The organism is Neoaquamicrobium sediminum (genome assembly GCF_040970315.1).
Taxonomy (GTDB): domain Bacteria; phylum Pseudomonadota; class Alphaproteobacteria; order Rhizobiales; family Rhizobiaceae; genus Aerobium; species Aerobium sediminum.
This window is the reverse complement of record NZ_JAZHFV010000003.1, coordinates 277,179-333,110: the sequence shown is the minus strand read 5'-3', so window position 1 is coordinate 333,110 and position 55,932 is coordinate 277,179. Positions and strand designations below refer to the sequence as shown.

At 63.1% G+C, this 55,932-nt stretch carries 55 protein-coding genes and 2 tRNA genes (2 of these 57 running past the window's edge); 22 read left to right on the top strand and 35 right to left on the bottom strand.

The window, feature by feature from the left end:
- Together cysE and V1479_RS12175 are read left to right on the top strand one after the other, a co-directional pair.
- A protein-coding gene (gene cysE, locus V1479_RS12180; RefSeq protein WP_173191590.1) for a serine O-acetyltransferase crosses the window boundary here: on the top strand, positions 1-524 show its 3' portion. The gene continues 298 nt to the left of window position 1, outside the view; 524 of the gene's 822 nt are visible here — the last part of the coding sequence; the start codon falls outside the window, past its left edge; the stop codon is at positions 522-524.
- A 112-nt stretch (positions 525-636) separates the two neighbouring features.
- Positions 637-846, top strand: coding sequence for a DUF3126 family protein (locus V1479_RS12175; protein ID WP_173191588.1), 210 nt, complete (start codon positions 637-639; stop codon positions 844-846).
- Between the two features lie 4 nt (positions 847-850).
- Here V1479_RS12175 and V1479_RS12170 read toward each other — a convergent pair whose 3' ends face one another.
- On the bottom strand, positions 851-1,525 hold the full coding sequence (locus V1479_RS12170; RefSeq protein WP_368803119.1) for a hypothetical protein: 675 nt from the start codon (positions 1,523-1,525) through the stop codon (positions 851-853).
- 183 nt (positions 1,526-1,708) lie between these two features.
- Here V1479_RS12170 and V1479_RS12165 point away from each other — a divergent pair, with 183 nt between their 5' ends.
- Both V1479_RS12165 and V1479_RS12160 read left to right on the top strand, forming a co-directional pair.
- Complete coding sequence (locus V1479_RS12165; RefSeq protein WP_173191586.1) at positions 1,709-2,035, top strand: DUF6949 family protein; 327 nt, start codon at positions 1,709-1,711, stop codon at positions 2,033-2,035.
- Positions 2,036-2,059: 24 nt separating this feature from the next.
- Positions 2,060-2,587: a gamma carbonic anhydrase family protein gene (locus V1479_RS12160; protein ID WP_173191584.1), complete on the top strand. Its 528-nt coding sequence runs from the start codon at positions 2,060-2,062 to the stop codon at positions 2,585-2,587.
- Positions 2,588-2,806: 219 nt separating this feature from the next.
- On the opposite strand, the gene lipB is transcribed toward V1479_RS12160, so the two are convergent.
- Entirely contained in the window at positions 2,807-3,601 is a 795-nt protein-coding gene (gene lipB / locus V1479_RS12155; protein ID WP_368803118.1) for a lipoyl(octanoyl) transferase LipB, read from the bottom strand.
- Positions 3,602-3,775: 174 nt separating this feature from the next.
- On the opposite strand from lipB, the gene V1479_RS12150 reads away from it, so the two are divergent.
- Positions 3,776-3,860 (top strand) — tRNA-Leu (locus tag V1479_RS12150).
- A 319-nt stretch (positions 3,861-4,179) separates the two neighbouring features.
- Here V1479_RS12150 and V1479_RS12145 read toward each other — a convergent pair.
- Together V1479_RS12145 and V1479_RS12140 are read right to left on the bottom strand one after the other, a co-directional pair.
- Complete coding sequence (locus tag V1479_RS12145; protein ID WP_368803117.1) at positions 4,180-5,151, bottom strand: alpha/beta hydrolase family protein; 972 nt, start codon at positions 5,149-5,151, stop codon at positions 4,180-4,182.
- 223 nt (positions 5,152-5,374) lie between these two features.
- Positions 5,375-5,464: transfer RNA gene (locus V1479_RS12140), tRNA-Ser, on the bottom strand.
- Positions 5,465-5,697: 233 nt separating this feature from the next.
- Between V1479_RS12140 and V1479_RS12135 the strand changes: the two genes are divergently transcribed.
- The 7 genes from V1479_RS12135 (at position 5,698) to V1479_RS12105 (ending at position 13,282) form a co-directional block, all read left to right on the top strand.
- A complete protein-coding gene (locus V1479_RS12135) occupies positions 5,698-6,912 on the top strand; it encodes a septal ring lytic transglycosylase RlpA family protein (protein WP_438620519.1) in 1,215 nt (404 codons plus the stop codon).
- 158 nt (positions 6,913-7,070) lie between these two features.
- The gene (locus V1479_RS12130) at positions 7,071-8,234 is read left to right on the top strand and encodes a D-alanyl-D-alanine carboxypeptidase family protein (RefSeq protein WP_368803116.1); all 1,164 of its coding nucleotides are present in this window, start codon (positions 7,071-7,073) and stop codon (positions 8,232-8,234) included.
- Between the two features lie 114 nt (positions 8,235-8,348).
- A complete protein-coding gene (gene tmk, locus V1479_RS12125) occupies positions 8,349-9,011 on the top strand; it encodes a dTMP kinase (protein ID WP_368803115.1) in 663 nt (220 codons plus the stop codon).
- The gene (locus V1479_RS12120) at positions 9,008-10,063 is read left to right on the top strand and encodes a DNA polymerase III subunit delta' (protein ID WP_368803114.1); all 1,056 of its coding nucleotides are present in this window, start codon (positions 9,008-9,010) and stop codon (positions 10,061-10,063) included. Before tmk ends, V1479_RS12120 begins: the two co-directional genes overlap by 4 nt.
- Positions 10,064-10,128: 65 nt before the next feature.
- The gene (metG, locus tag V1479_RS12115; RefSeq protein ID WP_368803113.1) at positions 10,129-11,679 is read left to right on the top strand and encodes a methionine--tRNA ligase; all 1,551 of its coding nucleotides are present in this window, start codon (positions 10,129-10,131) and stop codon (positions 11,677-11,679) included.
- 10 nt (positions 11,680-11,689) lie between these two features.
- Positions 11,690-12,469, top strand: coding sequence for a TatD family hydrolase (locus V1479_RS12110; protein ID WP_368803112.1), 780 nt, complete (start codon positions 11,690-11,692; stop codon positions 12,467-12,469).
- A gap of 3 nt (positions 12,470-12,472) precedes the next feature.
- Positions 12,473-13,282: an MBL fold metallo-hydrolase gene (locus tag V1479_RS12105; protein ID WP_368803111.1), complete on the top strand. Its 810-nt coding sequence runs from the start codon at positions 12,473-12,475 to the stop codon at positions 13,280-13,282.
- A gap of 149 nt (positions 13,283-13,431) precedes the next feature.
- Here V1479_RS12105 and V1479_RS12100 read toward each other — a convergent pair whose 3' ends face one another.
- From V1479_RS12100 to V1479_RS12075, 6 genes are all read right to left on the bottom strand, one after another.
- Positions 13,432-13,824: a GFA family protein gene (locus V1479_RS12100; RefSeq protein ID WP_368803110.1), complete on the bottom strand. Its 393-nt coding sequence runs from the start codon at positions 13,822-13,824 to the stop codon at positions 13,432-13,434.
- A gap of 136 nt (positions 13,825-13,960) precedes the next feature.
- Positions 13,961-15,427: a M81 family metallopeptidase gene (locus tag V1479_RS12095; protein WP_368803109.1), complete on the bottom strand. Its 1,467-nt coding sequence runs from the start codon at positions 15,425-15,427 to the stop codon at positions 13,961-13,963.
- A gap of 31 nt (positions 15,428-15,458) precedes the next feature.
- Positions 15,459-15,824: a RidA family protein gene (locus V1479_RS12090; protein ID WP_368803108.1), complete on the bottom strand. Its 366-nt coding sequence runs from the start codon at positions 15,822-15,824 to the stop codon at positions 15,459-15,461.
- A 30-nt stretch (positions 15,825-15,854) separates the two neighbouring features.
- Positions 15,855-16,679 (bottom strand): carbohydrate ABC transporter permease, encoded by an 825-nt coding sequence (locus V1479_RS12085; protein ID WP_368803107.1) that lies wholly within the window; start codon positions 16,677-16,679, stop codon positions 15,855-15,857.
- Complete coding sequence (locus V1479_RS12080; protein ID WP_368803106.1) at positions 16,676-17,548, bottom strand: carbohydrate ABC transporter permease; 873 nt, start codon at positions 17,546-17,548, stop codon at positions 16,676-16,678. Before V1479_RS12080 ends, V1479_RS12085 begins: the two co-directional genes overlap by 4 nt.
- Before the next feature lie 96 nt (positions 17,549-17,644).
- Entirely contained in the window at positions 17,645-18,877 is a 1,233-nt protein-coding gene (locus V1479_RS12075; protein WP_368803105.1) for an ABC transporter substrate-binding protein, read from the bottom strand.
- 252 nt (positions 18,878-19,129) lie between these two features.
- Between V1479_RS12075 and V1479_RS12070 the strand changes: the two genes are divergently transcribed.
- The 5 genes from V1479_RS12070 to V1479_RS12050 are packed head-to-tail and all read left to right on the top strand — an operon-like array spanning position 19,130 to position 23,458.
- Entirely contained in the window at positions 19,130-19,885 is a 756-nt protein-coding gene (locus V1479_RS12070; RefSeq protein WP_368803104.1) for an SDR family NAD(P)-dependent oxidoreductase, read from the top strand.
- Between the two features lie 12 nt (positions 19,886-19,897).
- Positions 19,898-20,971 (top strand): ABC transporter ATP-binding protein, encoded by a 1,074-nt coding sequence (locus V1479_RS12065; RefSeq protein ID WP_368803103.1) that lies wholly within the window; start codon positions 19,898-19,900, stop codon positions 20,969-20,971.
- The gene (locus V1479_RS12060) at positions 20,971-21,882 is read left to right on the top strand and encodes a MurR/RpiR family transcriptional regulator (RefSeq protein WP_368803102.1); all 912 of its coding nucleotides are present in this window, start codon (positions 20,971-20,973) and stop codon (positions 21,880-21,882) included. Before V1479_RS12065 ends, V1479_RS12060 begins: the two co-directional genes overlap by 1 nt.
- A 13-nt stretch (positions 21,883-21,895) precedes the next feature.
- Positions 21,896-22,945: a D-TA family PLP-dependent enzyme gene (locus V1479_RS12055; protein ID WP_368803286.1), complete on the top strand. Its 1,050-nt coding sequence runs from the start codon at positions 21,896-21,898 to the stop codon at positions 22,943-22,945.
- 27 nt (positions 22,946-22,972) lie between these two features.
- Positions 22,973-23,458 (top strand): hypothetical protein, encoded by a 486-nt coding sequence (locus V1479_RS12050; RefSeq protein WP_368803101.1) that lies wholly within the window; start codon positions 22,973-22,975, stop codon positions 23,456-23,458.
- 51 nt (positions 23,459-23,509) lie between these two features.
- Here V1479_RS12050 and metH read toward each other — a convergent pair whose 3' ends face one another.
- Complete coding sequence (gene metH, locus V1479_RS12045; RefSeq protein ID WP_368803100.1) at positions 23,510-27,295, bottom strand: methionine synthase; 3,786 nt, start codon at positions 27,293-27,295, stop codon at positions 23,510-23,512.
- A gap of 175 nt (positions 27,296-27,470) precedes the next feature.
- On the opposite strand from metH, the gene mazG reads away from it, so the two are divergent.
- The 3 genes from mazG to V1479_RS12030 all read left to right on the top strand — a co-directional run bounded on the left by mazG (position 27,471) and on the right by V1479_RS12030 (position 29,715).
- Positions 27,471-28,295 (top strand): nucleoside triphosphate pyrophosphohydrolase, encoded by an 825-nt coding sequence (gene mazG, locus V1479_RS12040; protein ID WP_368803099.1) that lies wholly within the window; start codon positions 27,471-27,473, stop codon positions 28,293-28,295.
- 89 nt (positions 28,296-28,384) lie between these two features.
- Positions 28,385-28,855 (top strand): carboxymuconolactone decarboxylase family protein, encoded by a 471-nt coding sequence (locus tag V1479_RS12035; RefSeq protein WP_368803098.1) that lies wholly within the window; start codon positions 28,385-28,387, stop codon positions 28,853-28,855.
- On the top strand, positions 28,855-29,715 hold the full coding sequence (locus V1479_RS12030; RefSeq protein ID WP_368803097.1) for a sigma-70 family RNA polymerase sigma factor: 861 nt from the start codon (positions 28,855-28,857) through the stop codon (positions 29,713-29,715). The genes V1479_RS12035 and V1479_RS12030 overlap by 1 nt, the downstream gene beginning before the upstream one ends.
- A 10-nt stretch (positions 29,716-29,725) precedes the next feature.
- Here V1479_RS12030 and hflX read toward each other — a convergent pair whose 3' ends face one another.
- The 9 genes from hflX to dusB form a co-directional block, all read right to left on the bottom strand.
- On the bottom strand, positions 29,726-31,057 hold the full coding sequence (hflX, locus tag V1479_RS12025) for a GTPase HflX (protein WP_368803285.1): 1,332 nt from the start codon (positions 31,055-31,057) through the stop codon (positions 29,726-29,728).
- Positions 31,058-31,120: 63 nt separating this feature from the next.
- Positions 31,121-31,369 (bottom strand): RNA chaperone Hfq, encoded by a 249-nt coding sequence (gene hfq, locus V1479_RS12020; RefSeq protein WP_173193545.1) that lies wholly within the window; start codon positions 31,367-31,369, stop codon positions 31,121-31,123.
- A 143-nt stretch (positions 31,370-31,512) separates the two neighbouring features.
- A complete protein-coding gene (locus V1479_RS12015) occupies positions 31,513-32,376 on the bottom strand; it encodes a D-amino-acid transaminase (protein ID WP_368803096.1) in 864 nt (287 codons plus the stop codon).
- 59 nt (positions 32,377-32,435) lie between these two features.
- Positions 32,436-33,812, bottom strand: coding sequence for a Trk system potassium transporter TrkA (trkA, locus tag V1479_RS12010; protein ID WP_173191505.1), 1,377 nt, complete (start codon positions 33,810-33,812; stop codon positions 32,436-32,438).
- 6 nt (positions 33,813-33,818) lie between these two features.
- On the bottom strand, positions 33,819-35,180 hold the full coding sequence (gene ntrX, locus V1479_RS12005; protein ID WP_173191503.1) for a nitrogen assimilation response regulator NtrX: 1,362 nt from the start codon (positions 35,178-35,180) through the stop codon (positions 33,819-33,821).
- On the bottom strand, positions 35,170-37,428 hold the full coding sequence (locus V1479_RS12000) for a sensor histidine kinase NtrY-like (RefSeq protein ID WP_438620518.1): 2,259 nt from the start codon (positions 37,426-37,428) through the stop codon (positions 35,170-35,172). The genes ntrX and V1479_RS12000 overlap by 11 nt, the downstream gene beginning before the upstream one ends.
- Before the next feature lie 102 nt (positions 37,429-37,530).
- Positions 37,531-38,985 (bottom strand): nitrogen regulation protein NR(I), encoded by a 1,455-nt coding sequence (ntrC, locus tag V1479_RS11995; RefSeq protein ID WP_368803094.1) that lies wholly within the window; start codon positions 38,983-38,985, stop codon positions 37,531-37,533.
- A complete protein-coding gene (locus tag V1479_RS11990) occupies positions 38,982-40,115 on the bottom strand; it encodes a two-component system sensor histidine kinase NtrB (RefSeq protein WP_368803093.1) in 1,134 nt (377 codons plus the stop codon). The genes ntrC and V1479_RS11990 overlap by 4 nt, the downstream gene beginning before the upstream one ends.
- Positions 40,112-41,137: a tRNA dihydrouridine synthase DusB gene (gene dusB / locus V1479_RS11985; protein WP_368803092.1), complete on the bottom strand. Its 1,026-nt coding sequence runs from the start codon at positions 41,135-41,137 to the stop codon at positions 40,112-40,114. The genes V1479_RS11990 and dusB overlap by 4 nt, the downstream gene beginning before the upstream one ends.
- A 166-nt stretch (positions 41,138-41,303) precedes the next feature.
- On the opposite strand from dusB, the gene V1479_RS11980 reads away from it, so the two are divergent.
- Entirely contained in the window at positions 41,304-42,503 is a 1,200-nt protein-coding gene (locus V1479_RS11980; protein ID WP_368803091.1) for a bifunctional 2-C-methyl-D-erythritol 4-phosphate cytidylyltransferase/2-C-methyl-D-erythritol 2,4-cyclodiphosphate synthase, read from the top strand.
- Positions 42,500-42,991 (top strand): CinA family protein, encoded by a 492-nt coding sequence (locus V1479_RS11975; protein ID WP_368803090.1) that lies wholly within the window; start codon positions 42,500-42,502, stop codon positions 42,989-42,991. The genes V1479_RS11980 and V1479_RS11975 overlap by 4 nt, the downstream gene beginning before the upstream one ends.
- Here the strand turns inward: V1479_RS11975 and V1479_RS11970 are convergent.
- The 15 genes from V1479_RS11970 to kdsA all read right to left on the bottom strand — a co-directional run.
- Positions 42,988-43,461 carry a type II toxin-antitoxin system RatA family toxin gene (locus V1479_RS11970; protein ID WP_368803089.1) on the bottom strand — a complete coding sequence of 158 codons (474 nt, stop codon included), beginning with the start codon at positions 43,459-43,461 and terminating at the stop codon, positions 42,988-42,990. The genes V1479_RS11975 and V1479_RS11970 overlap by 4 nt on opposite strands.
- A 9-nt stretch (positions 43,462-43,470) precedes the next feature.
- On the bottom strand, positions 43,471-44,028 hold the full coding sequence (locus tag V1479_RS11965) for a P-loop NTPase family protein (protein ID WP_368803088.1): 558 nt from the start codon (positions 44,026-44,028) through the stop codon (positions 43,471-43,473).
- Positions 44,025-44,996 (bottom strand): lipoyl synthase, encoded by a 972-nt coding sequence (lipA, locus tag V1479_RS11960; RefSeq protein ID WP_368803087.1) that lies wholly within the window; start codon positions 44,994-44,996, stop codon positions 44,025-44,027. Before lipA ends, V1479_RS11965 begins: the two co-directional genes overlap by 4 nt.
- A gap of 69 nt (positions 44,997-45,065) precedes the next feature.
- The gene (gene lpdA, locus V1479_RS11955; protein WP_368803086.1) at positions 45,066-46,505 is read right to left on the bottom strand and encodes a dihydrolipoyl dehydrogenase; all 1,440 of its coding nucleotides are present in this window, start codon (positions 46,503-46,505) and stop codon (positions 45,066-45,068) included.
- Positions 46,506-46,520: 15 nt separating this feature from the next.
- Positions 46,521-47,162: an SGNH/GDSL hydrolase family protein gene (locus tag V1479_RS11950; RefSeq protein WP_368803085.1), complete on the bottom strand. Its 642-nt coding sequence runs from the start codon at positions 47,160-47,162 to the stop codon at positions 46,521-46,523.
- Between the two features lie 26 nt (positions 47,163-47,188).
- Positions 47,189-47,737, bottom strand: a complete 549-nt coding sequence (locus V1479_RS11945) for an HdeD family acid-resistance protein (protein WP_368803083.1) — start codon at positions 47,735-47,737, stop codon at positions 47,189-47,191.
- A gap of 36 nt (positions 47,738-47,773) precedes the next feature.
- Positions 47,774-49,156, bottom strand: a complete 1,383-nt coding sequence (locus V1479_RS11940) for a pyruvate dehydrogenase complex dihydrolipoamide acetyltransferase (RefSeq protein WP_368803082.1) — start codon at positions 49,154-49,156, stop codon at positions 47,774-47,776.
- Positions 49,157-49,317: 161 nt separating this feature from the next.
- Positions 49,318-49,611: a DUF5076 domain-containing protein gene (locus V1479_RS11935; protein WP_368803081.1), complete on the bottom strand. Its 294-nt coding sequence runs from the start codon at positions 49,609-49,611 to the stop codon at positions 49,318-49,320.
- 2 nt (positions 49,612-49,613) lie between these two features.
- On the bottom strand, positions 49,614-51,032 hold the full coding sequence (locus V1479_RS11930; RefSeq protein WP_368803080.1) for a pyruvate dehydrogenase complex E1 component subunit beta: 1,419 nt from the start codon (positions 51,030-51,032) through the stop codon (positions 49,614-49,616).
- 13 nt (positions 51,033-51,045) lie between these two features.
- Complete coding sequence (gene pdhA, locus V1479_RS11925) at positions 51,046-52,089, bottom strand: pyruvate dehydrogenase (acetyl-transferring) E1 component subunit alpha (protein WP_368803079.1); 1,044 nt, start codon at positions 52,087-52,089, stop codon at positions 51,046-51,048.
- A 170-nt stretch (positions 52,090-52,259) separates the two neighbouring features.
- The gene (locus V1479_RS11920) at positions 52,260-52,583 is read right to left on the bottom strand and encodes an FtsB family cell division protein (RefSeq protein WP_368803078.1); all 324 of its coding nucleotides are present in this window, start codon (positions 52,581-52,583) and stop codon (positions 52,260-52,262) included.
- 88 nt (positions 52,584-52,671) lie between these two features.
- Entirely contained in the window at positions 52,672-53,946 is a 1,275-nt protein-coding gene (eno, locus tag V1479_RS11915) for a phosphopyruvate hydratase (RefSeq protein ID WP_368803077.1), read from the bottom strand.
- Positions 53,947-54,030: 84 nt separating this feature from the next.
- Positions 54,031-55,023: an isopenicillin N synthase family dioxygenase gene (locus V1479_RS11910; RefSeq protein WP_368803076.1), complete on the bottom strand. Its 993-nt coding sequence runs from the start codon at positions 55,021-55,023 to the stop codon at positions 54,031-54,033.
- 102 nt (positions 55,024-55,125) lie between these two features.
- Positions 55,126-55,491: a PRC-barrel domain-containing protein gene (locus V1479_RS11905; protein WP_368803075.1), complete on the bottom strand. Its 366-nt coding sequence runs from the start codon at positions 55,489-55,491 to the stop codon at positions 55,126-55,128.
- A 73-nt stretch (positions 55,492-55,564) separates the two neighbouring features.
- On the bottom strand, positions 55,565-55,932 hold the 3' end of the coding sequence (kdsA, locus tag V1479_RS11900) for a 3-deoxy-8-phosphooctulonate synthase (RefSeq protein ID WP_368803074.1). 469 nt of this gene lie beyond the right edge of the window; 368 of the gene's 837 nt are visible here — the last part of the coding sequence; the start codon falls outside the window, past its right edge; the stop codon is at positions 55,565-55,567.

The following is a 55,932-nucleotide window of genomic DNA, read 5'->3' as shown; positions in this document are numbered from 1 at the left end:
GCGACCCGGCCTGCGACAGGTTCCTGATGCCGGTGCTCTACTTCAAGGGTTTCCATGCGATCCAGACGCACCGTTTGGCGCACTGGCTTTGGCACAATGGCCGCAAGGACTTCGCGCTCTATCTACAGAGCCGGTCATCGGCGATTTTCCAGACCGATATTCATCCGGCTTCGCGGCTTGGCAAGGGCATCTTCATCGACCACGCCACCGGCCTTGTCGTGGGAGAGACGGCGCTTGTGGAGGACAACGTCTCCATGCTGCATGGCGTAACGCTTGGCGGTACCGGCAAGGCTGGCGGCGACCGCCATCCGAAGATTCGCCACGGCGTGCTGATCGGCGCAGGGGCCAAGATTCTCGGCAATATCGAGGTGGGCCATTGTTCCAAGGTGGCGGCGGGCTCTGTGCTGCTGACATCTATCCCCAACAACAAGACCGTGGCCGGCGTGCCGGCACGCATTGTCGGGGAAGCCGGCTGCGACGAGCCTTCGCGAGCGATGGACCAGCTGCTGGCCGCCGAAAGCTGACGGGAACGTTTCCCTTCAGGCATCTTGAAAGCTCCGGCGCGGGCTTTACATGGTCGTGTTCGGCGTGTCAGAAGCGCTGCAACGCAAGCAGAGAGCCCACTGGAGAGCAGGTTTGAAACCCGAAGAAATCAGGAAACTCGACGCCTATTTCAAGCGCACGTTCCAGAACCCGCAGCTTCAGGTGAAGGCGCGTCCGCGCAAGGACGATTCGTGCGAGCTGTACCTCGACGACGAGTTTCTCGGCATCATCTTCAGGGACGATGACGACGGCGATCTTTCCTACAATTTCTCGATGGCGATTCTCGACGTCGATCTGGCCTGAGCCACTATTGGCCGGTCTGCAGCAGGCCGGCCGCCATCTTCTTCACCGCAGCGTCCACCTCACGCCATGATCCGGCCAGTTCCCCCGGCATGCGGTATGTGAGGTTCAGGCCGTCGGCAATGTGGATGTCGCGCTCGCAAGGCGCGAGCGACTCGCGCGCAGCCGGGCCCGAAAGGCAGCGTGCGACGAAGGGGGCAGGGCCGTCCTCGTCGCCGACGACGAGCACTTCATCGACATAACCTGATTTCTCGCTGAACCGATAGACGGTGAGGCCGCCCGGTCCGGCGCGCCCTTCTCCTTCGATCAGCGCACGATAGATCGGCTCGAACCGACCGCTCATATCGCGCGACATGATGGGCTCGTCGAAGGACAGGAACAGAATATTGCGCGTGTTGCCTGCGTGGTTGAAATCGTCTCGCGCATCATTGCTGTAGCCATCCATCTGCGGCCAGCGCGCGTACAGGTCGAGGCGCGCGGTGACGCCGCTGCGGCGAGCCGTCTCGAAACGGATCATGTTGGCTGGCACGGCCAGGACATTGTTGCCGATCACAACCTCACGAATGGTGGTGTCGTCGCTGTGGCCGGCCAGGGCTATCGACCGACCCCACCATTTGCCAGCCACGCTGATGATGGCCGAAAGCGCGGCAAGAACCAGAAAGGCCACAAATACGCGTGCCATGAAGCGGGAGCGGAGGGGACTGGCGTCGGCGCCTTGCGATTCCTGCAGCATGTCTGCGCGCACGTCCGTCGCCCGTTCCTTTGGTCGTCCCCTTCCGGGACAGGATGTCCGGCATGCTTCTTGCTGCGATGCCGATTGCCATGTCGGGAAGATCGCCTCCGCATGGTAAACGGAGCGTAAACAATGCACTCGCTTGCTCTCATGGCTTATGCTTTCGCCGTCGGTTTGACGTTGTGCGGCCTTGCCGGGGCGATTTTCGAGCTCGTGGCCGGGCGACGGCTCGGGTTTCACCCACCCTTCGTCAGGCGTGAACGATTCGGGTTCTCGCTGGCGCTGATGGTGGCCGCAGGCCCGTTCATGCTCACCAACGAGGTGATTGCTGCACGACGGGCAGGCGCCATCGACTGGACCGCGGCTGCATTGTGCGCGGTGGGTGCTGGAATCTGGGCGATGGCTCTCGGTGTGCTTGCGGTTGAACTTGCGCTTCTCGTGTCGAGGCTCCTAGGGTGATCCGCACCCGTTCGGAGGAAAGACATGCCCGTATACGCGCTTGATGGCCACGCACCGCAGATCGATGACGAACCGACAATCTGGATCGCGCCGGATGCGAAGCTGATCGGCAAGGTCAAGCTCGGCAGGGCCGTGGGCATATGGTTCGGCGCGGTGCTGCGCGGCGACAACGAACTGATCGAGATCGGCGACGGATCCAACGTTCAGGAACATTGCGTCCTGCACACCGACATGGGCTTTCCGCTTACGGTGGGGCAGGGCTGCACGATCGGTCACCGGGCGATCCTTCATGGCTGCACGATCGGTGATAACAGCCTCGTCGGTATGGGCGCGATCGTACTCAACGGCGCGCGCATCGGGCGCAACTGCCTGGTCGGCGCCGGCGCGCTGATCACCGAAGGCAAGGTCTTTCCCGACAATTCGCTGATCGTCGGGTCGCCTGCCAAGGTCGTGCGCGAGCTGGATGGCGAGGCGGCAGCGCGCCTGCGCCTTTCCGCGGAAAGTTATGTCGCTAACGCGCGCCGATTCAGGAACGGACTGAACGAGGTCTGAGAAGGGCGCCGCCTTCAGCCTCGTGGCGACAGTGGCCGGCGCGCGGGTTCGAAACGCCTACAGTCTACATCTACATTGAGAGCAAAAGCCGGTCGCGCGTCTATCCGGGGACGCGTCGCGATGCGCTGACGCATCGTCACGTCTGCGCTTGACATGAGAACAAAATGGAAACATAAAGGATACATAACGAATACAGGAGAGAGAAATGGCCGAGTTCGTTCAGGATGTCCTCTCGCTCGTCACGATGAGCGCCTTCGTCACCGCCATGGCGCTGCTCATTGGCTCGATGTGAGGCTCGGGGGAATTTTCCGTTGCGCCAAAAACCTCTTCGAAGGCTGATTTCAGCGCAACGTCGTAATCATCCATGGTGACCGGCAGGCCGAGGTCGACCAGGCTGGTCACACCATAGCCCGCGATCCCGCACGGGACGATGCCGCTGAAATGCGTCAGATCGGGTTCGACGTTGACGGCGATGCCGTGCAGGCTGACCCATCGGCGCAGGCGAATGCCAATGGCGGCGATCTTGTCCTCGGCAGGGCTTCCGTCGGGCAGGGGCGGGCGGTCGGGTCGCGTGACCCACACGCCGACGCGATCTTCGCGCCGCTCTCCCTTCACGTTGAAGCGTGCGAGGGAGCCGATGATCCAGGCTTCCAGTGAGGCGACAAAGGCGCGAACGTCCTCGCGCCTGCGTTTCAGGTCGAGCATGAGATAGGCGACCCGTTGGCCTGGGCCGTGATAGGTGTATTCGCCGCCACGGCCGGTCGCAAAGACGGGAAAGCGGTTCTTGTCGAGCAGATCCTTCGGATCGGCACTGGTGCCGCCGGTGTAAAGCGGGGGATGCTCGACCAGCCAGACGAGCTCCGGTGCACCAGCCTCCCGGATAGCTGCGGCGCGCTCGTCCATCACCGCAAGGGCGGTCTCGTAGTCCGTCAGGCCCGGCTCGATTCGCCACTCGACGGGCGGGCCGTCGAGGGTGGGCAGGAACAAGGCTTGCATCCGGTTTCGTTCGATCATTGCTGGCTGTCCTGAGGCTCCCCTTGATATGGGGGATTGCCGGAAAAAGGTCCAGTTTCGTAGAACATTGTCCGGCTTTCGTAATTGTACGCAAATCGGTGTCGACACACTTGTGCCCCGCATACCGATTTGCTACATGCGCCGAGCCGGTTCCGACCGGCCCTTTCGTGACGTGCGGTCGTGGCGGAATTGGTAGACGCGCAGCGTTGAGGTCGCTGTGGGGCAACCCGTGGAAGTTCGAGTCTTCTCGACCGCACCACTCTCTTTAGAGAGCCCGAATTCTCGGCAGGCTTGACGGATGTCGGCCTGCACCTCGGAATGTAATTGATCAGTTGAAATCACCGTTTGTAAAGCTTTCCTGACGCCCTCCGGGGATCAGCGGCAATCCCTTGGACTAGGCTATCTCCGCGCGGCGGCATCTCACCGATGTGCGCGGGCAAACTAGGTCCGTAGCTGAATGCAGCGATGGTCGATCGCACAACAGCGTGCTGTCGAACCCATGGGACGACTAGCGGGTCGTCTGGCAGAGTGCCGCAGGCAAGCACGCTTCTGCCCGTTTCAGCGGCGTCAGCCTCCGCCTATTCGCTGTGGTCCCTCAGGAAGGATATGACCGCCCGTGCGGTCTCCAGATGGATGGACTCCCGTGTTTCGGCAGATACGCCGCAGATGGATGAATCTCCATCCTCCGCGGCCAGAATATCCGGCCCGGCGGGGGTGCAGACGGCGAAAGCATCAAAAATAGACGCGTCCGGTATGACGACGGATCGATCGGCTTGGTCGCCGCCGCCTGCCGCCTCGGGCGTTCCGAGATAAATCCGCAGCGCGCCAACCTCCTCAGCAATACTGCCCAATACGGCCGGATATTCCGGGTTTATGGCGATCACCGAAGTAACGCGGGGATCTCGTGCCAACCCTGCCACACCTTCCTGACTAGTTTCAGACAGGGTTACACCCTGTGCAGCATACCACCCACAATCCGGCCCCTCAGATTCGCTGCCAGTAGCGCAAGAGCGCATATATTCGTCGACATCCATTTTCGCTCCGGCAACGGAGAGGGCAGCGGTAGCGCCAAGTGCAAAGCCCACGACGGAAACTTTGCTTTCGTCAATGCGTGGGCCCCATGTGGCGTCGGCCTGCACCAAATCAATGGCGCGGTGTATGTCCTGCGGTCTTTGCCATATTTCGTTCAACGCGATGGCCGCATTGTCCGGACGCGGGCCATTGAGTTCGACCACAACGTACCCTGCCTGCGCTATTGAAGAACTGAGCCAGGCACCGGAGTCGGTGGCGGATCGCAATCCTCCGTGTGAAACCACCACCAGAGGCAGCGCGCCTTTCGGAAACTGAGCATCACGCGTGGCCGAAACCCCTTTGAAAACGGGATTCCCGCCAATGGTCGCGGACGCTTTCTCCTCGGATGGGTACCAGATCGACATGGAGAGCGGGCGCTCTTCCACCGAGGTGTCGTGAAGATAGGCAACTCCGGCCGCCGGTTCTGCAATGGAAGGTGTCACAGCCAGCATAAGAACCAGAGAAAGACCAAATTTCATCACGCGCCCCCATGGCAGACCAACAGATTTGGCTGTTGTATCATGTATTTACGACAATATGGCAATGACAGCGTTGTCTCACGCCGCGGTCTGCTCCCTTGGCGGGCCACCTGGGTCGGAAATCACCTGGTCCCGCTTTCCCGTGGATCATGGAGACGCACAAGCACCGTCGAGCGCGGCGATCGGCGACACCTTGGATGGTGAAAATGGCAGTAATGGCTGTTGGCGGAGGGAGTGGGATTCGAACCCACGGAGACATCGCTGCCTCGCCGGTTTTCAAGACCGGTGCCTTAAACCGCTCGGCCATCCCTCCGGTGCGACGTGTATGCGTCAGGCGGCCGACCAATTCAAGCGGCAAGCGGCTTGGCGTTGTTTGATCGGCGAATGCCATAATCTTGCCCGTATCCCGTCACAATCGGTTAACATGGTAATAAGCATTGCATGCGCAATTTGCGCGAGGGTGTCATCACGCATCGTAATCGGGTAAACCACCGCATCGGCGGGGTTTCGAGGAGGCGGTGTGTTTCGCATGAGGGGTTCGGGACGTTGACAAGCAAGGCATCTGCGCCCGCAGGGCATACGGCGCGCGGCGTTGGCCTCGTCACGATTACCGTCACATCCATGATGCTTGCGGCGTGCTCAACGTCCGGGCCGCAGACGGCGTCGGCAAAGCGCACCTCGACCAAGGAATATTTCGCTGAATCGGAATACGGGGTGAAGGCCAGCCCCAGAGTTTCGATGAAGCGCTCCGGACTGCCACGCGGCGGCGGGCGCGAACAGGTCGGCAAGCCCTACAAGGTCAAGGGCAAATGGTACCATCCCAAGGAAGACCCGGGCTACCGCAATTCCGGCATGGCATCCTGGTATGGAGACGCCTTTCACGGCCGGCTCACTGCCAATGGCGAAGTCTATGACATGACGCACCTGACAGCGGCACATCCGACGATGCCGCTGCCCAGCTATGCCCGCGTTACCAATAGGGCGAATGGCTCGTCGGTGATCGTTCGCGTTAACGATCGCGGCCCGTTCGCGCATGGCCGCATCATAGACCTGTCGCGCCGAGCCGCTGAATTGCTCGACTACACGCAGAAGGGCGTGGCGAAAGTCGAGGTCGAATATGTCGGGCGCGCGCCACTCGACGGACAGGATGACGCTTTCCTGATGGCGTCCTACAAGCCGGGCGGTGGCGGGCCCGACCCGTCCGATGGCCTGCCCACCGGCGTGATGATTGCCATGAATGGGCCGACCCCTACGGTTTCTGCCGCGGCAGCGCCGGTTTTTCCGGGTCAGCCGGCATCCCAGGCGCCCGTGGCGGCTGCGCCTGGCGATCCTATCTTGCCTGATTTCGGTCCTATCGCGCCAGAAAGACCTGGCGTCGGGCTCGCAAGGCGTCTCGGCGCCGGGCAGCCCACCGAAGCGCTGGCTTATGCCGACGAGCGCGTGAAGCGCGCAGCCCAGGTGGTCGCCGACTTCGCCGGCAGCGCGCCCGACAATGCCGCACTCCTGGCCGCGCTCAACAAGCGCTATACGGCGGCTCCCGCCCCCTCGGAATATGTCGCGGTCGGCACGTATGCCAGCCAGGCCGAAGCCGAAACGATGGCGCGTGCGCTCGAGGCAGCCGGCAAGGCTACCATCGAAACCGACTGGAGCGGGGATGGCTTTGCCCTCAGCCTGCGCTCGGATGGCCGGGTTTCAACCGACAGCCTGCTCAGGGCTGCATGGGCGGCAGGCGCCAGCGACGCGATGACGGTACGCGAGTAGGGCGCAGGCGCCATCTCCCAGGGCAGAGTATGACGAGCGGCATTGCGGCCCGCCCGTCGGCGCTCGACACGGCTGCATCTCGCGCCGGCAGAGCGGTTCCCATGGAATGGCCCATGCTTTAGTTTCGGGGCTTCAAGGGCTGGTTCGGGGTTATTGGAATGGTGAAGCTCGCGCGTTTTCGCGTTTATGTTCTGGGGCTTACGTTGCTTCTGGCTGCATGTGCCGGTGCACAGGCACAGCTCTTCGAGACCAAGGCCAAACAGGCATTCATGATCGATGCCGACACCGGCACGGTTCTTTACGCCAAAGACGCTGACGCGCTGTTCCCGCCCGCTTCCCTTGCCAAACTCATGACCATGGAAGTGGTGTTCAACGCCATCAAGCTCGGTCGGCTGACGCTCGATGACGAATTTCTGGTGTCCGAGAACGCCTGGCGTACCGGCGGCGCACCGTCCAGAACGTCCACCATGTTTGCCGAACTTGGCTCGTCGATCCGCCTGGAAGACCTGATCCAGGGCGTGATCGTGCAATCGGCCAATGACGGCTGCATCATCATCGCCGAAGGCATGGCGGGTTCGGAGGAGAATTTCGCCCAGTTGATGACGGAACGGGCACGCGAGATCGGTCTGGAGAAGTCCGTGTTCCGCAACTCGACTGGCTTGCCAGCCGACGGCCAGGTGGTCACCGCACGTGAACTCGTTCTGCTTGCCCAGCACATCTGGCGCGAATATCCCGAATTCTACCGCTACTACAGCCAGCCCGAATTCACCTGGAACAAGATCCTGCAACGCAACCGCAATCCGTTGCTTGGGCTGAACATCGGCGCCGACGGTCTCAAGACGGGTTTCACCGAAGAGTCGGGCTATGCGATCGTCGGTTCCGTGCGTCGCGACGGGCGTCGGCTTTTCGCCGCACTGAGTGGCATGGAGAGCGACAACCAGCGCGCGGAGGAATCGCGCCGTATCCTCGACTGGGGCATGCGCTCGTTCGAAAAACTCGATCTCTACGAGGCCGGTGAGGTGGTCGGCGAGGCCAAGACCTTCGGGGGCGAGAAGGGCGGAGTGGCGCTGCGTGCAGACGGCCCCATCTCGATCTTCGTGCCGATCACAAATCGCGACAGGCTGATCGCGCGGATCGTCTATGAGGGGCCGGTCGTCGCACCGGTGGAAGAGGGCGCCCAAATCGGCACGCTCAAGGTCTGGATCGGCGATACGATGAGCCAGGAGACACCGCTCTTTGCCGCCGAGAGCGTGGGGACCGGTGCTCTCCACCAACGCGCGCTCGATGCAGTCGAAGAGCTGCTGGTCGGCTGGCTGCGCTAGGTGTCGTTCCGGGCACTGGCCAATGGATATTCCCGCGTGCGTGGCCTATGTGAGGACGAAAAGGCGGAGTCGGTGGTGTGTTGCCGATCCAAGACCAACGGCTGAAAGGCGGACGTGGCGCGCGGTATCTTCATAACCTTCGAGGGCGGGGAGGGGGCCGGGAAATCGACCCAGATCGTCACGCTGGCACAGGCGTTGCGAGGCACCGGTCTGGAGGTTCTGGTGACGCGCGAGCCAGGCGGCTCGCCTGGTGCAGAGGCCGTACGCCACGTGCTTTTGTCTGGCGCGGCGGAACCGTTCGGCCCAGGCATGGAGGCGTTGCTGTTCGCAGCGGCGCGTTCCGACCATGTCGAGCAGGTGATACGCCCGGCGGTGGCGCGCGGTGCGGTAGTGCTGTGCGACCGCTTCATGGATTCGAGCCGCGTCTACCAGGGGGTGACCGGCAATCTCGATGCCGGTTTCATGCGAGCACTGGAAAAGGTCGCAATCAACGGCATGGTGCCGGACCTGACGATCATTCTCGACCTCGATGCCGAAGAGGGGTTGCGTCGGGCCACAGCGCGGCGCGGAAGCGATGGCGCGGACCGCTATGAAAAGGAAACGCTGGAGGTCCACCGACGGCGGCGCGAGGCGTTCCTGGACATCGCCAGGGCCGAGCCCGAGCGCTGCGTGGTGATCGACGCCGGGAAATCGCCGCAGGACGTTGCCGCCGCAATCGCCGAGGCGGTTCACCCCCTCGTATTACGTAGCGAGATGGCGGAGGAGGGCGCTGCATGAGCTTCGAGCGTCTCGCCCCGGAACAGTTCGACACCATTCCCGGCATCGCCGAGCCGGCGGAGAACCCGCTGCTGGTCGGCCATGCCGAGGCGATGCTGCAGGTCGCTTCCGCATACCGCGCGGGCAAGCTGCACCATGCCCTGCTTCTTGCCGGACCGCCCGGTATCGGCAAAGCGACCTTTGCGTTCCATCTCGCCCAGCACCTGCTGGCAAACACAGTAGCCGCCGAGGCGCCACCGGGATTCTCGCAGCGTGACCCATCGTCGCCGCTGTTCCGCCAGATCGCGCAAGGGTCGCATCCGGCAGTGCTGCACCTGACGCGGCCCGTCAACGACAAGACCAAAGGGTTCAAATCCGTGGTCACCGTCGACGAGATTCGCAAGATCAACCGGTTCCTTTCGATGACAGCGCATGACGGCGCCTACCGCATCGCCATCGTCGATCCTGCCGATGACATGAACACTAATGCGGCCAATGCCTTGCTCAAGAATCTTGAGGAGCCGCCGCCGCGCACGCTCTTCATCCTGATTGCGCATTCGCTGGGTAGCCTGCTGCCAACGATCCGCTCGCGCTGCCAGACGATCAAGTTCAAGCCGCTGGAGCCGGCAGCGCTGTTGCATGTGCTGGACGCGTCGCAGACCACCGTGCCGGAGGATGAAGCGGGCCGTGCGGCGCTGGCAGCCCGGGCAGGGGGGAGTGTGCGCGATGCGCTGTTGCTGACCGAGTATGGCGGGCTCGACATCGCTGATGCGGTGTCCGGTGTTCTCCGCTCTCGGCCTTATGCCTATGGCGACGCATGGCGCGTGGCCGAGGCGGTCAGCGGTCGCGATGCAGCCGTCCAGTTCTCCATCTTCAACCAGCATGCACTGGAAACAATCGCAGAACAGGCCAGGGGCGCGGCGCTGGCCGGCGACAGCGCCCGTGCAGACGGCCTTGCGGAGCTGTGGCGCGAGGCTGAGCGGGCCGTTGCAGAGACCGAGACTTACAATCTCGACAAAAAGCAGCATGTCAGCGGGCTGCTTCAGCGAATGTGGCGGGCCGCCAATCCCTGAACCGGGATAGCCATTGCCCTTGCGATGCGCTATCTGACCGCCAGAAACCGATCGTCGGACCTCCCATGCCAAGCCAGACCTATTACATCACGACTGCCATTTCCTATCCGAACGGAAAACCGCATATCGGCCATGCATACGAGCTGATCGCGACCGACGCGCTTGCGCGTTTCCAGCGTCACGACGGCAAGGACGTGTTCTTCCTGACGGGCACCGACGAGCACGGTATCAAGATGTACCAGACCGCGCGCAAGGAAGGCGTGTCGACGCGCGAGCTGGCCGACCGCAATGCGGCCGAGTTCAAGCGCATGGCTGAAGCGCTCGGCGCATCCAACGACGACTTCATCCGCACCACCGAAGAACGCCATTACCGCTCCTCCCAGGCGATCTGGAAGGCGATGGCGGATAACGGCGACATCTACAAGGGCGGCTATGCTGGCTGGTATTCGGTGCGCGACGAAGCCTATTACGACGAGGACGAGGTCGAGCTGCGAGACGACGGCGTGCGTTACGGCCCGCAGGGAACACCCGTCGAGTGGGTGGAGGAGGAGAGCTATTTCTTCCGCCTGTCGGCTTATGGCGACCGGCTGCTCGAGCTTTATGAGGAACGCCCCGACTTCATCGGCCCGGTGGAGCGCCGCAACGAGATCGTCAGCTTCGTCAAGTCGGGCCTGAAGGACCTGTCGATCTCGCGCACGACCTTCGACTGGGGCATTCCAGTGCCAGGCGATGAGAAACACGTCATGTACGTGTGGGTCGACGCGCTTACAAACTACATTACCGGTGTCGGTTATCCCGATGAAAACGCTGATCTTTGGCGCTTCTGGCCGGCCGACCTTCATGTCATCGGCAAGGACATTACGCGCTTTCACACGATCTACTGGCCGGCATTCCTGATGTCGGCCGGGATCGAACTTCCGAAACGCGTCTTCGGCCACGGTTTCGTATTCAACCGTGGTGAGAAGATGTCCAAGTCGGTCGGCAACGTGATCGATCCCTTTGTACTCGTCGACCATTACGGGCTCGACCAGGTGCGCTACTTCCTGCTGCGCGAGGTGCCGTTCGGCCAGGACGGTAACTACAGCCACGACGCGATCGTGAACCGTACCAATGCCGATCTTGCCAACGACCTTGGCAATCTGGCGCAGCGCTCGCTGTCGATGATCGCCAAGAACTGCGGCGGCGTGGTACCGCAGAAAGGCGCGCTGCAGGACGTCGATACCGCGATGCTGGCGATGGCCGACGATGCGCTTGCAACAGCGCGCAAGGCGATGGGCGTGCAAGCGATCCACCAGGCGCTGGCGGCGGTGTTCGCAGTCGTTGCGGAGGCCAACCGCTATTTCGCAGGACAGGAGCCTTGGGCGCTGCGCAAGACGGATCCCGCGCGCATGGAAACTGTTCTGTGGACCACGGCCGAAACCGTGCGCCGCGTGGCGATCCTCTGCCAGCCCTATGTGCCGGGTTCGGCAGCCAAGCTGCTGGACCTGCTTGCCGTGCCGGCGGACCAGCGTGACTTCGCGCATCTGGCGGACGCGTTCGCGCTGACGTCGGGCGACGCATTGCCTGCGCCGCAGCCGGTTTTCCCGCGCTATGTCGAGCCGGAAACCGCAGCCTGAGCGATCGCCGATGCTTGTCGACAGCCACTGCCATCTGGACTTTCCGGATTTCGCCGAGGAGCGCGACGCGATCGTGTCGCGCGCGCTGGAAACCGGCATCGGCTGGATGGTAACGATCTCGACACGCGTGAAGACGTTCCCGCGGGTACTGGCGATCGCCGAGGCCTACGAGCAAGTCTATTGCTCGGTCGGCACGCATCCGCACAATGCCGCGGAAGAGCTTGACGTGACGGCCGACCAGCTCGTGCGGCTGGCGCAGCATCAGAAGGTCGTCGCCATCGGCGAAGCGGGGCTCGATTACTTTTACGACAAGGCACCGCGCGACGCCCAGGCGAAGGGTTTCCGCACACACATCGCGGCGGCGCGCATCACCGGCCTGCCGCTTGTGATCCATGCGCGCGACGCTGATGCCGACGTCGCGGCGATCCTGGAGGACGAAATGGGGAAGGGGACCTTCCCTTTTGTTCTCCATTGCTTTTCATCCGGCCGCGGGCTGGCAGAAGCCGGCGTCGCGCTCGGTGGCTACGTGTCTTTCTCGGGAATCCTTACGTTCAAGCGCTCGGACGAGCTACGCGAGATCGCAGCACACGTCCCGCGCGACAGGCTTCTGGTGGAAACGGATGCGCCTTACCTCGCGCCGCAGCCGTTTCGTGGCAAGCGTAACGAACCGGCCTATGTCAAAGAGACCGCAGCGGTCCTGGCGAAGGCCATCGGGGTTGCGGATAAAGAGATCGCCGAAATCACCACGGACAATTTCTTCCGCCTGTTTTCCAAGACGCCGCGGCCGTAAGACATGGCTGATCGCCTGCGCCTCGTCATTACCGGATGCGGCTCGTCGCCAGGCACGCCGCGCATCGTCGGTGACTGGGGCAATTGCGATCCCTCCAATCCCAAAAACCGCCGACGGCGTGCAGCGGCGCTTGTCGAGCGCATTTCAGCATCCGGTGAAGTAACCCGCGTCGCGATCGACACCGGGCCGGATTTCCGCGAGCAGATGCTGGATGCGGGTGCGACGCATCTCGACGCTGTCGTCTATACGCACCCGCATGCCGACCATATCCACGGCATCGACGATCTGCGCGGCTATTTCCTGGTGCAGCGCCATCGCATCGACATCCACGCAGACAAGCCAACGCTCGAAAGGCTGCGCGACGCGTTCGGCTATTGCTTCGAGACGCCGCCCGGCAGTTCCTATCCGCCGATCGTCACGCCGCATGTGATCGCGCACGACGTGCCGTTCACCATAGACGGCGCCGGCGGTCCGATCACGTTCATGCCGCTCACACTGGTGCATGGAGACATCCTGTCGCTCGGCTTCCGCATCGGCGGGCTCGCATATTGTTCCGACGTCAGCGACTTTCCCGAGGAAACCGCAGCCCAGCTCGAAGGCCTCGAGGTGCTGGTGGTCGATGCGCTGCAATACCGGCCGCACCCCAGCCATCTGTCGCTGGCGCAGGCGCTGGATTGGATCGAAAGGCTCCAGCCGCAGCGCGCAGTGCTGACGCATATGCACATACCGCTGGATTATGATGCCGTTCGCGCCGCAACGCCTGACAATGTAGAGCCGGCATTTGATGGCATGGTGATCGAGATTTCGGCCTGAAGCCTTTGATCGGGTTTTGCTTTCAGGCTGCGAGTATACGATCTCCCATGTCAACGTGAGTTCCATAATCCATCTTATGCGACTTTTGTTTGTGGGGGTTGGGCGCCGGATGGATGCCGTCTGGCGTTGATTGTTTCTCGCTAACCCACCTACTCATCGCGGCGCCCCGTAGCGTCGCGATCACGTTCGTATCGTCTGGTGACGGGAAACGGCGGCAACCATGCCTCTCGACGGACAGTCCAGAGTTCATAGGTCGGGATCAGTTGGTCAGGTGCGTCGAGTGATCCCAGGTTCACCTCGACCTCGTCGCCGCTGCGCCCGAAAACCGAAGATCTGCATTCCGGGCAGAAATGACGCCCCGCATAGTCGCGCGTTTCGCCTTCGACCGTCACCGCATCTGAGGGAAAGATCGCCGATGCGTGAAAAAGCGCGCCGTGGTGTTTGCGGCAGTCGAGGCAATGGCAGATTCCGACCCGGTACGGACGTCCTGTCGCCGTCAGCCGAACCTTGCCGCACAGGCAGCCGCCGGAGAATCTGTCCATGCTGCTTGCCTCCACCATCAAGCGGCCCACAACTACACCGAGGCTGCTCAGCCGTCCATCATCACCACATCCACCACCGGCCCGCGCTGCGGCGCTGTGTGAGGGAGTGCTGATGTAGCGCCCTTCTTTCGCGGTGCTATTCGAACGCCTGATCGCTGATGGGCCATATCGGCCGCGAGAGTTTCCGGTAGCCCGCCGTCTTTGGGTTGCTCGGATAGCAGCCCTCGACGGCCGCGTGGACGATTTCTTCCGCTATTGGTGCGAAGCCGGCATGGAAGTGGTTGGTCGATTTTATCAGCAGCACCTGCTTTTCGAGCGGATTGACGCCGAGATTGCTGAAGATGTCGGGCTCGAAGGTCTGCGTGCGGTTGGTGTTGAGGATGATGTCGATCTCGGTGCCGGCGAGCCGTACGAGCGCGGCCGGCCCGAGCGTGACCCGGCTGGTGCCGAAGGTCTGCCATCCTTCCTTCGCCAGCTTGCGGATTTCGAACAGGCCGTCGAAGGGCTGGCCGCTGGCGGCGTTGGCCTTTCCGCCGATGCGCATCTCCAGCACCGTGCCCTCGCCTGCGCCGTGCGCGAAGACGACCGCCTGCGGATCCCAGATCGTGGCGACGCCGATGCGGTCGATCCCGCTGGCGGCAAGCGCGTGCAGCAGCGCCGTGTTGTCGCCGGCGGTGCCGCCGCCGGGATTGTCCCACATGTCGGCGATCACCAGCGGCTTGCCGCTGCCGCCGGCCCGTTTGGCGCGCTCGATCGTCTGTTCGACCGTGAGGCTGTTCATGATCGTCGTGCCGCGCATGGCGCGAACTTCGAGACCGAGTTTTTCGGCAAGCGCTGCGCCGGTTTCAGGCGCGTTGTCGGTCACCACCAGCATGCGCGTGCCGAGTTCCGGCACATCGGCGGCCATAAAGCCGTGGATCAGGGACACCGAGAGGACCCCGTCCCTGCCCTGTAACGCCTTCATGCGATCGACGAAGGAGCGCGTGGGTTCGCGGCTGGTCGGGAACACGTCGATCATCCGGCAGTCGAAGGTGGAAATGACGGGCCGGATTTCGCCGCGCGTGGCGCGCAGGGCAAGGTCCACCACATGCTCGGCGCGTTCGACGAAGTCCGTATGCGGAAACTCGAGGAAGGCGGCTAGGATATCGGCCGCGGCCACGCGCTTCGACGTCAGGTGGCTGTGCGGGTCGAGCTCGGCCGCCACCACGACGTCGGGGCCGACGATCTCTCGGACGCGCGCCAGCAGATCGCCCTCGCAATCGTCCAGTCCCCGCGCGACCATGGCGCCGTGCAGTCCGAGCACGACGCAATCGACAGGCATGGCTGCCCGCAATTGGCCGAGGATTTCGTCACGCAGGGCCTCGTAGACGTCGAGCCGCACATAGCCGCCAGGCTCCGCCCAGGTGGCGGTGCCCTCGATCAGGGTGAACCCCTCCTCCCTCGCCCTGCGGCGCAGGATCGGGATTGGCGCCGAGCACAGCGTCGGTGTGTCGGGGTGCGCGCCGGGCCCGGCATAGAAGGCCATCTCGAACGCATGCCTGTCGGTCGGGATCGGCGAAAAGGTGTTGGTCTCGGTGGCGAGCGACGCGGTGAAGACACGCATGCGATGATGTTCCGGTAGTTTGGCGCCGCCCCTATAGCGGCTTATAGGCGACGGCCTCGACCTCGATCTTGATGTCGATCATCAGGCGCGATTCAACTGTGGTGCGGGCCGGTGGGTCTTTCGGAAAGTGTTTGGCGTACACCGCGTTGAAGGCGCCGAAATCGCGCGCGTCCTCGATCCAGACCGTCGTCTTGACCACATCTTCCATCCCGCAGCCGGCAAGCGCCAGCGCAGCCTTCACATTGGTCAACACCTGTTCGGTCTGCTCGGTGATGCCACCCTTGACGACGATGCCATCGGCCCCGACGGGTACCTGGCCCGACACGAATACGAAATCGCCGGCGCGCACGGCGGGAGAAAGCGGCACGTGGGAGGTGCCGAAGCACTGCTTGGTCATATGTCTGCTCCTTTGTCGGCCTGAACCGGCCTATTTGACCGCGCCGATCGCCAGCCCACGCACCAGATAGCGCTGCAGCCAGGCAAAGACGATGGCGACTGGGATGGTGGCGACGAAGGTCGCGGCCATGACGTGATGCCATTCGACCGTGTAACGACCCGCCACCAGCGAGAAAATCTGGATCGGCAGCGTGTAGCTTTCCTGCCGCCTGAGCATGGTGAGCGCGATGACGAACTCGTTCCACGCGTTGATGAAGGAGAAGATCGCCGTGACCGTGATCGCCGGAAGCGCCAGCGGCAGGAACACCATGGCGAGCGCCCGCGCCGGGCTGGCGCCTTCGATCCAGGCCGCCTCCTCCAGATCCTTCGGGATGGTGGAGAAGTAGCTCTGCAGCATCCAGACCGTGAAGGCGACGTTGAAGGCGCCATAGACGAAGACGATCGAATTGACGTTGTCGAGCAGTCCCAGCCAGACGACGAGACGGAACAGGCCGATGACGAGCACGATCGGCGACAGCATCTGCGACACCAGCAGGAACTGCCGGAACGCGCCCTGCCCTGCGAACCTGAACCGGCTCATGGCATAGGCGGCAGGGATGGACACCAGCAGCGCCAACACCGTTGACAGCACCGCAACATAAACCGAGTTCCACAAGGCGTTGCCGAACTTGGTCGCTTCCCACATATCAATGAAGTTTCGCCAGGCCTCCTCACGTGGCCACCATGTCGGCGACAGCACCTCGTTTGCCGGCTTGATTGCAGTGATGAACATCACCGCGAACGGGAACAGTATAAGCACCACCAGCGGCGAGAGTAGCAGCCAGAAAAGCAGCGATTTTTTCATCTTCTCGCTCATGTGCGCTCCTTCCGCATCGCAAGCGAGACGTAGACGACCGTGAAGGCGAGCAGCAGCGCAAACATCATCAGGGAAAGTGCCGATGCTTCACCGAGTTTCCCAAAGCGAAAGCCTAGCTTGTACAGATAAGTTACTAGAATATCTGTCGAATTTGCCGGATCACCCTGTGTCGTCGCCCAGATGATGGGAAAGGAATTGAACACGTTGATCATATTGAGAACGATCGCGATGTTCAGGAAGGGGCGCATCAGCGGCAGCGTGATCTCGCGGAAGGTCTGCCAGCGTGAAGCCCCCTCCAGCTTGGCCGCCTCGTAAAGGTCGTCGGATATCGATGATAGCCCGCCCAGGAAGATCGTAACCGTGAACGGGATCGTCACCAGGATGCCGATCATGATCTGGACCGGAAAGGCGGTCGAGGCGCGGGCGAGCCACTGGATGTTCTGGTCGATAAGTCCCAGAGTTCTGAGACCTGAATTGAGCATGCCGATCTCGCCATTAAGCGCCCAGCGCCAGACGATTGCCGTCATCGTGAGCGACACCGCCCAAGGCAGCATGATGATCACGCGCGCCACCGAGCGGCCGTAGAAGTCCTCGTTCAGGATCATGGCCACGGGCACGGAGATGACGAGCGCTCCAATGACGATGCTGCCGGTCCAGATGAAGGTCCGCCAGAGGGCGCCCAGGAAATTGGGATCCCCGAACACAGCTGTATAGTTTGCGAATTCGTTGAAGCCGCGCAGCTGGCCGAAGCGGTTGACGTCGTTGACCGAGATCGTGCCGAGCTGGAAGAGCGGCCACAGGATGATGAACGCGGCGAGCAGGAATCCCGGCAGTATCAGCACGTAGGGGTTGGTCAAAGGCGAGCGCATCGGTGTCTCGTCATGATTGGCCGGCGGAACGGCGGGGATTGCTTGGTCGGCGGGCGCGGGATACCGCGCCCGCCGACGGTCAGGTGCACCCGGCTATCAGTTGCCGAGGATACCGTTAATCTTCTCAGCAGCGGCATCCAGCGTGGCCTTGGGCTCGCCATCGCCGAGATAGATGGTCTGCACCGCGTCGGAGGTGGCTGCAGCGATTTCCTCCCAGCCAGCGATGACCGGCGCGAAACGTGCGTCCGGCAGAAGGGCGGTGAATTCCTTCAGGTCCGCATTGTCGGCAAAGGCCGGCTGCTCGGCCACTTCCGGATTGACCGGCAGAAAGCCCTCGCCCGAGGTGAACTTCGAGCGCCATTCGGTGGTGAACAGCATGTCGAGGAACTTCCAGGCCGTTTCCTTGTTCTGCGAATTCTCGAACATGATGATCGAGTCGGTCACGCCGTAGGTGCCGCGGTCGCCGTCCGGACCGGCCGGAATGGCAGCCACGCCGTACTGCAGGTCAGGTGCCTCTTCCTTGATCTGGTTGGACAGGAACGGCGCGGTGATCATCATGCCGACCTTGCCCTGCTTGAACAGGTTCTGCACGTCCTCGCGGTTGTACGAAGTAACGCCCGGCTGGGTCGAACCCGCATCGATCAGGGATTTGTACATCTCGGCAGCCTTGTAGCCGGCATCGGTGTCGAGGCCGGATGTGCCGTCTTCTTCTACCAGTTCGCCGCCATAGGCCCAGAAGGCATAGTAGAAATAGACGTCCGTCTCGATCTCCTTGCCCTGCAGACCGAAGCCGGCGATGTCGTCGCCCAGCGCGCTGATCTTCTCGGCCGCTTCGGCGAGCTCATCCCAGGTATCCGGCACTTCAGTGATGCCCGCCTGCTCGAACAGCGCCTTGTTGTAATACATGGCGCGGGCGGATGCCGCGATCGGCAGGCCGTAGGTCTTCTCCTGCATCACCGACGGCTCAAGGAAGACCGGGAAGAACCGCTCCTTGAATTCGTCGGTCATGTACTCGTCGAGCGGCGCTGCGATGCCCTGGTCGACGAAGTCGATAAGCCAGCGCGTACCGATGATCGACAGGTCGGCATTGGCGTTGCCGGAGATGTCGGTCGTCAGTTTCTGCAGCAGAACGTCCCATGGCACGACCTCGACCTGGATGTCCGAGCCGGGATTGGCCTCCTCGAACGCCTTTGCGGCCTCGTCGAAATAGGGGCCGGTCTTGGAGCTGTATTCGGCGACTGTGACGCGCACCGTCTCGGCGGCGGCCCATCCGGTGAATGCCAGAAGTGCTGCGCCCGCGACTGCGGATCTGAGCGCGGTCTTGTTCATTGCTATCTCCCTGTTCCTCTCTCGTGTTCCTGTGCGCCGGCATGCTGTTTCGACGGTCGTCCGCGGCGCCAGCGACAACCTCTGATGTAATTTTTTTACAGAAATTTGGAAAACGCAAGGAAATTCGCACATTCGTGTTGCTAAATTACGAGTTTTCGGCAACCCTCATGAAAACGGCCGTGAACGGCCAAGTTAGGCGCGACCGTGCTCAGCGAATGGTGAGCGTCGCGATCAGGGGCGAATGGGAGTGTGATGATCGAACTTGCGGGGCACAGAATTGTGGTTACAGGTGCTGCCGGCGGCATCGGCAGCGCGATGGTGGAGGTGCTGGCGGGGTTTGGTGCTGCGGTGGTCGCCTGCGACATCGACGGGGTCGACCTTGGACTGCCGGGCGTGGCCGAGGCGCATCATTTCGATCTGATGGACGATGCGGCGATCGAGGCTGCGGCAGCAGAGATTTGCGCCGGCGGTGCCCCCAACGCCGTCATCTCCAATGCCGGCTGGACACGTGCCGAAACCCTCGCTGATGTCAGCGCCGATGCGCTTTCGCATGAGCTGAATCTCAACCTGCGCAGCGCGGCGCGTTTGTCCCAGGCATTTCTGCCGGCCATGCGCGAGCAGGATGGCGGCGCCTTCGTCTTCATCTCCTCGGTCAACGCGCTGTCTCACTATGGCAATCCCGCCTATGCGGCTGCCAAAGCGGGCCTGCTCGCCTGGATGCGGGCGATTGCGACGGAGGAAGGCCGCAACGGTATCCGCGCGAACGCGATTGCGCCGGGCTCCGTGCGCACGATGGCATGGGATCATCGTATCGAGCGCGATCCGGCAATTCTGGGCAAAGTGAAGCAGCTCTACCCGCTCGGGCGCATGGTGGAGCCGGTGGAAGTGGCGCGGGCGGCGGCCTTTCTGGTCTCGTCGCTGGCGAGCGGCATCACGGGAACGGTGCTGCCGGTCGATGCCGGCATATCGGCAGGCAACCTGCCTTTCCTGGAACAAATCGCCGTCTGAGGAGCTCGATCAATGGCCGATCTGAAACTGACCGACATTTCCAAGCGCTATGGATCGATGTCGGTCATCGAGAAGCTCTCGCTCTCGATCGATGATGGCGAGTTCGTCGTTCTCGTGGGGCCGTCCGGCTGCGGCAAGTCCACCCTGCTGCGCATGATCGCCGGGCTGGAGCCCATCACCGGCGGCGATCTTGTGATCGGCGGGGTGCGGGCCAACGACATCCCGCCGCAGAAGCGCGACACGTCGATGGTATTCCAGTCCTACGCGCTGTTTCCGCACATGACGGTGCGGGAAAACATCAGTTTCGGCCCACGCGTGCGTGGCGAACCCAAGGCCGAGACGGAAACACGCATCCGCCGGGCCGCCGAAATCCTCAACCTCGGCGACTATCTCGACCGACGGCCGGGGCAACTCTCCGGCGGCCAGCGGCAACGCGTGGCGATGGGGCGCGCGATCGTGCGCGATCCCAAAGTGTTCCTGTTCGACGAGCCGCTTTCCAATCTCGACGCCAAGCTGCGCATCCAGATGCGCACGGAGATCAAGGCGCTTCACCAGAAGCTCGGCACCACGATCGTCTACGTGACCCACGACCAGATCGAAGCCATGACAATGGCCGATCGCATCGTGGTCATGAACAGTGGCCGTATCGAGCAGGTCGGCACGCCGCTGGAGCTTTACGACAATCCCGCGAACACGTTTGTCGCGGGTTTCATCGGCTCGCCTGCGATGAGTTTCCTGCAAGGCAGGACGACCTCGGAGAACGGTAGGCCGGTGGCCACCCTTGGCGACGGCACGAAGCTGCCGATCGCGCGAGGCCCTGGCGAGCGCCCGGTGACGATTGGCATCCGACCGGAAGCCTATCGCCGTGACCCTGAGGGGACCCTCAACCTGTCCGTGAGCGTTGTAGAGCCGACGGGGCCGGAAATCCACGTATTCGGCACAATAGCCAGCGAAGAGGTGCGTGTGGTCCTGCGCGATCGCGACCTGCCGAAACCGGGTGAGCAGCTTCGGCTCTCGGTGCCCGTCGAGCACGTCCATCTCTTCGATACACAAGGTGGCCAGCGGCTCGGAGGAGACTTCCACTGATGGACACGCGCGCCCCCGCAGCCCCCGAACGCACGGTCGACATCATCGCCCGTTTGCAGGACCGGCTCGAACGTGGGCGCGGCGCCGAAATCAGGCTTGTGGAGAGTATCCTTGCCGACCCGCAATTCGCCGCGCACGCACCCATTGCGCAGATTGCGGAACGAGCGGGTGTCAGCGAGCCGACGATCACCCGTCTGGCGCGGGGGCTGGGCTTTCCAGGCACGCGCGAGATGCGTTTTCATCTGGCGCAGGCGCTGGCCATAGGCGGCGCTTACCTGCGCGAGCCGAGCGTGCCGGCCGAGGAACTGCCGCTGTCCGCGCAGGTGATCGCCAAGGTGGCGTCCGGTGCGCACGCCGCCCTTGACCTCATGTCCATGGGGCTTGCCGATGTCGACATCGAAAGCATGGCGCGACAGATCTGTCGTGCCAGCCAGATCCTCGTCTATGGCACCGGCGGAGGGTCGTCCTTCGCGGCCGTGGAATTGCAGAACCGGCTGTTCCGCCTCGGTCTTCACGTGACCGCGCATACCGATCCGCAGCTTCAGCGGATGAGCGCTTCCGTGCTCGAGCCGAAGGCCGTCGTCATCGGCTTTTCGGTTTCGGGCCAAGCGGCATCGGTTCGCGATGCGGTGACGATCGCAAGGCAATACGGCGCGAAGGCGATTGTCGTGACGACGCCCAACACGCCGCTTGCCAAGGCGGGTGACGCCCTGTTGCCGCTAACGTTCAAGGAAGACGGCAACCTCTACAAGCCATCCTCCACTCGCTATGCCCTTCTGGAGGCGGTGGACATCCTTGCCATGGCCACGGCGCAAACGATCGGGCCGAAGGTGCTCGAATCACTGCGGCGCGTCCGCCACAGCCTTGCCAGCCAGAACATCCGCAACCCTGACCTGCCTATCGGAGACTGACACTTTGCGTATCATGGACCTCGAAACGCCCGCCGTGGTCATCGACCGGACGAAAGTGGATGCCAATCTCGCGCGTGCGCAGGCCTATGCCGATGCGAACGGGCTGAAACTGCGCCCGCACATCAAGACGCACAAGCTGCCGACGTTCGCCCGGCTGCAATGTGAGCTTGGTGCCATCGGCATCACCTGCCAGAAGGTGGGCGAAGCCGAGGTGATGGCCGATGGCGGCATCACCGACATCTTCATCCCCTACAACATTCTGGGTGAAGGGAAGCTTGAGCGGCTGGCGGCCCTGCATCAACGCGTGAACATGTCGGTCAGTGCCGACAGCGCCGTGACGGTCGCGGGCTACGCGGACCACTTTACCGACCCCGCACGCCCCCTGCCCGTCCTGATCGAATGCGACATCGGCGCCGGGCGGTGCGGTGTCCAGTCGGCCGACGAGGCGCTGGCGCTTGCCCGCCAGATCGAGGCCGCACCGGGCCTTCGCTTCGAAGGGCTGATGACCTATCCGCCGCGCGGCGCGCTGGAAGCCGTCGAACGGTGGCTCGAGGATGCGGTGACCCTGCTGGAGAAGAACGGCATCGCGGTGAACACGGTGTCGAACGGCGGGTCACCCGACTTCTACGCGGCGGCAACCGTCAAGAGCGCGACCGAGCACCGGCCGGGCACCTACATCTATTCCGACCGGATGCAGGTCGCTTTCGGCCACGGCACGCTTGAGGATTGCGCGCTGACCGTGCTTGCCACCGTGGTGAGCCGGCCTACGCAGAACCGCGCCGTCCTCGACACCGGCTCAAAAGCGCTCGCCGCCGATATGGCTCCTGTGCCGGGTCACGGGCACATCGTCGAATATCCCGACGCCGTCATCACAACGCTCAATGAGGAGCATGGCATCGTCGATTTGTCAGCCTGCGCCATCAAGCCGGAGATCGGCGAGAAGGTGCGCATCATCCCCAATCACGTCTGCGTCGTTTCGAACCTCTTCGACGTGGTCAACCTTACCGACGGCGAGATCGTGCTGGAAACCGTGCCAGTCGCGGCACGCGGCAAGCTCGCCTGATTTTTACGCCAACCAACGGACCGACTCATGATCTACGACAAGAACCCCTTCCCGCAGGGCGATGCCGACCGCCACGCATTGTGGGAGATGCTGGTGCATCGCGACATTGACGCCTTTCTCGCGCAGGACTGGTCGATGGTGGCCGACGATTTCGCCGAAGACCGCTTCTTCGGCATGCATGCGCATTTCCTGAATGACGCCGATTCCTGGCGGCTGCAGTTTCCCGATGTCGCGACTTATCGTGACGAATGGCTACGCCAGGCGAAGGAGACCGCTGCGACCGAGTTCGCCGAGCCGTTGCGTGACGCGCTTTTCCGGGTGACCAACATGCGCGACATGGACATCGACGGTGATCGCGCGGTGCTGCACAAGAAGTTCAACGGCAGCGTGCGCAAGGCCGACAGTACGGAAGACCGGCTCAACTGGCAGACGCTTTATTTCTGCTCGAAGCTCGATGGCCGGTGGAAGATCACCGGTTTCGTCGGCTACATGCCTCATCCGCTCGGGCGCTGAGCACAGCAACGCGGACCGCCATCGAAAACGATCGCGGTCCGCGCAGGCATCCTACTCCGCCGCTTCCTTGAAGGCGCCGGGCGTGTAGTTGAGGATCGGCCCCAGCCAGCGCTCGACCTCGGCGATATCCATGTTCTTGCGGTGGGCGTAGTCCGCGACCTGATCTCGCTCGACCTTGGCGACGCCGAAATAGTAGCTGTCGGGATGAGCGAGATAGAGCCCCGAGACCGACGAACCCGGCCACATGGCGTAGCTTTCCGTCAGGCTGACGCCGGCTTGCCGCTCGGCGTCGAGCAGGCGGAACAGCGTGGCCTTCTCAGTATGGTCCGGCTGCGCGGGATAACCGGGTGCGGGGCGGATGCCAGCATAGGGTTCGCCGATCAGGTCGTCGGGCGCGTAAGCCTCGTTGGCGGCATACCCCCAGAACTCCTTGCGCACCTTTTCGTGCATACGCTCGGCGAAGGCTTCGGCGAAGCGGTCGGCCAGCGCCTTGACCAGGATCGAATTGTAGTCGTCGTTGGCGCGCTCGAAGCGTTCGGCGATCGCGACTTCCTCGATGCCGGCCGTCACCACGAAGCCACCGAGATAATCGGGCTTGCCGCTGTCGACAGGCGCGACGAAATCGGAAAGCGCCAAATTGGCCTTACCGTCGCGCTTGGCGAGCTGCTGGCGCAGGGTGAAGAAGGTGGCGAGCTCCTGCGCCCTGCCCTCATCCGTGAACAGCCTTATGTCGTCGCCAACCGATCCTGCGGGCCAGAAGCCAATGACGGCGCGGGGAGTGAACCACTTCTCCGCTATGATCTTTTCCAGCATCGCCTGCGCGTCGGCGAAGAGCTGGCGCGCGGCCGCACCCTGCTTCTCGTCTTCAAGGATCTTCGGATAGCGTCCCTTCAGCTCCCAGGTCTGGAAAAAGGGCGTCCAGTCGATATAGCGAGCAAGCTCCGCCAGGTCCCAGGTCTCGAAGGTTCGGGTGCCGAGGAAGGAGGGCTTCGTCGGCTCATATCCAGACCAGTCGATACGATGGGCATTGGCGCGCGCGCGGGCCAGCGGCAGGCGCTGCTTCTCGGCCTCGGAACGATGGTGGGCCTCGGCGACCTTGCGATACTCCGCGCGCAGCGTTTCCACATAGCCGGGTTTCTGCTCCGAAGACAGCAGGCTGGAGACGACGCCGACGGCGCGGCTGGCATCGGTGACATAGACCGCCTGCCCGCGATCGTAGCGTGGATGGATCTTCACCGCCGTATGCACGCGGCTGGTCGTGGCGCCGCCAATGAGCAGTGGAATATCGAAGCCTTCGCGCTCCATCTCGGCTGCGACGTGGGCCATCTCGTCGAGCGACGGGGTAATCAGCCCGGAGAGACCGATGATGTCGACTTCTTCAGTCCGGGCGGTCTCCAGAATCTTGGTCGCGGGCACCATCACGCCGAGGTCGATTATCTCGTAATTGTTGCAGGCCAGGACCACGCCGACGATGTTCTTGCCGATGTCGTGAACGTCGCCCTTCACGGTCGCCATCAGGACCTTGCCGGCGCTCTGGCGCTGTCCGCCGCCGGTGGCAAGCTTTTCCGCCTCCATGTATGGGAGCAGCACGGCCACGGCCTGCTTCATGACACGTGCGGACTTCACCACCTGCGGCAGGAACATCTTGCCAGCGCCGAAGAGGTCGCCGACGACGTTCATGCCGGCCATCAACGGCCCCTCGATGACATGCAGCGGACGCTCGGCGTTCTGCCGGGCTTCCTCGGTGTCACCCTCGATGTATTCGGTAATGCCGTTGACCAGTGCGTGCTCCAGCCGCTTCTCCACCGGCCATTCGCGCCATCTGAGGTCCTTTTCCCTCGCCTCCTTGCCGGCCGCACCCTTGAAGCGCTCGGCAATCTCGAGCATCTGCTCGGTCGCGGTGTTGCCTGCCTTCGGCCGGCGATTGAGGACGACGTCCTCGCAGGCTTCGCGCAGCTCCGGATCGATCGATTCGTAAACGGCGAGCTGCCCCGCATTGACGATGCCCATGTCCATGCCGGCCTGGATGGCATGGTAGAGGAACACGGCATGCATTGCCTCGCGCACCGGCTCGTTGCCGCGGAAGGAGAATGACAGGTTCGACACGCCGCCCGACACGTGAACGTGCGGCAGGGTCTGAATGATCTCACGGGTCGCCTCGATGAAGTCGACACCGTAATTGTCATGTTCCTCGATGCCCGTCGCAACAGCGAAAATGTTGGGGTCGAAGATGATGTCCTGCGGCGCGAAACCGGCCTTCTCGGTCAGCAGCTTGTAAGCACGCGTGCATATCTCGACCTTGCGTTCCTTCGTGTCGGCCTGTCCGGCCTCGTCGAAAGCCATGACGACGACGGCGGCGCCATACATGCGGCACAGCTTCGCCTGGTGGAGAAAGGCCTCCTCGCCCTCTTTCATGGAGATCGAATTGACGACCGGTTTGCCCTGCACGCATTTCAGGCCGGCCTCGATCACTTCCCATTTGGAACTGTCGATCATCACCGGCACGCGGGCGATGTCCGGTTCGGCGGCGATCAGGTTCAGGTATTCCTGCATCGCCTTCTTCGAATCGATCAGGCCCTCGTCCATGTTGACGTCGATGATCTGCGCGCCGTTTTCCACCTGGTCGCGCGCAACGTCGAGCGCAGTGGCGTAGTCTCCTGCGGTAATCAGCTTGCGGAATTTCGCCGAGCCGGTCACGTTTGTGCGCTCGCCGACGTTGACGAAGGGAATGTCGTCCGTGAGCGTGAACGGCTCGAGGCCGGAAAGCTGCATCAGCGGTTTCACCGTCGGCAGGCCGCGCGGCGTGTGGCGGGACACAGCCTCGGCGATTGCCGCGATGTGCTCCGGCGTCGAGCCACAGCAGCCGCCGACGATGTTGACGAGCCCTTCGCGGGCGAATTCCTCGACCTGTTCGGCCATGAATTCGGGGCTTTCGTCGTATTTGCCGAATGCGTTGGGCAGGCCGGCGTTGGGATAGGCACAGGTGAAAGTGTCCGCGACGCTGGAAATCTCGGCCAGATGTGGCCGCATCGCGGCGGCGCCCAGCGCGCAGTTGAGGCCGATGGAGAAGGGCTTTGCATGCCGCACGGAATGCCAGAAGGCGGTCGGCGTCTGGCCGGAAAGCGTGCGGCCGGAAAGGTCGGTGATCGTACCGGAGATCATCACCGGCAGGCGAACGCCCTTTTCGTCGAACACTTCCTCCGCCGCGAATATCGCGGCCTTCGCGTTGAGCGTGTCGAAAATGGTCTCGATCAGGATGATGTCCGAGCCGCCGTCGATCAGGCCGCGTAGCTGTTCGCCATAGGCGATGCGCAGCTCGTCGAAGGAAACTGCGCGGTAGCCGGGATTGTTGACGTCGGGAGAGATCGAGGCGGTGCGGTTCGTCGGGCCCAGTGCACCCGCGACGAAGCGGCGGCGGCCGTCTTCCTGCTGGGCGCGCAACACGGCGCGCTTGGCAAGCCGGGCGCCATCGCGGTTCAGCTCATAGACCATCTCCTCCATGCCGTAATCCGCTTGCGCGATGGTCGTGGAGGAAAAAGTGTTGGTCTCGACAATGTCGGCGCCCGCCTTCGCGTAGCGGTAGTGAATCTCCTCGATCGCCTTCGGCTGGGTGAGGATCAGCAGGTCGTTATTGCCCTGCTGGTGGCAGGCGCAGCCTACGAAGCGGTCGCCGCGGAAATGATCCTCGTGAAAGCCCAACTCCTGAATCTGCGTGCCCATCGCGCCATCGAGGACGAGAATGCGCTCGCGTGCGGTTGCCGCCAGCGCCGCGAAAATCTCCGAGCCATCCGGCTTCGGGGCTTCGGGTCCGAAAAGGGCATCTATCGGTGAAGGCATTTGCGACACTACTTATTCCTTGGACGACACAGTCTGTCGTCACATAAAGACATCTTTATGTCAACATGCAGGGCCGGAGCCTGATCGGTGAATTGGTCGCGTCGGTCGTGGACAAGGCCACTGCCGCGTTCTACCTCTCGGGGGCTGCAACGCCCCAACTCCGCGAGCCGACGTCATGACCCCTTCCAAAGACATTGCCCGCCTGATCGAGATCATGGCGGCGCTGCGCGATCCGCAAACCGGCTGCCCCTGGGACATCGAGCAGGATTTCGCGTCGATCGCCCCCTACACGATCGAGGAGGCCTACGAGGTCGCAGACGCGATCCAGCGTGGTGATCGCGACGACCTGCGTGACGAGCTAGGCGATCTGCTGTTGCAGGTCGTCTACCATGCTCGCATGGCCGAAGAAGAAGGCGCGTTCGACTTCGGCGATGTGGTTCATGCCGTGACGAAGAAGATGATCCGACGCCATCCGCATGTCTTTGGCGATGAGGCGGCGCGCGGCGCCGGCATGGCAAAGGGCATGTGGGAACGCATCAAGGCTGAGGAAAAGGCGGAGAAGCGCGCTGCCCGCCTTGCGCGTGGGCTCGACCCGGAAGATCACGGCAAGGGCTTTCTGGACGGCATACCGCTGGTCCACCCTGCCCTGACGCGCGCCTTGAAACTGCAGGAAAAAGCCGCACGCGTCGGCTTCGACTGGAAAGAGGCGAAGCCGATCCTCGACAAGATCGAGGAGGAGATCGGCGAATTGCGGGAGGCAATGGAAAAGGGCGCGGAAGATGAAGTCGCCGGTGAGTTCGGCGACATGCTTTTCGCGATCGTCAATTTCGGCCGTCATCTGAAACTCGACGCCGAAGACGCGCTGCGGCGCACCAACGACAAGTTTCGCAACCGCTTCCACTATGTCGAGGCGGCGCTTGAGGCGCAGGGTCGCACGCTCGACGATGCCTCGCTCGACGACATGGAAGCGCTCTGGCAGCATGCCAAGGCAGCAGAATAGCCGACTGAAGTCGAGAAAATTTCGCCGCGATGTCACTGCAGCGATTTCAATCTCGTCATGGTTTCGAACCCAACAGAAGGAATCGAACCATGGCTGCACAAATCGATCTCTTTGCCGCCGCGCCGACGCTGATGAAATCCTGGACCGGCACCTCGATGGCCGTCGCATCAAGCATGGAGCCGAGCCTCATCGAACTGGTGAAGATCCGCGCCTCGCAGATCAATGGCTGCGCCAATTGCCTTAACATGCATACGGCCGAGGCGCGCGCGAAGGGCGAGACCGAGCAGCGCATCTATCTTCTATCGGCGTGGCGTGAGGCACCGTGCTACACCGACCGTGAGCGTGCGGCGCTGGCTTGGACGGACGCGTTGACCCGTCTTAGCCAAGGGCACGAGCATCACGCAGCACGCGAGGCGCTGCAGGCCCATTTCAGCGAGGAGGAGCAGGTGAAGCTCACTCTGATGATCAACGTCATCAACGGCTGGAACCGGCTTGCTGTCGGCTTCGGCCTCTGGCTGGATCCGGCCGAGGCCAAGACCGCCGCACAGGCTGCCGCCTGATGACGCAGGCGCGCCCAAGCGACGACGCTGCGGGGAGCTTCTCCCCGCAGCGTGCCATGCTGATGCGGGTTGCCTACCGCATGCTGGGCTCGGTCGCCGACGCCGAGGATGTGGTGCAGGAGGCATTCATCCGATGGCACGCCACCGACCGCAGCGCGGTCAGAGAACCCGGCGCATTTCTGCGGCGCACTGTCACCAGGCTTTGTCTCGACCAACTCAAGTCGGCGCGTCACAGGCGGGAGACCTATATCGGGCCATGGTTGCCGGAGCCGGTCATGGAGGAAGACGTCCAGGAAGATGTCACGCTGCCTCTTATGCTCGCACTGGAACGGCTGTCACCGCTTGAGCGCGCAGCGTTCCTGTTGCACGACGTCTTTGGCCTCGACTTCGACGAGGTTGCGCAGACGATACAGCGGGATGAGGCCGCCTGCCGTCAGCTTGCAGTCAGGGCGCGCGCCCATGTGCGCGAAGCGCGACCACGCTTCGAGATCGACAGGCAGACGGGCAAGGAAATCGCCGAGGCGTTCTTTGCCGCTTCCCGCAGCGGCGACATGACGGCGCTTGGCGCCATGCTGGCTGCCGGCGTGAGCGTTCATTCCGACGGCGGTGGTAAGCGCCCGGCCGCGCTGGAGCCGATCATCGGCTTCGAGGCGGTCATGAAGGTGCATGAGAGTCTGGTGGCGGTCTTCAAGGACGGCGGCTCCAAGCTTGTTCGAGCCGGTCTCATCAACGGGTTGCCGGGCTTCATATCACTGGAGGCGGATGGACAAATACAGACGACGACACTCGACATCGAGGATGGTCGCGTCACCGCGATCTACATCGTGCGCAATCCGGAGAAGCTGAGGCATCTGAACTGAGCGCAGCCGGCTATTCCGCCGCGCGTCCGAAGCGTTCCTCGATTTCCTTGCGAATGGCGGCGGTTGCGTTGACGATGAGATCGACGCTGCCGTCTTCGTGGTTCTCGCGCCCGATCACATCGCCATTGCGGTAGACCCAGTCGATCTCGCCGGCGCGCGCGGTCGTCAGCTTCACCCGGACGGTGGCCGTGGCACCCGCAATGCGTTCTTCCACCAGCGCGCTCAGGCGATCGACGCCTTCACCGGAAATCGCGGAGATCGCAACGGGCTTCGTGGTTCCGCCATCAGCCTGCAACAGCCTTTCCCGGTCGGTTTCGTCCAGAAGATCGACCTTGTTCCAGACTTCCAGCACACGCCGCTCATCGGACGCGTCGACGCCGAGATCGCCCAGAATGCGGGCGACGTCCTCGGCCTGTGCGGCCGTATCGGGGTCCGAGATGTCGCGAAGGTGGATGATCAGATCTGCCTCCACCACCTCCTCCAGCGTGGCGCGGAAAGCAGCGACGAGATGGGTGGGCAGGTCTGAGATGAAGCCGACGGTGTCCGACAGGATGACGAGCGTGCCATGCGGCAGCCGTACCCGGCGCAGGGTCGGATCGAGCGTCGCAAACAGCATGTCCTCGGCCAGTACCCCTGCCCCGGTCATGCGATTGAACAGCGTCGACTTGCCAGCGTTGGTGTAGCCGACGATGGCGACGATCGGATAAGGCACCTTACGGCGCTTGGAGCGATGCAGGTCGCGGGTGCGCCGCACCGTCTCCAGTTCGCGCTTCAGCCGCATGATCTTTTCCTGCAGCATGCGACGGTCGGCTTCGATCTGGGTTTCGCCGGGGCCGCCGAGGAAGCCCGCGCCGCCGCGCTGGCGCTCAAGGTGCGTCCAGCTTCGGACCAGACGGCCCTTCTGGTAGTTGAGGTGAGCGAGGTCCACCTGCAGCGTACCTTCGCGCGTGCGGGCGCGCCGGCCGAAGATCTCGAGGATGATGCCGGTGCGATCCAGCACCTTGGCGTTCAGCGCCTTTTCGAGGTTTCGCTGCTGCACCGGTGTCAGCGGGTGGTCGACAAAAACCAGCTCCGCCTCATTGTCCTTCACGATGGTGGCGAATTCATCCAGCTTGCCGGTTCCGAGCAGAGTTGCCGGCCGTGGATCGTTGACCGTGACGATCTCGGAATGGACGGTGTCCAGATCGATCGCCGCGGCAAGACCTATGGCTTCTTCAAGGCGCGCCTGTGCGGACCGTGGCTGGCGAGGTCGTGCCCTTGCAGCCTCGTCTCCCGATGCCTTCGGCAACCGGGTCAAAACCGGCACGATAATGATTGCGCGCGCAGTCTTTTCCTGGGGCATCTGGTCCTTTGCCGCTCCTGTCGAGCGGCGCCGAGAGCCCCCTGCCCGTTCGGTCTGGGTCAATCAGGCTTCCCGGCCGTTTTCGTCGCCGTCGAACATCTGCACCGGCTGGCTGGGCATGATGGTCGAGATTGCGTGCTTGTACACGAGCTGCGAATGGCCATCGCGTCGCAGGAGAACGCAGAAATTGTCGAACGACGTCACGACGCCTGTCAGCTTGACGCCATTGATAAGGAAGATTGTGAGTGGATTCTTGCTCTTGCGAACTGAATTCAGGAACACGTCCTGCAAGTTTTGGGTCCGTTCCGCCATTTTTCTTGTCTTTCGCCGATCCCCCAACGGAATGCCACTAATAGCGCCCATTTGGGTGCGCCCTGTCAAGCGCGCAACAACAAAGTCGGCCCGCCGGAACGGCGAGCGAACGATTCATTCGGCCCCTTTCGCCGTCGCGGTTATCAGGCCGGTGTCTTTTCCGCAATGTCAAAAAAGGCCTCGCGCAGAGAAAGCGTCACCGATCCGGGGTGCCCGTTGGCGACACTCGCGCCGTCGATGTCGACGACCGGCATCACCACCGTGGTTGCAGCGGTGATGAAGGCTTCCTTGGCACCTTTTGCCTCATCGACCGAAAAGCTGCGCTCCTCGACCTTCAGGCCGAGCTTCTTTGCGACATCCATGACAGTTGCGCGCGTGATGCCGCGCAGGATGCCGAATTCGGCCGGGCGTGTGACCAGCGTGCCGTCCGCAGTGACAATCCACGCATTGGTGGAAGCGCCTTCCTTGACTGTGCCATCGGTGTCGATGAACCAGGCTTCCACTGCGCCGGCTTCGCGGGCTTTCTGGCGTGCGAGCACATTGGGCAGGAGGCCGACGGTCTTGATGTCGACGCGCTCCCACCGGTTCTCCGGCACGGTGATGACCTTGACGCCTTCGGCCGCCCGTCGCGCGGCGACTGCCGGGCTCGACCGCTTTGCGGTGACGACGAGCGCGGGCTGGGTACCGGCCGCGGGGAAATAGTGATCGCGCGGGGCGACCCCGCGGGTCACCTGCAGATAGACCAGACCATTCTCGACATGATTGCGGCGCACGACCTCGCGCATCACGAATTCGAGCGCGCGCCGCGCGATCGGCCATTCGATGCGTAGCTCCCGCAACGAGCGGTCCAGCCGGTCCAGATGCCGTGTCATGTCCATGATGTTGCCGCGCGCGACCTCGCAGACCTCATAGACGCCGTCGGCAAACTGGTAGCCGCGATCCTCGACATGCACCGAAGCATCGGCGTGCGGCGTGTAGCGCCCGTTGACATAGGCAATGCGTGGCATGGACCTTCTCCAGGAAATGATGCGGCAGTCTCGAAACTGCCAGTCAATGAACAGGTTCGTCAGAAGAATTCAAGGCTGACCCTGAACATCTGCTCGACCTGGCGCACTGCCGACGCCATGGCGAAGATCACCACGCGGTCCTTCGGCTTGATGCGCAGGGACCCGTTCGGCCGGATGACGGCATTGTCCCGCAGGATTGCGCCGAGCCGGATGCCTTCCGGTAGGTCGAGTTCGCGCAGCGGGCGGCCCACCAGCGGCGACGTTTCGAGCGCCTCCGCCTCGATGATCTCGGCCGCGCCGTGCTGAACGCTGTGCACGGCCCGGATGCGGCCGCGCCGGACCTGCTGCAGGATCCGCGAAATCGTCGCCATGCGCGGATTGATGTAGGCGTCGACGCCCAGCATGCCGGCGAAGTCGTGATAGGTCGGATTGTTGATGAGCACCAGGTTGGCGCGGCAGCCGAGCCGCTTTGCCATCACGCCGGAAAGGATGTTGACCTGATCGTCATTGGTGAGCGCGACAAGCAGATCCGCTTCCGCGATGTCGGCTTCCATCAGCAGCTTCTGATCGAGCGCACTGCCGTGCAGCACGATGGTGCGGCGGAGGCTGTCGGCGGCCGCGACGGCACGTTCGCGTCCAGCCTCGATGATCTTCACCTTGGCAGGCGTGTCGCCGTTTTCGATCGCACGCGCCACATGAAGGCCGATGTTGCCCGCGCCGGCGATGACTATCCGGGCGGCCTTTTCCTCGTCGTGGCCGAAAAGCCCCATGGTTCGGCGGACCTGCTGCTTCGAGGCAACGACATAGGCGATGTCGCCGACAGCTAGCTGGTCCTGCGAGCTTGCGACGAACAGACGCCCGCCGCGCGAAATGCCGACCACGGTCGCCAGCAGATCCGGAAACAGCTCGCTGAGCTGCGAGAGCGGCGTGTCGACGACCGGGCAATCCTCGAGACACTCCAGCGCCACCATGATGATGCGGTCGTCGGCGAAGCCCACCGCATCCGCCGCACCCGGCAAAGCGATGCGTCGCAGAACCATCTCGCCGACTTCCAGCTCAGGCGAGATGATGACGTCGATCGGCATGTTGTCGCGTGAGAACATGCCCATGGCGTGCGGCTGGAGATAGGCCTGCGCACGGATACGCGCGATCTTGGTCGGCACCTCGAACAGCGAGTGTGCGACCTGGCACGCAATCATGTTGACCTCGTCATGAAACGTCACGGCGATGATCATGTCGGCGTCCTTGGCGCCGGCCGCCTCCAGCACGTCCGGATGTGCGCCATGACCCACGAAGCCGCGCACGTCCAGCGCATCGCGCACGTTTCGGATCAGCTCCGGTGAAAGGTCGATAACCGATACGTCGTTCTTCTCGGCGGCCAGTTTCTCGGCAATGCCGTAACCGACCTGCCCCGCTCCACAAATGACGACACGCATGTCGTATTACACCCCCAGGGATTTCAGCTTACGATGCAGCGCTGAGCGCTCCATCCCGATGAACTCTGCCGTGCGCGAGATGTTGCCGCCGAAGCGGTTGATCTGCGCCAGCAGATATTCCTTCTCGAAAAGTTCGCGGGCCTCGCGCAGCGGCAGCGCCATGATGTGCTGGTCCGACTGGTTGGGTGCGCGTGGCATCACGTCGCCGATCTCCTGCGGCAGCAGGTCGGCCGTGATCGGCGCGTCGACGTCGTCGCCGCGCGCCAGGATCATCAGGCGCTCGATGTTGTTCTTGAGCTGGCGAACGTTGCCCGGCCAGTTGTGCGCCTGAAGCACGGCGAGCGCATCGTCGCCGATGCGTCGCGGCCGGATGCCGGCCTGGCTGGCGATCTGGCGCATGAAGCTGTCGACCAGGAAGGGTATGTCTTCGCGCCTCTCGGAGAGAGCCGGCACCAGAACCGGCACCACCGCAAGCCGGTGGTAGAGGTCCTCGCGGAACCGTCCCTGCCGGATCATCGCCTCGATGTCCTGAGCGGTCGACGAGATGATGCGCACGTCGACCTTGACGCGCTTCGAGCCCCCCACCCGCTCGAACTGCTGGTCAACCAGCACGCGCAGGATCTTGCCCTGCGTCTCGCGCGGCATGTCGGCGACTTCGTCGATGTAGAGGATGCCGCGATGTGCCTCTTCCAATGCGCCGACCTTGCGCTCGCCGCCATTGGCCTCGGTTCCGAAGAGCTCCATCTCCATGCGCTCCGGCGTGATCGAGGCGGCGCTCACGGTGACGAAAGGACCGCTCTTGCGGGCGGAGAGGGAATGGATGGCGCGCGCTGCCAGCTCTTTGCCCGAGCCCGACGGGCCGATCACCATGACGCGGCTGTTGGTCGGCGCCACGCGTTCGATCGTCTGGCGAAGCTGGCTCATGGCTGCCGACATGCCGATGAGATCGAAGGTTTCGCCGCTGCGCTTCTTCAGGTCGGACAGTTCCCGGCGAAGCTTGGATGTTTCCAGTGCGCGCTCGGCGATCAGGATCAGTCGATCCGCCTTGAACGGCTTTTCAATGAAGTCGTAGGCACCGCGACGGATCGCGGAGACCGCCGTCTCGATGGTTCCGTGGCCGGAGATCATCACGACCGGCAGGTTCGGGTGCAGCTTCTTGATCTCGTCGAGAAGTGCCAGCCCGTCCAGGCGCGACCCCTGCAGCCAGATGTCTAGGAATACGAGACGCGGCACCCGGTCGGCGATCGCGGCCAGTGCGCTGTCGGCATCGTGGGCCTTTCGCGTTTCGTGGCCCTCGTCGTCGAGGATGCCGGCGACCAGTTCGCGAATGTCTTCCTCATCGTCAACGATCAGAATGTCAGACGCCATTTTCAACCTTTTCATTCGTATTGTCGTCCGCCGCCCCTGCCGCAGGCAGAACGACGCGGATCATGGCCCCCCGGCCTCCATGGAAGGTTTCGGGGGCGTCGTGCAGTTCGAGTCGCCCGCCATGGTCTTCCACGATCTTCTTGACGATCGCGAGGCCGAGGCCCGTCCCTTTCTCGCGAGTGGTCATATATGGCTCAAGCAGCCGCTGGCGATTCTCGCGAGGCAAGCCCTTGCCGTTGTCGACCACGTCCACGGTGATGTTCTTGCCGGACCGCTGTGCCCGAATCAGGATCGCACCCGCTTCACCACCTTCACGCTCCACGGCCTCGATGGCTTCGGCCGCGTTCTTGATGAGGTTGCCGAAGGCCTGGCTGAGGAGACGGCTGTCAAAGGTGCCCATCAGCGGCTCGTTGCCGAACTCACGCGTGAAGGTGATGTCGCTTCGGCTTACCTCCACCAGGAAGGATGCCTCGCGCAGCGGCTCGCGCAGGTCTAGCACCTGCATGTCCGGCTTCGGCATGCGCGCGAAAGCCGAGAACTCGTCGACCATGCGGCCGATGTCGCCAACCTGGCGGATGATCGTCTCGGTGCACTGGTCGAAGATTTCGCGGTCTTCGGTGATGGATTTCCCGAAGCGCCGGCGGATGCGTTCGGCCGAAAGCTGGATCGGCGTCAGCGGGTTCTTGATCTCGTGGGCGATGCGCCGCGCGACATCGGCCCAGGCGGATGAGCGCTGCGCGGAAACGAGATCGGTGATGTCGTCGACTGTCACGACGTAGGAGGTGGCACTGCGCTCCACGCCGCCCTCCTCGGTCGTGACCTGCACGTTGAACGTTCGCTCGGCGCCGCCACGGTAGAACGTCACCTGCTCGCGATGCACCGGGCGGCCGAGCGTGCGACCGATCTCGAAAACGCCGCCGACATGCGGAAGGACTTCCGTGAGGCTGCGGCCGAGCACGTTGCCGGATCGAATGGTGAGCATTTCCTCGGCAGAGCGGTTGACCATGGAGATGGTGCCATCCTGACCGACACCGATGATGCCGGCGGTAACGCCCGACAGCACCGCCTCGGTGAAGCGTCGACGCTCGTCGATCACGTCCTTGGCGGAAAGCAGCTCGTTGCGCTGCGATTTGAGCTGGCGGATCATCTCGTTGAAGGTTTCGGCAAGCGATGCGACGTCGCCGTCCGAACGCCGTACCGGTACCGCGACATCGAGATTGCCGGTCGAAACCTCGTCGGCCGCGCCAATAAGCTGGCGGATTGGTCGCACGATGCGGTCTGCGACCGCTATGCCGGTCCAGATCGCCGACAGGACGATGATCAGCGTCAGGCCGAGATAGGCGAGCGCGAAGGCAAGCTGCGTCGGCAGCCGGTTGTTCTCAAGCTGCCGGTATTCGTCGGTGTTGGCGCGCACGATCTGGCGGGCACGGATAACCTGCTCGTCGAGGGTGCGGATCGTATAGAGATAGGCGTCATCGATCTCCCGCAGTTTCACGATCGCGCCGATGATGTTGCGAACGCGCGGCTCGATCAGCACGGGCAGGCCATCAGCGGCCGTGCGCACCGTCTCTATCGGCGGCGCGGGCATCTGGAAGTCTGCATCCGTCTCCGCCTGCATGATGACCGAGCCGTCGGCCCGGATGAGTGCGGCGTGATCAAGGCCCCGCCCTCGCGCCTGCTGCGACAGCAGCGAACGGAACCCGGTGCGGTCGAGGCCGTAGAGCGTGCGGCTCGCGTCCAGCACATAGGCGGTCGAAAGCGTCGCGTCCTGAAGATTTCGCGCGTTTTCCAGCACGTAAGCTTCGGCAATCGACATCGACGAACTGATGATGACTTTGGTGCGGATCTCGAACCAGCGGTCGAGACCGATGTCGAGCGTCACCGAGGCGACAATCGCGACGAGAATCGCGGGAATGGCCGCGACCAGCGAGAACATTGCGACGATACGTACGTGCAGGCGCGATGCGGCCTTGCCGCGCCTGCGAGCCATGACGATGCGGTAGCCTTCGCGCGCGATCAGCGCGATCAGGAGAATCACGAAGGCGCCGTTGATCGCCGAGAGCCACACGGGCGTCGATTCGTCAGGTGTGATCGGTGTCAGGCCCAGCAGCACCGTGAACGACAGGCCGGCCGACACAAGCGCGCCCACAATGGCGACAATTCCCGGCAAAGCCAGCAAACGCCGGCTTTCGACGGCGGCGGCTTCCGGTATTGCCGGTGGTGTCATTGCGGGTGTCTGTAGCGCCATCAGCTCTGGTTAGCCGTCCATCACGCGTTGCATCTATGCAACGCATTGTGGCGATTGTGCAACAAACACATCGCGTCCGGGAGGTGGAAAGAGGGTAATCGGCTATTTCGAGGCGCGATAGACGTTGACGCCCAGCTCACGGATTTTCTTGCGCAGCGTATTGCGGTTCAGGCCAAGCAATTCCGCTGCCTTGATCTGGTTGCCACGTGTCGCGGTCATCGACGCGAGCACCAGCGGATATTCCACTTCGGCGAGGACGCGCTGGTAGAGCCCGGGTGGCGGAAGCTCAGTGCCGAAACCGGCAAAATAGCGCTGAAGGTGAAGCTCCACCGCCTGACTGATCGTGATGTCGTCGGGCAGCATGGCAGCCGCAGGCATCGAAGGCGAGACGTCGACGGTGCGCAGCTCGGTCTCGATGATCTCGGCGGTGATTTCGTCCTGCGGATAGAGCGCGGCCAGCCGCCGGATGAGATTTTCCAGCTCGCGCACATTGCCCGGCCAGGGGTACCGCTTCATCAATTCGACGCCGGCTGTGGAGATGCGCTTGGGCTGCAGCCCTTCCTTCTCGCCGAGCTTGAAGAAATGGCGCACGAGGTCGGGCACGTCCTCCGCGCGCTCGCGCAGTGCCGGCAGGCGCAGCGGGACCACGTTGAGACGATAGAACAAATCCTCGCGGAAAAGCCCCTGATTGATGAGCGTGCGCAGATCCTTGTTGGTGGCGGCTACGATGCGCACATCGGTGCGGATCGGCGTGCGCCCGCCGACGGTCGTGTATTCGCCCTGCTGAAGCACGCGCAGCAGCCGCGTCTGTGCCTCCATCGGCATGTCGCCAATTTCATCCAGGAACAGCGTGCCGCCCTCGGCCTGCTCGAAGCGGCCGGTCGAGCGGTTCTGCGCGCCCGTGAAGGCACCCTTCTCGTGGCCGAAAAGTTCCGACTCGATCAGGTCGCGCGGGATGGCAGCCATGTTGATGGCGACAAACGGCCCGCTGCGGCGGCGGCCATATTCGTGCAGCGCTCGTGCGACCAATTCCTTGCCGGTTCCGGACTCGCCGGTGATCATCACCGTGAGGTCGGTTTGCATCATCCGCGCCAGCATGCGGTAGATGTCCTGCATCGCCGCCGAGCGACCGACGAGCGGCATCGGGTCCGGTTGCTCGTCGCCGCGCATGTCGGGCACGTGGCGGCGCGGCTCGGACAGCGCGCGATTGACGATTGTCAGAAGCTCGGTGAGATCGAATGGCTTCGGCAGGTACTCGTAGGCACCCGTTTCCGAAGCGCGGATCGCCGTCATGAAGGTGTTCTGCGCGCTCATGACGATGACGGGAAGGTCTGGCCGTGCCTTCTTGATGCGCGGGATCATGTCGAAGGCATTTTCGTCCGGCATCACCACATCGGTGATCACCAGATCGCCCTCGCCCGCTGCGACCCAGCGCCAGAGCGTGGAGGCATTGGAGGTCACGCGTACATCATGGCCCACGCGCGACAGCGCCTGGTTCAGAACGGTCCTGATCGCGGCGTCGTCGTCGGCGACGAGGATGTTTCCGCGCGTTGTCATGCAGCGCTTCCTTCTTCGGCTGTGTCGTCCATGGCCCGCGGCTCCCTCCAGGCCGGCATGAGGACGCGGAATGTGGTGCCGCGCGCGGACGAGTCGCATTCGATCACCCCGCCATGCTCGCCCACGATCTTGGCAACCAGCGCCAGCCCGAGGCCGGAACCATTTGTCTTGGTGGTGATGAACGGATCGAACAGGATCGGCAGGATGTCGTCGGGCACGCCAGGCCCGTTGTCGTGAACGCAGAATTCCAGCGGAAGCGAGACGCGATCCTGCGTGCCGGGCACGGAAAGTCGTATACCTGGACGGAAAGCCGTAGACAGCGTGATTTCACCCTCGGGATCGCCGCCGATGGCTTCGGCCGCGTTCTTTACCAGGTTGATGAAGACCTGGATGAGCTGGTCGCGGTTGGCATAGACGGGCGGCAGCGAAGGATCATAATCCTCCACGATGCGCACGCGCTTGCCAAAACCGTTCCGCGCCAGCGCCTTCACGTGGTCGAGCACGACATGAATGTTGACCGGCCAGCGGTCGATCGGCCGCTCGTCGGAAAAGACCTCCATGCGGTCGACGAGCGAGACGATGCGGTCGGTCTCGTCGGTGATGAGGCGGGTGAGCGCGCGGTCCTCGTCCGAAACCACCGTTTCCAGAAGCTGCGCCGCACCCCGGATACCCGACAGCGGGTTCTTGATCTCGTGCGCCAGCATGGCGGCCAGCCCGGTGACAGACCGCGCTGCGCCCCGGTGGGTCATCTGCCGGTCGATCTTGTCGGCCATCGACCGTTCCTGGAACATCACGACGACGTGGCCCGGCAGTTCCGGGACCGGCGCGACGTAGAGATCGACTATCCGCTCCGTGCCCAGCCGCGGTGACGAAATGTCGACGCGATATTCGTTGAACGGCGCTCGGCGCTCGCGCACCTGCTCGACCAGCGTCAGCAGTGGGCTGCCGAAAGGCACGAAACGCTCGAGCCCGTCTCGGGCGAGCATCGCGGCGCTGGAGCGGAAAAAATCCTCGGCATCGGCGTTGGCGAACGGGATGCGCCCATCCGGCGCGACCATGATGACGGGATGGCGGATCGTGTTGAGGACGATCGCCGCGGGGTCGATACCTGCAGGAAGGTCCGACGTCATGCGGCATTCCTCAAAACGGCCTCGGCTGCAGTCGAAAACACGCTACGCAGACCACCGATTACCATTGCCGGCTCGGTCGACGTCATGACGAGGCGGCGAAGCTCATCCGAGACGGCGGGAGCGTGGCGGTCGAGATACCAGCCGAGATGCTTTCGGGCCTGACGGAGGCCAGACTCGGTTCCGTACAAAGTGAGCATGTCCTCATAATGATTTGTAATATAATCACAAAGTTCGCTCGGTGAATGCGGAGCGCCGTCGCCGCCACCATCGCCAGCCTCGGCTGCGATCGCGCCGGCAAGCCATGGCGCGCCATAGTGGCCCCGGCCGACCATAACGGCGTCTGCGCCCGACTGTGCGAGCATCTCCGTCGCATCTGCGAGTGTCTGGACGTCGCCATTGGCAACGACCGGGATGCTCACGGCCTGCTTGACCCTTGCGATGGCGCGCCAGTCCGCGCTGCCCTTGTAGAACTGGCAGCGCGTGCGGCCATGAACGGTCACCATGGCGACGCCGGCCTCCTCGGCCTGCCGCGCTATATGGGGAGCATTGATTGCATCCTCGTCCCAGCCAAGGCGCATCTTGACCGTAACCGGAACCTCGACCGCGCCGATCACCGCCTCGATCAGCGACAAGGCATGGTCGGGGTCGCGCATCAGCGCCGAACCGCAATAGCCGCCGGTGACCTTCTTGGCCGGGCAGCCCATGTTAATGTCTATAACGTCGGCGCCTTCGCCAGCCGCGATCCGTGCGCCTTCTGCCATCCATTCGGCATCCCGGCCCGCAAGCTGCACGACATGGATCGGAACGTCGGGACGGCGGATGCGTAGCGCGGAGTTGCGCCGGCCCTTGGCGAGCTCGCCGCTGGCCACCATTTCGGACACGACCAACCCTGCCCCGTGCATGGTCGCACGCTTGCGAAAAGGCTCATCGGTAATCCCAGACATCGGCGCAAGGAAAACGCGGTTTCCAACCGTGAGGCCTCCGATTTGAAGGGGCTTCGCGATTTTGGTGGAAGGGTTCATGCACAAAAACCAAGCAATCCTATTTGCTGCACAACGCCTAACCAGAATCGGCGCGTTGTGCAACTGCGAAAACGTGCGGGATGGCGCGTGCGGGCGAATTTGGCTGGCGAATCCGCGCACAGGTAACTAAGCCTTGCCGTGACTTCAATGGAAACCCGGGCAAAACATGACGACAGGCGGGATCGGTGTGGTAATCGTGGCGGCGGGGCGCGGCGAGCGCGCCGGGCAGTCCGCCGAAGGTCCCAAGCAATACCGGCGGATCGGCGGCATGCCGGTGATCCGCCGCACGCTCGACGCGTTTCTCACGCATCCCGCCATCGGTGCCGTCGCGGTGGCCATCCATGCCGATGACGATGCGCTGTTTGCCGAAGCCGCGGGGGATGCTGCCGGGGACGTGATCGTCGTTCACGGCGGCAAGACGCGCCAGGCATCGACACGCCTTGCCCTTCTGGCGCTCAAGGAGCGCCGGCCCGCGGCGGTCCTGATCCACGATGCGGTGCGGCCCTTTGTCGATGCTGACCTGGTCGATCGCGTGGTTGTAGGGCTCGACCATGGCGGAGGCAGCCTGCCTGCCCTGCCCGTTTCCGATACCCTCAAGCAATCCGGCGCCAAAGGCCTAGTCGAGCGCACGGTGCCGCGCGAGGGGCTGCATGCCGCACAGACGCCACAGGGCTTTCCCTTCCAGGCGATCCTTGCGGCTCATGAAAACGCTTTCGCCGCAGACCGCGACGACTTCACCGATGACGCCGCGATTGCGGAATGGGCAGGCATTCCGGTGCGCATCGTTCAGGGCTCGCCGGACAATGTGAAACTCACATGGGCAAGGGATATCGAGATGGCAGATGCACGTCTTTCGTCGTCGGGTGCCTTTCCCGACGTGCGCACCGGCAATGGCTATGATGTGCACAGTTTCGGCGAGGGCGACCACGTCACGCTGTGCGGCGTCGACATTGCCCACCACCACAAACTCTCCGGGCACTCCGATGCCGATGTCGGCCTGCACGCGTTGACCGATGCATTGCTGGCAACCTGCGGCGCGGGTGATATCGGGACGCATTTCCCGCCGTCCGACATGCAATGGAAGGGGGCGGCCTCGCGCATTTTCGTGGAAGAGGCCGCGCGCATCGTGCGTGAGCGCGGCGGGCGGATAGCAAACGCCGATATCACGGTGATCGCCGAGGCGCCCAAGATCGGCCCGCATCGCGCGGCTATGACGAAGGCTCTCTCCTCGATGCTGGGCATTTCGGCCGACCGCGTCTCGGTCAAGGCAACAACAAACGAGCGGCTCGGCTTTGTCGGACGCGAGGAAGGCATTGCGGCCATCGCCACGGCCACGGTCGTCTACCCCGGAGGATTGCCGGAATGAGCGATCTGACGCCCCTCGCCCGCCGCTTCCTCGAGAGCTGCAAGGAAGCCGGCATTCTTGCCGCGACGGCAGAATCCTGCACGGGCGGGCTCATCATCGCTCATCTCACCGACATTCCGGGTTCGTCGGCGATGGTCGATTGCGGGTTCGTGACTTATTCCAACGAAGCCAAGATGGCGATGATCGGCGTTGCAGAGGAAACGCTCGCTGCCCACGGCGCCGTTTCGCGCGAAACAGCGCTAGAGATGGCTTCGGGCGCGCTTGCCCGCAGCCGCGCGGGCATCGCGCTTTCGGTCACCGGTATTGCAGGCCCGGACGGGGGCAGCGCGGAGAAGCCGGTCGGGCTCGTGTGGTTCGGCGTTGCGGTCAGTGGTCGCGAGCCTTTTGCCGAAAAGCGCATCTTCGACAATCGCGGCCGTGACTTCATACGCAACGAAACCGTGCGCACGGCGCTGGAACTTGGAGTTGCGGCCCTGTCGAAAGACTAGCTTCCAGCTTTGGCCTGGCGATCCGTGCCGTAGACTTCGTCTGCGCGCTTCTCGAAGGCCTCCGCAAACATGCGGAAGGCGCGGTCGAACATTGCGCCCATCAGTGCGCCCAGTATCCGGCTCTTGAACTCATAATCGATGAAGAAGCCGATTTCGGTGCCGCCCCCGGCCGCTTCCTCGAACAGCCAGCGATTGTTGAGGTATTTGAACGGCCCGTCGATGTATTTGACGTCGATGCGGTTCTCGGCAGGCTTCAAAACGACCTGGCTCGTGAAGGTCTCGCGGATCGCCTTGTAGCCCACGGTCATGTCGGCAACGAGCAACGTCACCCCATCGCGCTCCCGCCGCGACCGGACTCTCAGCGCCTCGCACATCGGCAGGAACTCGGGATAGCGTTCGACGTCGGCTACCAGCGCGAACATCTGCTCCGGCGTATGGGCAACGACTCTCTTTGTTTCGTAGCTAGGCATCAGAAACGGCTACACCGGTGTTTTCAGTCGGGCAAGCAGGGCATCGGCGTCGGCGTAATGCCGCAGAACCACAACCGGCACGTCTGGCCGGTGCATTTCTATCTGCCCTGTGATCTCCGGCGTCTCGTTTTTCTCGAAATTCCAGATGTAGCGCAGGAACTCCAGATCGATCTTTTCGGGGCAGCCGGCTGCCATTCCAGGCCGAACCGTGCCGGCATGACGCCACCAGCGGCGAACGACGCGGGAGAGGCACAGCCATCGCGACAGGCGAAACCAGACGACCAGGTCTGTGCGGGGCAGCCTTATATCCAGTGTGCCGGCGCTGTTGCCGTCCATGATCCAGCGCTCGCCGGCCGCCGCCTCGGCCATCATGCGTCTGATCGCGGCCCTGTCGCGCAGCTTCCAGCCCGGTAGCCAGAAAAAATCCCGGTCCATCGGTATGTGCGGCAGGCCAAGCGCCTGCGCCAGGGCAGCGGAAAATGTCGACTTGCCAGCGCCCGAACAGCCGATCACCAGCACCCGCTTTGCATCGCTCAGCGGGGCGTCGCGCCAGTCGACGAGATTCACGCCCGGGCCAGCGCCAGCTTCTTTTCACGGGCGGCGCGGAGCCGTGCAAAATCGTCGCCGGCATGGTGAGACGAGCGCGTCAGCGGGCTCGACGAGACCATCAGGAAGCCCTTTGTGTAGGCGACGGTCTCGTAGGACTTGAACTCGTCCGGGGTCACGAACTTCTTCACCGGATGGTGCTTGCGCGACGGCGCGAGGTACTGGCCGATCGTGATGAAATCGACATCGGCGACCCGCAGGTCGTCCATGAGCTGAAGCACTTCGTTTCGCTCCTCGCCGAGCCCGACCATGATGCCGGACTTGGTGAAGATCGTCGGGTCCAGCTCCTTGACCCGCTGCAGCAGCCGGATCGAGTGGAAGTAGCGCGCGCCGGGCCGCACCGTCAGATAGTTCGACGGGACGGTCTCGAGGTTGTGGTTGAATACGTCGGGCTTGGCGGCCACCACGGTCTCCAGAGCGCCGGAGGCGTCCTTGCGCAGGAAATCCGGCGTGAGGATCTCGATGGTCGTGTCCGGTGACGCATCGCGGATCGCGTGAATGACGTCGGCGAAATGCTGCGCGCCGCCGTCGGCGAGGTCGTCGCGGTCGACCGAAGTGATTACGACATGCGATAGGGCCATCTGGCGCACGGCCTTTGCGACATTGGCCGGCTCTTCCAGATCGAGCGGCGTCGGGATGCCCGTCGCCACGTTGCAGAACGCGCAGGCCCGGGTGCAGATCTCGCCCATGATCATGAACGTGGCGTGCTTCTTGTCCCAGCATTCGCCGATGTTGGGGCAACCCGCCTCCTCGCACACGGTGACGAGGCGGTTGGACTTCACGATTTCGCGTGTTTCGAGATAGCCCTTCGATACAGGTGCCTTGACGCGAATCCACTCCGGCTTGCGCAGCACCTCCTGATCGGGCCTGTGAGCCTTCTCCGGGTGGCGCGGGCGCGGTTTTTCCACGAGATCGAGAACGTTGACCATACGAGAAAAGTCCTTGTCGTCCGGCTGATATAGGCCTTGGCGGGGCGGAATGAAACCACCCCGGCCAGCCTAGATGTTCAATGCGCGGCCATAAGCGTCTAGCACGCTTTCCTTCATCGTTTCCGAAAGCGTGGGGTGCGGGAAGATCGTGTGCATCAGTTCTTCCTCGGTCGTTTCGAGGTTCATCGCGACGACGAAGCCCTGGATGAGCTCGGTCACTTCCCCGCCAACCATATGCGCGCCGAGAAGCTGGCCGGTCTTCTTGTCGAACACAGTCTTGACGAGCCCCTGGTCGTCGCCCAGCGCGACGGCCTTGCCGTTTGCGACGAACGGAAAGCGGCCGACGCGGACGTCGTGGCCGGCGTCCTTTGCCTTCGCTTCCGTGAGGCCAACCGACGCCACCTGCGGATGGCAATAGGTGCAGCCCGGCACGAGCGACTTGTCCATCGGATGAACGTTAAGGGCTGCGATCTTCTCGACGCAGATGACGGCCTCGTGCTCGGCCTTGTGGGCCAGCATCGGCGGGCCGGCAACGTCACCGATGGCGTAGACGCCCGGCACGCTGGTGCGGCAATAGCCGTCGATGGCGATCGCGCCTCGCTCCAGCTTCACGCCCAGTTCCTCAAGGCCGAGCCCTTCGGTGTTGCACTGGACGCCGACGGCCGAGATCATCCGGTCGGCGGTGATCTTCTCCACGGAGCCGTCCTTTTTCTCGACATGCGCCGTGACCTGATCGCCGCCCTTGTCGACTTTTGTAACCTTGGCTTCGAGGATGAACTTCATCCCCTGTTTCTCCAGCCGCTTCTGCGCGAATTTGGAGATTTCCGCGTCTTCGACCGGCATAATCTGCGGCATCAGTTCCACGACCGTCACGTCGACGCCCATGGTGCGGTAGAAGGATGCGAACTCGATGCCGATGGCGCCGGAGCCCATGACCAGCAGCGACTTCGGCATCTTGTCCGGTACCATCGCCTCGAAATAGGTCCAGATGAGCTTGCCGTCCGGTTCGATGCCGGGCAGCGCGCGCGGCCGTGCGCCCGTGGCAACAATGATGTGCTTTGCCGTATAAGTGCCCTCGCCCAGCGTGTTCTTCGGCGCTGGCACCTGCGGTTCCATGGGTTTCTTGCTGGTCTTGGAAACGATGATCTCGTTGGGCTTGGTCAGCTTCGCCTCGCCCCAGATCACGTCGACCTTGTTCTTCTTCATCAGGATGCCGACGCCGCCATTCATACGGGCGGCAATACCGCGGGAGCGCTCGACGATCGCCTTGAGGTCCGGCTTTACCCCGTCGACCGAAAGGCCGAAATCCTTGGCGTGGCTGGCGAGATGCATGACCTCCGCCGAACGCAGCAGCGCCTTGGTGGGGATACAGCCCCAGTTGGAGCAGATGCCCGCCAGATGCTCGCGCTCGACGATCGCCGTCTTCAGGCCGAGCTGGGCCGCCCGCACCGCTGCGATGTAACCGCCGGGGCCGGCCCCGATGATGATGACGTCGTAGCTCTGGGCCACTGGCATTCTCCTCAATCAGATTCCAAGCATCATCCGCACCATCGGCTCGATGCCCTTGCCGATGGCGCGTGTGTTGGCGGCATCCAGATGCACACCGTCCACCGGGGTGGTCTCGGCGACGGAACCGGCATCGAAGAAGCCGCAGCCGGTGTCGTCGGCCAGGTCGGCATAGAGGCTAGCGAGCATGCGCGACTGTGCGACGCCGCCGGCGAACATCGCCGCGAATTCGGCATTGGCGGTCTCGCACAGCGGTGGCGGGGCGACGATAAGCACGGCTGGCGGCTCGGTGGTGCCGTCGCGCGTCGCGTTCAGGCGAACGATCTCGACCAGCCTGCGCATGCCCTGCAAGGCGGCGAGCGCGGTGCCCGCGATCGCCGGCTTCATGTCGTTGGAGCCGAGCATGATGATGACGAGATCGAGCGGTGCGTGCGCGTAAAGCGAGGTGGGCAGGATGCGCACCCCGTTGCGGTCGCAAGCCGCAAGATGCTCGTCATAGGCCGTCGTGCGTCCGCGCAGACCGTCCGTCACGACGTGAACCGCCGGGCCAAGCGCCTTCTGCAGGACGTTTGGCCAACGATCCTCGAAGGCATGCCGCCCGCCAGTATCGGCGTCGCTGCCCCATGTGATGGAGTCGCCGTAGCAGAGGATCGTTTTCATGGACGGTTCCGGCTGGAGTTTGCGGGTTACTGGTTCAGCGACCGCAGGCCGAGCGCCACGAACAGGAACAGCACCCCGTTCGAGATCAGCTCTACGCCCAGCAGGATGCCGAGCACGGACACCGCCGCCCATGGGAAGTCGGCGAGGATCAGAATGCCGAGCCCGAGCGACAGAATGCCGGAAAGCAGCACCCAGACCCATCCGGCCACCGGCCGCAGCGAAAACGCGTACATCAGTTTCACCACGCCCAGTGCCAGGAAGAGCACCGCGACCAGCAACGTCAGCGAGACCATGCCGGCAAGCGGGTTGAAGATCAGCGAGATGCCGACCACCAGCGTCAGGATGCCGAACAGCAGTGCCCAGATGAAGCCGCCCCAGCCCTGCACCTGAAACGCCTGGATGATCTGTAGCGCGCCCAGGAAGGCAAAGGCCCAGCCGGCCATCAGCGTGGCTGCTAGCGTGGCTGCGAATGGGTTCAGCAGCGCCAGCACGCCGCCGATGAGGGAGATGACGGCAAACACCGCCATCCATATCCACGAAGTCCTGAGCTTTGCTTCATGCGTTGCGGTGGCCATGACAGTCCCTCCTTAGCCGGGCACCATGCCCGGGTTCTAAACGAGCATGCCGAGCGGGTTCTCGATGGTACGCTTGAAGGCGGCCAGCAGTTCGGCGCCCAGCGCGCCATCCACTGCACGATGGTCGGTGGAGAGCGTCACCGTCATCACGTTGGCGATCTTGATCTCGCCGTTCCTGACGATCGGACGCTCCTCGCCCGCGCCGACTGCGAGGATGGTCGCATGCGGCGGGTTGATGACGGCAGAGAAGTCCTTGATGCCGAACATGCCGAGATTGGAAACCGCCGTCGTTCCGCCCTGATATTCCTCGGGCTTCAGCTTGCGGGAGCGGGCGCGCACAGCCATGTCCTTCATCTCGTTGGAGATGACGGACAGCGTCTTCTCGTCCGCCTTGCGCACGATCGGAGTGATCAGTCCACCCGGGATCGAAACGGCGACACCGACATCGGCGTGCTTGTGCTTGAGCATGCCGCTTTCCGTCCACGATGCATTGGCGTCAGGCACCTGCATCAGCGCGACGGCCATCGCCTTGATGACCATGTCGTTGACCGAGAGCTTGTAGGCAGGCGCCTCGCCCTTCTCGGTCTTCTTCATCGGCGCGGCATCGTTGAGCTGCTTGCGCAGCGCCAGCAGCGCGTCGATCTCGCAATCCAGCGTCAGATAGAAATGCGGGATCGTGCTCTTGGCCTCGACCAGACGGCGCGCGATGGTCTTGCGCATGTTGTCGTGCGGTACGAGTTCGTAGGAGCCTTCCTCGAACAGCTTGAGCACGGCATCGTCAGACATCGGCTTGGGTGCTGCCGGGGCGGAGGCGGGCGCACCTGCCTGCGACTTGGCGGCCGTAGCGGTTCCGCCTGCTATCGCTGCCTCGACATCGGCCTTGACCACCCTGCCCTTCGGGCCGGAGCCGGAGACCGCAGCCACGTCGATGCCGGCATCTTTGGCGATGCGGCGCGCCAGTGGTGAAGCGAACACGCGGGAGCCGGATGCGCCATCGGCCGCAGCCTTTGGCTCGGGCGTTGCAGTCGGCTTCGGCGCCGGCTCGCTGCCCGGCCCGTCGGTGTTCGGCGGGCTTGCCTTTTCTTCCGCAGGAGCTACTTTTTCTTCTGCAGGCGCTGGCTTTTCCGCCTTCGCCGCACCGCCGCCGCCCGACTTCGCTGCCTCCGCCGCATCCTCGCCTTCCTCGGCGAGAACGGCGATCAGCGCGTTGACCTTGACGCCTTCGGTGCCGGCCGGAACGACCAGCTTGGCGACCGTGCCTTCATCCACGGCTTCCACTTCCATGGTCGCCTTGTCGGTCTCGATCTCGGCTATGACATCGCCGGGGGCGACCTTGTCGCCTTCTTTGACCAGCCACTTGGCGAGGTTGCCCTCCTCCATGGTGGGCGAAAGGGCCGGCATGGTGATTTCAATGGGCATCGCTCACTCCTGGATTAGCTTGTAGAGGCCGCGAATAACGGACTGTCCGGAGACGGTAAGTACAGGTGACCGGACGTCATTTATCTCGGTGCTCCGACCCTCCAAGACAGCCTCGGTGTTGACATAGGTGGCTGGGCGTTTGGTGTCGCTCATCGGCTGACCTAGTGCTTCCTTGAAAGTGAACTGTAGTTCAGGTGATGGTAATCCGACATGCGTCCTTGATAGCCGCTCTCAATGGCAGCGAAGGTTTCCGACATTGGAATGTCGTCCTGTTCCAGCCGCATTCTGGCGATGTGAACTGCAACATCAGCAATCACCATCCCCCAGTTGTTACCTTCCGGTCCGAAGATATTGCGCATCGTCACCACGGAGTCTTGAGCTATCCAGACACGCAACACTTCGTCGAATGTCGGATCGCCAGCAACCTCGTCCGGTACGTCGAGATCGTTGGACATGATCAGCTCCGGTAGGTGACGGCTTTCACCGCCTCGACGACCTCGGCGACGCTGGGCAGCGCCAGCTTCTCGAGATTGGCCGCATACGGCATCGGAACATCCTTGCCGGCGATCGTGATAACCGGCGCGTCGAGATGGTCGAAGGCGCGCTGCATCACCTGGCTGGCGATGTGGTCGCCGACGGAGGATTGCGGGAAGCCTTCCTCGACAACCACGAGGCGGTTTGTCTTCTTGACCGATGCGATCACCGTGTCGAAGTCCAGCGGCCGGATGGTGCGCAGGTCGATGATCTCGACATCGAGGCCCATGCCACGCAGTTCGGCTTCTGCCTTGACCGCATAGGTCATGCCGATGCCGAAGGAGACGAGGGTGACGTCCTTGCCTTCCTTGTGGATGCGCGCCTTCCCGATGGGCAGTACGAAATCGTCCATCTTCGGCACGTCGAAGGACTGGCCGTAAAGGATTTCGTTTTCCAGGAAGATCACCGGGTTCGGGTCGCGGATCGCCGCCTTGAGCAGCCCCTTCGCATCGGCCGCGGTATAGGGCATCACCACCTTGAGGCCGGGAATGTGCCCGTACCAGGCGGCATAGCACTGCGAGTGCTGGGCAGCCACGCGGGCTGCCGCCCCGTTGGGACCGCGGAAGACGATCGGCGCGCCCATCTGGCCGCCGGCCATGTAGAGCGTCTTGGCGGCCGAATTCACGATCTGGTCGATCGCCTGCATGGCGAAGTTGAAGGTCATGAATTCGACGATGGGCTTGAGCCCGGCCATCGCCGCGCCCACGCCGACGCCCGCAAAGCCGTGCTCGGTGATCGGCGTATCGACGACGCGTCTGGCCCCGAATTCCTGCAGCAATCCCTGCGTGATCTTGTAGGCGCCCTGATATTCGGCAACCTCCTCGCCCATGACGAAGACATCCTCGTCGCGGCGCATTTCCTCGGCCATCGCGTCGCGCAGTGCTTCGCGCACGGTGGTCTGCACCATCTCGGTGCCAGCCGGGATATCTGGATCGGCAGCGACTTCCGCCTTTGGCGCCGCCGGCACCGGGCTGGCGTCCGTATCCGGTTTCACGGCTTCGGCCGGCTCCTCGCGCGGCTTTCCATCGGCGTCGTTTGCCCCTGCCGGAGCCTTCTCGGGCGCAGCGCCCTTGCCCGAACCGATGTCGCCGGCGCTTTCGCCCTCGCCCAGCAGCACGGCAATCGGCGTGTTGACCTTCACGCCCTCGGTGCCTTCGGCCACGAGAATCTTGCCAAGCGTGCCTTCGTCAACGGCCTCGACTTCCATGGTCGCCTTGTCGGTCTCGATTTCGGCGATGACGTCGCCGGGGGCGACGACGTCGCCCTCCTTCTTGACCCATTTTGAAAGATTGCCCTCTTCCATCGTCGGAGAAAGAGCGGGCATGAGGATTTCAATCGGCATGGTCCGCCTCCCTCTAGAGCAGAATATCGGTGTAGAGCTCGGACGGATCCGGCTCGGAATCGGTCTGTGCGAAATCGGCAGCGTCAGCGACGATGTCCCGCACTTCCTTGTCGATCTTCTTCAGGTCGTCCTCCGTGGCCCACTTGGCCTCCAGCAGCCGCGCCTTGACCTGTTCGATCGGGTCGTGCTCCGAGCGCATCTTCTGCACTTCGTCCTTGGAGCGGTATTTGGCCGGGTCGGACATCGAATGGCCGCGATAGCGATAGGTCTGCATCTCGAGGATGATCGGCCCGTTACCCGAGCGGCAGTGCTCGACAGCCATCTCGCCGGCACTCTTGACCGCGCGGACGTCCATGCCGTCGACCTGCATGCCCGGTATGCGGAACGATGCACCACGATGGGAGAAGTCAGTTTCGGCCGATGAGCGGCTTACCGAAGTGCCCATTGCGTAGCGGTTGTTCTCGATGATGTAGATGACGGGCAGCTTCCACAGCGAGGCCATGTTGAAGCTCTCGTAGACCTGGCCCTGGTTGGCGGCGCCGTCGCCGAAATAGGTCAGCGAGACGTTGTTGTTACCCCGATACCTGTTGGCGAAGGCGAGCCCGGTGCCGAGCGAGACCTGCGCGCCGACGATGCCATGGCCGCCGTAGAAGTTCTTCTCCTTGGAGAACATGTGCATCGAGCCGCCCTTGCCCTTGGAGTAGCCTCCCCGGCGGCCCGTCAACTCGGCCATCACGCCACGCGGCGACATTTCCATCGCCAGCATGTGGCCGTGGTCTCGATAGGCGGTGATCATCTGGTCGCCATCGATCAGGGCCATCTTCATGCCCGTCACGACCGCTTCCTGCCCGATATAGAGGTGGCAGAAACCGCCGATGAAGCCCATTCCGTAAAGCTGGCCGGCCTTTTCCTCAAAGCGCCGTATCAGCAGCATGTCGCGATACGCCTTGAGTTCGTCTTCCTTGGTGAATTTCGCTGGCGGCGGCGCTTTGCGCGCGGACTGGGTCTTGGCATCCGCTTTCGATTTTGCGGACGTCTTCCTGGCGGCTGTCGCCATGGGTCGCTCCCTGTTTCGTCTCTTCACGGACCGAGGGCGACATCCAGCCTCCCTCATTTAAGGAAAGGCTACCACGCGAAATCGCGATCCGCCATGCGGAAAAACGCATGGCTCACATGCACATAAACATCTCTATTTGCAGGGTATTCCCACGATTAACCGACTTTCGGTTAATCCACCGGAAGCGGCCTCATGATCACGACCTCGTCCGGAAGACCCAGGTTCAGGGCCCGGCGCGCATGCTCGTCGAGCATGTCCTTTTCGAGGGTTCCATCATGCAGGAGCTGGACGCGACGTTCAAGACGAATGCGTTGCGTCTTGACGGCTTCGAGGTTGCTCTCGAGCGAGGCCACGCGTTCTTCCAGCCGGTATTTGGAGTAGATGCCGTATTCGCCATTGAAGGCGTGGAACCCGAAGTAGGACAGGAACACCGCCGCGATCGCCGGAACGATCAACGCACCCGTGTTCCTTTTCTTATGCTGACGTGTCCACATGGCAATGACGCGATACTCAAAACAACCGCCTCATTGGACACCATTATGCTTAAGGGGCGGTTACCATCGTAGCCGCCCCTTTCAATTTTCAGCCCTTCAGGATGCTCTTGCCCGCGTAACGCGCGCTCTTGCCGAGCTCCTCCTCGATGCGCAGGAGCTGGTTGTATTTTGCCAGCCTGTCGGAACGGGCAAGCGAGCCGGTCTTGATCTGCCCGCAATTGGTCGCGACCGCGAGATCGGCGATGGTCGAATCCTCGGTCTCGCCCGAGCGGTGCGACATGACGGCGGTGTAGCCGGCCTTGTGGGCTGTCTCGACCGCGTCGAGCGTCTCGGTCAGCGAGCCGATCTGGTTAACCTTGACGAGGATCGAATTGGCCACGCCCATGCGGATGCCGTCCTTGAGGCGGGCGGAGTTGGTGACGAAGAGGTCGTCGCCGACGAGCTGGACATTCTTGCCGCAGAGGTCGGTGAGGATTTTCCAGCCATCCCAGTCGTCCTCGGCCATGCCGTCCTCGATAGAGATGATCGGGTAGTCGGCGGCAAGCTTGGCGAGATATTTCGCCTGCGCCTTGGGATCGCGCGTCTTCTTCTCGCCCTCGTAGACGTAGGCGCCGTCCTTGAAGAACTCGGTAGCCGCGCAATCGAGCGCGATGGCAACCTGCTCGCCGGGCTTGTAGCCGGCCTTCTCGATGGAGGCGAGGACGAAGTCGAGCGCCGCCTGGGCGTTCTTGATGTTAGGCGCGAAACCGCCTTCGTCTCCGACATTGGTGTTGTGGCCGGCGTCCTTCAGACCCTTCTTGAGAGTGTGGAAGATTTCCGCGCCCCAGCGCAGGCCTTCACGGAAGGTCTCGGCGCCGACCGGCATGATCATGAATTCCTGGAAATCGATAGGGTTGTCGGCATGGGCGCCGCCATTGATGATGTTCATCATCGGCACCGGCAGTACGTGCGCGCCAGCGCCGCCGACATAACGGTAAAGCGGCAGCGAGGAAGCTTCGGCCGCCGCCTTGGCGACCGCGAGCGACACGCCGAGGATGGCGTTTGCCCCCAGACGGCCCTTGTTGGGCGTTCCGTCCAGTTCGATCATCGTGCGGTCGATCTGAATCTGGTCTTCGGCCTCGAGCCCGCCGATCGCCTCGAATATCTCGCCATTGACGGCATCGACCGCGCTTTTGACGCCCTTGCCGAGGTAGCGCGAGCCGCCATCGCGGAGTTCCACCGCCTCGTGCGCGCCGGTCGAGGCGCCGGAAGGCACGGCGGCGCGGCCCATCGAGCCGTCCTCCAGCACAACATCGACCTCGACGGTCGGATTGCCGCGGCTGTCGAGTATTTCGCGGCCGATGATGTCGATGATTGCAGTCATGGCGAGGTCCCTTCGCTGGAGAATGGCGGGTCGTCGCCCTCTTAGCGAAAGGACCGGTGCGAGGCAATCGGCAGCGCGGGCGCTTCAGGCCGCGGGTTTCACCGTCGCCTGGAATTTCGACATCAGGTAGGGCCCCGACAGGACCGGTTCATATTTCGGCTTTTCGCCCGGTGCCAGACAGGTCGGCAGGCAGGCGATCTCCTGATGCCAATTGGGCTGGTGGAAGAAGGCGAAGGACTGGCGGCGCGACGATGCGCCGGCAGCGAGCTGCGGGTTGACCACGCGATGCAGCGTCGAGACCCAACGATCGTTCGTCCAGCGTGCCATCAGGTCGCCGATGTTGATGACGAAGGCGCCCGGCACGGGTGGAACGTCGACCCATTCGCCGGCTGGATCGAGAATCTGCAGGCCGCCGGAGCCCGCCTGCGGCAACAGGATCGTCAGACTGCCGTAATCGGTATGCGCGCCGGCACGCAACTGGCCGGGCTTCGGTGGCACTGCCTGTTCGGGATAGTTCAGTGCGCGCAGCGCACTGATCGGCTTGTCGATCGTCGCGGCAAAGGCGTCTTCCGGAAGGTGCAGCGCCACCGCGAAGACCTGCATGATGCGGGCGGCCAGATCTTCCATGGCGCGATAATAGGCTGTCCAGGCATCACGAAAGCCGGCCGGTCCCGTGGGCCAGATGGTATCCGCATAACAGAAGGCCAGGGCCTGCTCGTCGTTAAGCCCCTCCGGCACCGACAGCGGCCCGCCGTTGAAGCTCTCCTTCAGGTCCGGCGGGGTGTCTTCTCCCCGCGATTTCGCCAGCGCCTCGAGCTCCGGTCCGAGATAGCCGTAGGGATAGCCCGCATACGGCGCCCGCGCCTCGTGCTTCTCCTGTGCCGGCAGGTCGAAGAAATCGTGCGCCGCATTCCAGGCCCGATCGATGACCTCCTGCGGAACGCCGTGGCCGGAGATCGCCAGAAAGCCGGTTTCCCGGCAGATGCGATCGACCTCCGCGCCAAGCGCTTCCCTGTCGGCACCGGTCGCGGTCTCGAAACGGGAAAGGTCGAAGACCGGAAAGCTTTTTGCGGACATGAAGGGCTCCTGCGTTACAGACTCGCAGCGGAGCGTACAGCCCTCCCCCTCATGCGAAAAGCCCCGCGGCGAACCGCGGGGCCAGTAAATCGCCTGGTGCAATCAGACCCAGTATGGGGGAACCTGATAATAGCTGTAGGAGGCGTCGCGCGCCTTATAGCCGTCATCGCCCGTCAGGTCGGCGATGTCATGCACGGGCGCGGCCTTAAGCTGGTCCTTCGTGAAGGGAACGACATAGCCGCCTCGCGAAGGGTCGTAGTCCAACGCCGACCATGGGACAGCGTGATATTTCTCGCCGATGCCGAGGAAGCCGCCGAAACCGATGACGGCGAACATGATGCTGTTGTTCGTCTTTTCGAGCATCACGTCCTCGATCGTGCCGATATGCTCGCCTTCGGTGTTGTACACCTCGGTGCCAATGACGCGGGACGCCTGAATTGCTTCGGTGTGTCCTGATGCGGTGACCATTTTTGCTTGCTCCTTTGTGTTCGCCACCCTGTACCCATTCAATGTGGACAGAGCGGCGAAGTTCCGGAACGCGCTATCTGGCTTTCGAGACGCGGTCGAATTCCATCAGCGTTTCGATCAAGCGCGGCATGTCTTTCAGCGGCACCATGTTCGGGCCGTCAGAAGAGGTCGAATTGTCCGGATCTTGATGCGTCTCGATGAAGACACCGGCAACACCCACGGCAACGGCAGCGCGAGCCAACGTCTGCACGAAACGTCGTTCACCACCCGAAGTACTACCCTGCCCGCCCGGTTGTTGCACCGAATGGGTGGCGTCGAAAATCACAGGTGCGCCCATATCGGCCATGATCGGCAGTGCGCGCATGTCCGAAACCAGCGTGTTGTAACCGAAGGATGCGCCGCGCTCGGTAACGAGTACTTTCGTATTGCCAGAAGCAGTGA

Bases quoted from the DNA above. Each gene is read 5' to 3' on its own strand.
- V1479_RS12170 (WP_368803119.1), bottom strand. From the start codon at position 1,525: ATGGCACGCGTATTTGTGGCCTTTCTGGTTCTTGCCGCGCTTTCGGCC.
- V1479_RS12165 (WP_173191586.1), top strand. From the start codon at position 1,709: ATGCACTCGCTTGCTCTCATGGCTTATGCTTTCGCCGTCGGTTTGACG.
- V1479_RS12160 (WP_173191584.1), top strand. From the start codon at position 2,060: ATGCCCGTATACGCGCTTGATGGCCACGCACCGCAGATCGATGACGAA.
- lipB (WP_368803118.1), bottom strand. From the start codon at position 3,601: ATGATCGAACGAAACCGGATGCAAGCCTTGTTCCTGCCCACCCTCGAC.
- V1479_RS12145 (WP_368803117.1), bottom strand. From the start codon at position 5,151: ATGAAATTTGGTCTTTCTCTGGTTCTTATGCTGGCTGTGACACCTTCC.
- V1479_RS12130 (WP_368803116.1), top strand. From the start codon at position 7,071: ATGGTGAAGCTCGCGCGTTTTCGCGTTTATGTTCTGGGGCTTACGTTG.
- V1479_RS12120 (WP_368803114.1), top strand. From the start codon at position 9,008: ATGAGCTTCGAGCGTCTCGCCCCGGAACAGTTCGACACCATTCCCGGC.
- metG (WP_368803113.1), top strand. From the start codon at position 10,129: ATGCCAAGCCAGACCTATTACATCACGACTGCCATTTCCTATCCGAAC.
- V1479_RS12110 (WP_368803112.1), top strand. From the start codon at position 11,690: ATGCTTGTCGACAGCCACTGCCATCTGGACTTTCCGGATTTCGCCGAG.
- V1479_RS12105 (WP_368803111.1), top strand. From the start codon at position 12,473: ATGGCTGATCGCCTGCGCCTCGTCATTACCGGATGCGGCTCGTCGCCA.
- V1479_RS12100 (WP_368803110.1), bottom strand. From the start codon at position 13,824: ATGGACAGATTCTCCGGCGGCTGCCTGTGCGGCAAGGTTCGGCTGACG.
- V1479_RS12095 (WP_368803109.1), bottom strand. From the start codon at position 15,427: ATGCGTGTCTTCACCGCGTCGCTCGCCACCGAGACCAACACCTTTTCG.
- V1479_RS12090 (WP_368803108.1), bottom strand. From the start codon at position 15,824: ATGACCAAGCAGTGCTTCGGCACCTCCCACGTGCCGCTTTCTCCCGCC.
- V1479_RS12085 (WP_368803107.1), bottom strand. From the start codon at position 16,679: ATGAGCGAGAAGATGAAAAAATCGCTGCTTTTCTGGCTGCTACTCTCG.
- V1479_RS12080 (WP_368803106.1), bottom strand. From the start codon at position 17,548: ATGCGCTCGCCTTTGACCAACCCCTACGTGCTGATACTGCCGGGATTC.
- V1479_RS12075 (WP_368803105.1), bottom strand. From the start codon at position 18,877: ATGAACAAGACCGCGCTCAGATCCGCAGTCGCGGGCGCAGCACTTCTG.
- V1479_RS12070 (WP_368803104.1), top strand. From the start codon at position 19,130: ATGATCGAACTTGCGGGGCACAGAATTGTGGTTACAGGTGCTGCCGGC.
- V1479_RS12065 (WP_368803103.1), top strand. From the start codon at position 19,898: ATGGCCGATCTGAAACTGACCGACATTTCCAAGCGCTATGGATCGATG.
- V1479_RS12060 (WP_368803102.1), top strand. From the start codon at position 20,971: ATGGACACGCGCGCCCCCGCAGCCCCCGAACGCACGGTCGACATCATC.
- V1479_RS12055 (WP_368803286.1), top strand. From the start codon at position 21,896: ATGGACCTCGAAACGCCCGCCGTGGTCATCGACCGGACGAAAGTGGAT.
- V1479_RS12050 (WP_368803101.1), top strand. From the start codon at position 22,973: ATGATCTACGACAAGAACCCCTTCCCGCAGGGCGATGCCGACCGCCAC.
- metH (WP_368803100.1), bottom strand. From the start codon at position 27,295: ATGCCTTCACCGATAGATGCCCTTTTCGGACCCGAAGCCCCGAAGCCG.
- mazG (WP_368803099.1), top strand. From the start codon at position 27,471: ATGACCCCTTCCAAAGACATTGCCCGCCTGATCGAGATCATGGCGGCG.
- V1479_RS12035 (WP_368803098.1), top strand. From the start codon at position 28,385: ATGGCTGCACAAATCGATCTCTTTGCCGCCGCGCCGACGCTGATGAAA.
- V1479_RS12030 (WP_368803097.1), top strand. From the start codon at position 28,855: ATGACGCAGGCGCGCCCAAGCGACGACGCTGCGGGGAGCTTCTCCCCG.
- hflX (WP_368803285.1), bottom strand. From the start codon at position 31,057: ATGCCCCAGGAAAAGACTGCGCGCGCAATCATTATCGTGCCGGTTTTG.
- hfq (WP_173193545.1), bottom strand. From the start codon at position 31,369: ATGGCGGAACGGACCCAAAACTTGCAGGACGTGTTCCTGAATTCAGTT.
- V1479_RS12015 (WP_368803096.1), bottom strand. From the start codon at position 32,376: ATGCCACGCATTGCCTATGTCAACGGGCGCTACACGCCGCACGCCGAT.
- trkA (WP_173191505.1), bottom strand. From the start codon at position 33,812: ATGCGTGTCGTCATTTGTGGAGCGGGGCAGGTCGGTTACGGCATTGCC.
- ntrX (WP_173191503.1), bottom strand. From the start codon at position 35,180: ATGGCGTCTGACATTCTGATCGTTGACGATGAGGAAGACATTCGCGAA.
- V1479_RS12000 (WP_438620518.1), bottom strand. From the start codon at position 37,428: ATGGCGCTACAGACACCCGCAATGACACCACCGGCAATACCGGAAGCC.
- ntrC (WP_368803094.1), bottom strand. From the start codon at position 38,985: ATGACAACGCGCGGAAACATCCTCGTCGCCGACGACGACGCCGCGATC.
- V1479_RS11990 (WP_368803093.1), bottom strand. From the start codon at position 40,115: ATGACGTCGGACCTTCCTGCAGGTATCGACCCCGCGGCGATCGTCCTC.
- dusB (WP_368803092.1), bottom strand. From the start codon at position 41,137: ATGAACCCTTCCACCAAAATCGCGAAGCCCCTTCAAATCGGAGGCCTC.
- V1479_RS11980 (WP_368803091.1), top strand. From the start codon at position 41,304: ATGACGACAGGCGGGATCGGTGTGGTAATCGTGGCGGCGGGGCGCGGC.
- V1479_RS11975 (WP_368803090.1), top strand. From the start codon at position 42,500: ATGAGCGATCTGACGCCCCTCGCCCGCCGCTTCCTCGAGAGCTGCAAG.
- V1479_RS11970 (WP_368803089.1), bottom strand. From the start codon at position 43,461: ATGCCTAGCTACGAAACAAAGAGAGTCGTTGCCCATACGCCGGAGCAG.
- lipA (WP_368803087.1), bottom strand. From the start codon at position 44,996: ATGGTCAACGTTCTCGATCTCGTGGAAAAACCGCGCCCGCGCCACCCG.
- V1479_RS11950 (WP_368803085.1), bottom strand. From the start codon at position 47,162: ATGAAAACGATCCTCTGCTACGGCGACTCCATCACATGGGGCAGCGAC.
- V1479_RS11945 (WP_368803083.1), bottom strand. From the start codon at position 47,737: ATGGCCACCGCAACGCATGAAGCAAAGCTCAGGACTTCGTGGATATGG.
- V1479_RS11940 (WP_368803082.1), bottom strand. From the start codon at position 49,156: ATGCCCATTGAAATCACCATGCCGGCCCTTTCGCCCACCATGGAGGAG.
- V1479_RS11935 (WP_368803081.1), bottom strand. From the start codon at position 49,611: ATGTCCAACGATCTCGACGTACCGGACGAGGTTGCTGGCGATCCGACA.
- V1479_RS11930 (WP_368803080.1), bottom strand. From the start codon at position 51,032: ATGCCGATTGAAATCCTCATGCCCGCTCTTTCTCCGACGATGGAAGAG.
- pdhA (WP_368803079.1), bottom strand. From the start codon at position 52,089: ATGGCGACAGCCGCCAGGAAGACGTCCGCAAAATCGAAAGCGGATGCC.
- V1479_RS11920 (WP_368803078.1), bottom strand. From the start codon at position 52,583: ATGTGGACACGTCAGCATAAGAAAAGGAACACGGGTGCGTTGATCGTT.
- eno (WP_368803077.1), bottom strand. From the start codon at position 53,946: ATGACTGCAATCATCGACATCATCGGCCGCGAAATACTCGACAGCCGC.
- V1479_RS11910 (WP_368803076.1), bottom strand. From the start codon at position 55,023: ATGTCCGCAAAAAGCTTTCCGGTCTTCGACCTTTCCCGTTTCGAGACC.
- V1479_RS11905 (WP_368803075.1), bottom strand. From the start codon at position 55,491: ATGGTCACCGCATCAGGACACACCGAAGCAATTCAGGCGTCCCGCGTC.